This window comes from Morganella sp. GD04133 (assembly GCF_029835375.1).
Taxonomy (GTDB): domain Bacteria; phylum Pseudomonadota; class Gammaproteobacteria; order Enterobacterales; family Enterobacteriaceae; genus Morganella; species Morganella morganii_B.
The window spans coordinates 115,343-171,111 of the sequence record NZ_JAODZS010000002.1 but is presented as its reverse complement, the minus strand read 5'-3'; the positions used below and the strand labels follow the sequence as shown (position 1 = coordinate 171,111).

The window sequence follows — 55,769 nt, the reverse complement described above, 5'->3', positions numbered from 1 at the left end:
GGCCTGCGCACTGCGCTGGGCCAGGTTACGCACCTCACCGGCAACAACCGCAAACCCGCGTCCCTGTTCACCGGCACGGGCGGCTTCCACGGCGGCATTCAGCGCCAGAATATTGGTCTGGAAAGCGATACCGTCGATCACACTGATGATATCGGCAATTTTCTTCGAGCTGTCGCCGATGCCGCGCATGGTATCCACAACATCATCCACCACTTTTCCGCCGCGCTCTGCGGTCTCAGAGGCGGTTAATGCCAGATGACTGGCCTGACGGGCATTATCAGCGTTCTGGCGCACGGTTGCGGTCAGTTCTTCCATACTGGCGGCGGTTTCTTCAAGAGACGCAGCCTGTTGTTCGGTCCGCGAAGACAGGTCGTTATTCCCGGCCGCAATTTCACTGGCACCGTTGTAAATCGCATTAACGCCGTCACGGACATTACTGACTGTCCCTGCCAGTTCACCCTGCATATAGCGCAGAGTATCAGCCAGTTTATTGACTTCATCACAACCGGTCATATTAATGGTTCTGGTCAGGTCTCCTCCGGCAATATGCCGGATATTGTCAAGCACGTTATTTAGCGGTGTAATCAGTGTGCGCTTAATACTTGCCCAGATACCAATTACAATAAGCAGAATGATACAGAGCATGGTGGCCAGTATCCATTTTGACCGCGCATCGGATTCGCTATCTTCTTTTACCACGCCTTCAATAAAATGGTTATTTGACTGGTTATAAATAGTGTACTGTTTTTGATAAATATCCTGACTGGCTTGTGTATTCTGTGATATTGCAGCGGCGAAATCACCATTGCGTATCAATTGTATAAGTTGGGTCAGTGTTGTGTGATATTGATTATAGGCATCTTCCAGTTCTTGGATTTTTGTGCCTGAGTGACTTGGCAGTGAATCGAAGAGTGCCCAGTAATGTTCAGCTTGTTTCAGATTTTTAATAGCGTCATTTAATAACTGCGTTGACGATTCATTTAATTTATTATCATTGGTAACGATATCAATGAGTGCCCGATTGAGTGATACCCTGGTATTTAATAACTCTGACCAGACACTGGATTGCAGATTGTCACGTGAGCTCAGGTTGTGTAATTGTTTAAAGGATGTTGTATTATTTTGCATGGTATTAAGAAATAAACCACTCGTTAATAGCTGCAATGCACAAAATATAAGTAATGTTGTAATCAAAATTGTTGTGATTTTCAAACGGCTGAACATTTGTTTCTCTCTTTGCATCAATGTTTCATTTTAAACCCGGATGTGTTATTTTATAATATAATGAATATCATTTATATCATTCCCATCTGTTGATAAGTAAATGGATTATGCTGTTATTCACTGTTATTTTATTTTTCCGGCTGTAGAAAAACGGTGCGGGCAGCAGAAAAACAGCCCGGTCATATGGAGGTTTGTTTGATAAACACCTTGCTGTCGGTCTGTTTTCTTGTTTAATATCAATGAATAACTAAACTCTGGATGTTTTTCCGGAGCAGTCGGAAGGTATAGTGATGACCATCAATGAGTTTGTTGGTATCGAATGTTATTTTTGTCTGTAAGATAATTTACGTTTATTCTTCTTTACTGATAAAACTCCACATCCTGCAATGTATTCAATTCCTGCTCGATGCGTTCACGGCTGCTGAGTAATACACTGATAATCTGGTTGTTTTTTTCATCATTGCTGCGAAATGCCGGGACGGAGACACTGATGGCGGCGATAATTTTATTGCGCTGACGTAATGAAACGGCATAGCAGCGGGTTTCTTCGTTTATTTCCCGGTTATCCGTGGCGTAATGATTTATTTTGACATCTTCCAGCTGCTGACGTAATTCACCAATAGTGGTGATACTGTATTTTGTCAGCGGGGTAAAACCGTCAGGATATAGGCGGAGAATATCGTCATCGCTGTAATGGCATATCATCGCTTTACCTAATGCCGAATAAACCGCCGGTAAGCGGGTGCCGATATTGGAGACTAACTGAACTTTCTGTGCAGATTGTACTTTATCAATATACAGCACATCCGGACCGTCTAATATTCCCATCTGGCACACTTCGTTGCACTCATTGACAATGTTATTCATCTCGCGGTGAACCATTTTCAGCCAGTAGGATTTTTCAAAGAAGGAGCGGGAAAGAATTGAACAGGCGATACCCAGAAAATAAAGCTGGGTATTTTCGTCATAATTAATATAACGGCGTTCTGCCAGGGTTTTCAGAATCGGATAAAGCGTGCCTTTTAATATCCCGGTTTTCCCGGACAGCTGCGTGAGGGAAATCCCGGTGTTTTCTGCCGCCAGAACACTGAGTACTTCTAACACCCGTATTGTCGGCATATGCTCCGTTGACATCAATTCACCTCCCTGACAGTTTATGCCGCTATTCTAGGTACAAAGCCCCGCTAAGTAAATCATGTCCGGGTGTCCGTTTGTGACATTGCCGCCGGTGTCACGGCAATCCGCTTTATTGTCCCCGTAATGTGCTGCTCCTCACAGATAAATAATAAATAACCGCAATCCGGCCCGGGTTTTTCCGCAAATGGTGTTTTCAACGGCAATAAAAACAGTCTGTTAGCCTGTTTTTTTCAGCAGGTATACAAAATTTGACTCACTCAGAGTTTCATGATTACTTACGTGTGTTTTTATTTATTAACGAGGTTTGTATATATGAACAATGTGGGTATGGAAAGCCGTTACATCACACCGGCGGTAACAATTTTTGATGATAAAGGCCGGATTGATACGGAACAAAACCAGCAGGTGTATGACTCGCTGAAGGGACATGTTTCCGGATTTGTGGTTATGGGCAGTACCGGCGAGTTTTTTTCACTGGATATGGACAGCTCAAAAACACTGATCAGGTTATGCGGCAGTTATGACAAAGGGGAAATGAAAGTGTATGCCGGGACCAGCCGCCCGGATGTGAATGAGTCTGCCGCGCTGGCGAACTATGCCCATGAGCAGGGCGTGGACGGGGTCATGATTATCAGCCCGTACTATTTCCCGCTGGATGATGAGGGTGTTTACCGGTTTTACAGTGCGGTTGCGGAAAAAACATCAGCCAATATTTTTATCTATAACTTCCCGGAACGTACCGGTTACTCGGTGTCGCCGGAGGTCTGTCTGCGTCTGGCGGATCGCTATCCGAATATTATCGGGCTGAAAGATACGATCCCCGATACATTACATACGTCGCAGATTATTCAGACGGTAAAAAAAGAGATCCCGCATTTTGAGGTTTATGCCGGTTATGACAATAACTTCGCCCATGTTGTGCTGGCGGGGGGAAATGGCTGTATCGGCGGGTTATCCAATATTGTGCCTGAGTTTTTCGCTTCCTGGATGGCGGCATTTGCACAGGGTGATATGGCTGCTGTAGCGGCACATCAGCGCAAAGTGGATCAGCTGATGGCCGTTTACGGCGTGCACTCACCGTTTATCCCGACCTTTAAAAAAGCCTTACAGATGCGGGGCATTATTCAGTCAGACTACTGCACAGCGCCATTCAGCCGCCTGAATGCGGAGCAGACTGAACAGCTGATGCAGATACTGGCGGATGCTGAAACAGCACGCTGATTTTTCCTGATTATAACGACAGAACATCTTACCGACAGGGAATATTATCATGGCGACTATCACAGCTTATGACAATCCTGCTTTAAATTCCGCGATTAAAAAATCGTGGAAGCGTTTAGTACCCCTGATGTTTATTTTGTACTTTGTGGCATTTATTGACCGTGTGAATGTGGGCTTTGCAAAAGATGCTATGCAACTGGATATCGGGCTGTCCGATTCCGCCTTTGCACTGGGGGCGGGGATTTTCTTCGCTGCTTATGCACTGTTCGGGATCCCGGCGAACCTGATCCTCAATAAAATCGGCGCACAAAAGTGGCTGAGTATGACAACGGTTATCTGGGGTGTGTTATCCGCAATGACCGGGTTCGTGACCAACGAGACGCAATTTATTGTGCTGCGTTTCCTGCTGGGACTGGGTGAGGCGGGTTTTTATCCGGGGATTTTATTGCTGGCCTCTATCTATTTCCCGAATAAAGTCCGTGGCTCGGTGATTGGTATTTTCGTTCTCGGCGTACCGCTGGCACTTACACTCGGTTCGCCGTTATCCGGCGCATTGCTGGAATTGCACGGCTGGATGGGACGTCCGGGCTGGTTCTGGATGTTTGTGATTGAAGGTTTACCGGCGGTTGTTATCGGGATCTTCGCCTTTTTCTGGCTGGATGACAGCCCGGAGAAAGCCCGCTTCCTGACAGCGGAAGAGAAGAAAGCCCTGACAGAGCAACTGGCCAGTGAGAATGCGAAAACAGAAACCACGTCGGTGTTGTCCGCATTGAAAAATATCAGGGTCTGGCATCTGGCACTTATCTACGGCACCATCCAGATTTCGGTCTACGGGCTGATGTTTTTCCTGCCGTCGCAGGTGGCTTCCCTGATGGGACAAAGTCTCGGGTTTAAAGCGTCTCTGGTGGCGGCTATTCCGTGGGCATGCTCGGCGTTCGGTGTGTATTACATCCCGCGCCTGGCGGATAAAAATCCGTCGCGCCGTGTGGCTATCTCTGTGATGTGTATGTTGGCGGCGGCAGTTGGCCTGGCATTATCCGCCTTTGCCAGCCCGGTCTTTGCGATCGCCGCACTGTGTCTCAGCGCCGTCGGTTTCCTGTCGGTGCAGCCGGTATTCTGGACATTCCCGCCGCAGTTACTGAGCGGCCCGGCGCTGGCTGCCGGTATCGGGTTCTGTACCACCATGGGGGCATTCTGTTCTTTCCTCGCACCGATTATCCGTGTGGAAATGGATAAACTGATGAACAGTAATACGGCAGGGATTATCACACTTGCGGTGATCACTGTCGGCTGTGCGCTCCTGATTGCCTTACTGAAAAAGAACACACAAAAATAACCCTGATTCATTGCCGTTATTTTGGCGGTAATAACCGGAAGGTGAGTTATGCAAAAGATATTACGTATTGATGAAACCGATAATTTAATCGTGGCACTGAAGGATTTGTATGCCGGTGAGGTCTGTCAGTGGGGTGATGAATCAATCACTCTGGTCACAGATGTGAAAGCCAAACACAAGTTTGCTCTGGAAGCGGTACCGGAAGGCGGTATTGTTTCCATGTACGGAACCGCTGTCGGGAAAGCAACAAAACCGATTGCCTGCGGGGAAGTGATTACCGTGGATAATATCCGCCATTATGCCGCCCCGGTGTCACTGGAGGAGAGCGGAAATTATGAATGGCAGATCCCGGATGTATCGCCCTGGAAGGAGCGGACATTTAAAGGTTATGTCCGTGATGATGGCCGGGTAGGTACGGCAAATTACTGGCTGATTTTCCCGCTGGTGTTCTGTGAAAACCGCAATGTCACCAAACTGACGGATGCGCTGAATGAGGCGCTGGGTTACACCAATAACAGCCTGAAAAGCTTCGCTCTCGATCTGACCGCCGGTGAACAGGCGCAGACTGCAAAACCTAAACTGTTTCCGCATATTGAAGGTGTGCGCTGTATTACGGTGACCAGCGGCTGCGGTGGTGCCACTTCTGACAGTAAAACCATGTGTGATGTACTGGCGGCGTATGCGGATCACCCGAATGTGATCGGTATTACCGTGTTTAGTCTGGGATGTGAAAAAGCACAGCGCAGGATGTTCAAAGAGTCGCTGGCGGCACGTAATCCGGCGTTTGATAAACCGGCGCTTTATTTCCGGCAGCAGGAATGGAACAGCGAAGAAGAGATGATGCAGACTGCGCTGAAGCAAACCTATGAGTGTATGAAAGCGGTGAAGCCTCAGAGCCGCACGGATGTACCGCTGTCTTATCTTAAGCTCGGTGTGAAGTGCGGGGCATCTGACGGGTTTTCGGGCATTTCCGGCAATCCGGCGATGGGGCTGGTGTCGGACTGGCTGGTGACGCTCGGCGGCGCTTCCGGTCTGGCGGAATTCCCGGAATTGTGTGGTGCGGAAGGGGATATGGTAAAGCGCTGCATCCGCTTTGAGGATAAGAAGAAATTCCTCGATCTGATGGGGCAATATGAGAAAACCGCGAACTTCTTTAATACCACTATCGCGGATAATCCGAGTCCCGGAAATATTGCCGACGGATTAATTACCGATGCAATTAAATCAACCGGTGCCGCGAAAAAAGGCGGAAAATCGCCAATCACTGCGGTGTGTGATTATGCGGAACCGATGCCGGATCACGGTTTGTCTCTGGTCTGTACACCGGGAAACGATGTGGATGCCGTGACCGGTCTGGTGGCTGCCGGGTGCAATATCGTTATTTTTTCCACGGGATTGGGGACGCCAACGGGAAACCCTATCGTGCCGGTAGTCAAGATTTCCACCAACAGTGCCATCGCGCAGCGCCTGTCAGACATGATCGATTACGACTGCGGGCCGGTAATAGACGGTGTGCCATTACCGGAAATCAGTAAAGGGCTGTTTGAGCGGGTGATTGAAACGGCGGGCGGGGAATATAAGGTGAAAGCGGACCGTCTGGAGCAGTTTGATTTTCTGCTGTGGAAGCGATCACTGGATTTATAAAAAGCGTATTGCCATACAGGTAAATAAAAAACGGGGAATATTCCCCGTTTTTTATTGCTGCACGTTGTTATCAGATATGGTTATCAGACATAAAACTTCATAGATTTTTTGCCGAGGCAGAAACTGATAAACAGGCCGAGAGCACAGAGGAACAGAATATAGTAGGCGATAAACATCGGGTTAACGTGTTCGGCAATGACCGGTACGGTGAAGGTGGTCAGCCCGGCGAACAGGGCGTTACCGATGTTGTAGGAGAACCCGATGCCGCTTAAGCGGATATTGGCCGGGAACAGTTTGATGATAATAATCGGCACACAGGCTACCAGACCTAAGAACAGGGCGGCCAGCGAATATAAGAAGCCGATAGTGGTGTGGTCACCGCTGCCGAGGGAATTAAAGAAGGCGTAGCTGGTTGCAGCCAGCAGGATGCTGTATATCACAACGGTTTTACGGATGCCGAGTTTGTCGGACACAATCCCTGCGATAATACTGCCGGCCATATTCATGACGGTGGCGAGGATCGCAATTTTACTGACAAATTCCGGGTCGATTTTAAAGATATCGGATTTCATCAGGTTTGGTGCCAGGACAACCAGAACCACACCGGTGGTCAGCAGCCAGGTGGCAAGAATAGAGATCATAGTAGCCGGTTTATAGCTCTTTAATACCTCTTTGATCGGCATATCAATCAGTTCTTTGCGCTTTTTCATTTCCAGGAATACCGGTGTTTCACGCAGATAACGGCGTAAATACACGGCAATCAGACCTAAAACCCCGCCGCAGATAAACGGATAACGCCATGCGAAACTTAAGATCTGGTCATTGCTGAAATTAGTGTAAATCAGGTAAGCCGCGAAGTGACCGATAACCACACCGAATGTCAGGCCGCTGGCAATCATACTGTTCGCCAGACCGATACGGTTCTGCGGGACATGCTCGGTGACAAAGACGTGGGCACTCGGTACTTCCCCGCCTAATGCGATACCCTGCAACAGACGCATCAGCAGCAGCAGTACCGGTGCGGCATAGCCAATCTGCTCATAGGTCGGCAACAGGCCGATCAGCAGAGTCGGGATCGCCATCAGGAACAGGGAGAGCATAAACATTTTTTTGCGGCCAATCAGGTCGCCGAAATGTGCCATTATTACGCCGCTGAGCGGGCGGACAAAATAAGCGACCGCGTAGGTCAGATAGGTCATGATGCTCGAAAGCAGCGGTGAGTCACTCGGGAAGAAGAGTGTCTGCAAAAAGGGTGCGAAGGTGAGGAATACGATAAAGTCGTAAAATTCCAGCGCACCACCCAAAGACGCAAGAGTCAGCGTTTTTCCGTCCTGTAGCTTTAAGCGATTAGACATGCCATTAACCTTACTTATAAACATGCGTGAAAATGAAATAATCGTGAATACTAGCACGATACTATCGGTCAGTGAGATATTTCTGAAAAGTTAATTATATTAATGATTTATATCTATTTTTTAATGTGACTACCCCGGGAAGTAAACTGTCTCCGGCTAATTTACGGAAATATAAGCAAAGTAATGTTTGAGTATCATGATTATTACCAGGGCGGAACAGCAAAAATAGCAGAGAGTGATAAGTCATGGTTATGAATAATTATTCGTTATAAACTTAACTAATGGGTTGGGTGTTGCGGGCACGAGATATAATAATAAGCTGGTAGCACCAAACCGGAACAGATAAATAAACAAAACCCGCTAATCCATAATGTATCAGCGGGTTTTTGTTACTAACCACACGTTGTTTCAGCGTGACCACAGAGAATCAGTCAGTGACAGTCTGACTGGCGATTTCACTTGCTGTTTCGTCACCGCCATCCGGTTTGTAATCGGTGTTCGTGATTTGGCTCAGTGTACCGGCGGAGTCAAAGACCAGTGTCAGTGTTTCCTGTTTCACCGGCTCATGGCCCGGTTCGCGACGGAAGACATAGTACCAGGTCTGTGTTCCGAACGGGTCACGTAACATCGGGGTACCGAGTGTATAAGCGACTTGCTGTTGGGTCATTCCTTTCTGGATCTTCGCCACGTCTGCCGGTGTCAGGTAATTACCCTGGTTGATATCCGGGCGGTAAACAACACGCTCCAGAGTGGAACAACCGGCAGTTAACAGCAACAAAGATGTCGTTGCGGCAATCAGCAATTTACAACGCATGGTGATTTCATTCCTTTAGGATTCTTTGTGACGATGATAATCGACAATAATCAAATTGAAAACCTTTACATTTTTCTATGACCGCAGGATCGCATAAAAGTTAGATGAAATCAGCTTGTTTGTCATGCTGCCAGCAATTCTTTTGCGCTGGCAAGGGTATTTTTGGTAACGGCAGCACCGGCAAGTAACCGGGCCAGTTCCTGTACCCGCGCTTTTTTATCCAGCAACTGCATGGCGGTTTCGGTTTCCGTGCCGTTGGTGTGTTTGCTGACAAAGTAGTGCTGATGTCCGCAACCCGCAACCTGCGGCAGGTGAGTCACACACATGACCTGCGTGGATTCGCCCAGTTCACGCAGCAGTTTCCCGACGATAGCGGCTGTCGGACCGCTGATCCCCACATCCACTTCATCGAAAATCAGTGCCGGCGTGTCCATTTTCTTCGCGGTGATCACCTGAATTGCCAATGCAATACGGGATAACTCCCCGCCGGATGCCACTTTCGCCAGTGCCTGATGAGGTTGTCCCGGGTTGGTGGTGACATTAAATTCAACTCTGCTTGCGCCATCCATACTCAGTTGTTCCGGGGTAAAAATCACATCGGCGGTAAAGCGGCCGTGCGGCATCGATAAATGGTGCATACTCTGTGTGATAAGCTCACTCAGTTCAGCGGCGTAGTGTTCTCTGACCATATGTAACTGCTGTGCGATTGTCAGCGCCTGCTGATAATACTGTTCCGCTTCGCGGCTCAGCTCTTCGCTGTGTTGTTCACTTTCCTGCTGCATCTGCTGCTCTTCCTGCAACTGTGCATACAGGACATATAACTCTTCCGGTGTAGTGTGGTGTTTACGGCTCAGGCTGATGTAACGGGAGATTCGTTGCTCGAGTTCATACAGCCGGTTCGGATCGAGATCCACCCGGTTACTGTAGTGACGCAGTTCATTGCTGACTTCATCCACCTGAATGGCGGCTTCTTCCAGCATGTTCAGTAACGGAGACAGGCTTTCATCCAGGGAGATCAGTTCACTGAGTTCATGACGGGCATGATTGAGCATGCTGATGATGTTGTTTTCATCATGTTCACTGAGAATGTTTAAGGTGCCCTGACTCAGGCTCAGAAACTGACCGGCATTCGCCAGGCGTTTATATTCTGCATCAATATCCGGAAATTCCCCTTCACGGGGTTCAAATTCACCGAGCTCTTTCAGGTGATAATCAACCAGCTGCTGACGGGCTTCACGTTCCAGTGCCTGCTGCTGATAGTGCGCCAGTGCCTGACAGGCATTGTGCCATTGTTGCCAGGCTTTTTTCATTTCACCGAGCAGTAAGCCCTGGTTAGCGTAGGTATCCAGCAGGATTTTCTGGTGGCTGCTTTCCAGCAGATGCTGGTGGGCATGTTGTCCGTGGATTTGGATCAGCAGTGTGCCGAGCTCGCGCAGTTGTGACAGCGGTACGGCTGTGCCGTTGATAAAACCACGGGAACGTCCGTCGCTGTTGATGGTGCGGCGCAGCAGGCATTCCTGATTATCATCCAGCTGATGTTCTTCCAGCCAGAGACGGGCGGCAGGGGTATCTTTCAGGGAGAAGCGGGCGCAGATATCAGCACGGTTGGCGCCGGGGCGCACCATATTGGCATCCGCGCGGTTGCCGAGGCATAAACCAAGTGCATCAATGGCAATGGATTTACCGGCACCGGTTTCCCCTGTGATGGCAGACATACCGGCGCGGAAGTCGATCTCTAACTCGCGGACAATAGCAAACTGACTGATGGTGAGCTGGGTTAACATGCCGCCTCTCCTGTGGATATACACATACCTGTTTTTTCATACAGTATAATCAGGATTTGTATCCGGTAAAGAGGCGGAATGAAAAAAATCAGAACATTTTTTTAGACCAGCCGAGTTTCGTGCTTAACGTATTGAAATAGTTATAGTCAATCGGGTGTATGAGATCGAGTGTTTTGCTGCTGCGTTTGATCCTGACCACGTCCCCTTCTTGTATCGGCAGCGCTATCTGGCTGTCACAGCTGACTTCATAATCAATGTTGGTCTGCGGGAATTTCAGGGTAATGGTGCTGTGACTGCTGATCACCAGCGGCCGTGAGGAGAGGGTGTGCGGGAACATCGGCACCAGGGCGATAGCATCAAGATTCGGTGTCAGGATCGGCCCGCCCGCGGAAAGCGAATAGGCGGTGGAGCCGGTCGGGGTGGTGATGATCAGGCCGTCGGAACGCTGGGAGAATGCAAAGCGCTCATCAATATAGACTTCAAAATCAATCATATGTGCGACTTTTCCCGGGTGCAGTACCACTTCGTTGAGCGCGGTGCTGCGGCGTAGTTTACCGTTTGGGCTGAGTACGCCGGCATCCAGCAGAAACCGTTTTTCGACGTGATATTCCCCGGTCAGTACGCGGTCGAGCTGCTGGAGTGCATTGTCCGGCGCGAGGTCGGTCAGAAAGCCGAGGTTTCCCCGGTTCACACCGATCACATCCGCACCATAGCGGGAGAGCACCCGGGCGGCACCGAGCATATTGCCGTCCCCGCCGATCACAATCACCAGGTCGGCCTGTTGCCCGATATCCGGCAGTGTGCCGGTGACGGCATCGGTCAGCCGCATTTCAGCGGCAACATCACTTTCCACTATCACACGCAGACCTTTTTTCAGCAGCCAGCGATAAAGCAGTTCGTGGGTTGCCAGCGCTTCAGGATGGCGCGGATGGCCGACAATTCCGATACAGCGGAACGATTTGTTTTTTGCGGTATTGTCCGTCAGCATGTGCGTTTTAGCCTCACTTAATCGCCATTCCCTTGAATCTCTGAGTTTGATCCCCATAATAAACAAGAATCAGGATTATTGCGAAATACGCGGAGATTTTATGAGTAGTCACGAACAAAAAACGCACGAAGAACCTGTTGCAGATGCAGCGGAGACCCTGAACACGGCAGCAGAGCAGCCGGAAACGGCGCAGGCGGATGCTGCCGCAGCGGCACAGGCCCGTATTGCGGAGCTGGAGCATGAACTGGAAGAGTCCCGTAAAACGGAACGCGAAGCCATGCTGCGCGCCAAAGCGGAGATTGAAAACAACCGCCGCCGTATGGAACAGGATGTTGAAAAAGCCCATAAGTTTGCATTAGAACGTTTTTCTAATGAATTATTACCTGTGATTGATAACCTGGAGCGCGCACTGAGTGCGGTGAATCCGGAAGATGAAGCACAGAAAAGTATGCTGGAAGGGCTGGAACTGACACTGAAATCCTTCCTAGATGCGGTGAAAAAATTCGGTATCGAAGTGGTTGAAGAGACCAAAGTGCCGTTCAATCCGGATGTGCATCAGGCCATCAGTATGGTGGATGCTGCAGATCACGAGTCCAACCATGTGGTGAACGTGATGCAGAAAGGCTACACCTTAAACGGTCGCCTGCTGCGTCCGGCGATGGTGATGGTCTCTAAATAAGGATTTTTCATCCGCAACGGAATGCCGCCGCAGAGGCGGCATTTTTGTCTGTGTACTATGCGCCGGGCTGAAGCTCTGCCGGGATCACCGGCTGCCAGTCGATGGCTGCCTGACCACGCTCTGTCAGTATGGCGTTGGTTTTTGAGAAGTGACCGCAGCCCAGGAAACCCCGGTGTGCGGACAGCGGTGACGGGTGCGGTGCTTTCAGTATCACATGCTTTTGCTGATCAATATACTGGCCTTTCCGCTGGGCGTGTGCGCCCCAAAGCAGGAAAATCACACCGTCGCAATGGGCATTGACTGCCGCAATCACATTATCAGTAAAGGTTTCCCAGCCCAGTTTGGCGTGAGAGTGCGCCTGCCCGCGTTCAACGGTCAGCACGGTATTAAGCAGCAGCACCCCCTGTTGTGCCCAGCTGACGAGGCAGCCGTGATTTGGCCGGGTAAATCCGGGGATATCCGCTTCCAGTTCCTTATACATATTCACGAGTGACGGCGGCGGCTGAATACCCGGCAGCACAGAGAAAGAGAGGCCGTGCGCCTGATTTGGTCCGTGGTACGGATCCTGTCCCAGAATCACCACCCGCACATCAGACAGCGCCGTATAACGGAATGCGTTGAAGACATCTTTCTGTGGTGGGTAAATGGTCTTACCAATTTCTCGCTCATGGGCGACAACACGGAGTGTTTCAATGAAATAGGGCTGGGTTTTCTCATGGCCGATGACATCATGCCAGGTCAGTGATGCAGACATCGTGTCGTTATCCTTCATTTATTACAAGAGTTGCATTCAGCTTACCTGACTTATCCGTTGTTAGGAAATAAGAAGGGATTTTTTTGCGGGTCCGGTTCTGATATCCACAACGGCAGGGCGAAAATGGCTGATTTTTTGCAAAAAAATCTGAAAATAGACAAAATGAAATTTTGATTTAAAACAGGCTTTTATCATGATGGTTAAAAATTGATATGATTTTTATTGATATATGTCAAAGAATCGCCCCTGTATTATTGGTATATAAGATGCAGAGACATTGGTTAGACCAATATTCCAAGTTAAATGACAATCAATAAATTGATAACGAATCACCCGGAGGTCATCATGGTTACTGGTATTCAAATTACTAAATCCGAAAACGCTGCACTGGTTAACTCTTTCTGGCTGCTGGATGACAGCAAAGACGAAGTACGCTGCATCTGTGCAAAAGAACAATATGCAGACGGTGATGTTGTTTCCCGTGCCGCATTAGGTCCTTTCGAGTACCGTGAAGTGAATTTACAGGTTCAGCCTACCGTCCGTGTTGAGGGTGGTCAGCACCTGAACGTGAACGTTCTGCGTCGTGAAACTCTGGAAGATGCTGTTAACCATCCGGAAAAATACCCGCAGTTAACTATCCGTGTTTCCGGTTACGCAGTGCGTTTCAACTCACTGACACCTGAACAGCAGCGCGACGTTATTGCCCGTACTTTTACTGCCAGCCTGTAATCGTTCCGGCAACAATTTGTGTTCCGAAAACCACGCTCCGGCGTGGTTTTTTTATGTCTGACGGATAGGGATGCCGGTAACTCACTGATAAAAAATGATATTGTTACAGAGTAGTGAATAGCGTTAAGTGAAGCCTTCAGTGCCCAAGGAGGCGTACTTATGTTGATCGAACACTATTTTTCGCAGTTACTGGCTTTCTCATCCACGCCGCATTGCCAGGCACTTTTACAGCGGCAGCATCTGACCGCAGCGAATTTATTGCTGCCGGTACCCGCCGGGATCCGGCAGGATGGTTTTCCCGATGATATTACCCTGGCCCGGTTGTGTTCTGACAGTTATCAGCCCGGCAGCCGTGATATCGGCGAGGTCAGCCGTTCTGATGCGCAGACACTGGCCTCGCTCTCACTGACAGAAGATCAGCTGAGCAGCCCGTCCGGCCTGCAAAGCATGATTTATCATTATCGCGATACCGGTATTCTGGCATTTGCGGGCAGTAATGATATGCCGGATATGATGACCAATATCCGCCAGGGGCGCGGACTGCCGGCCCGGCAGTATCAGGAGGCTGTGTCACTGGCAGCACATCTGTTGTCGCAATCCGTGTGTCCGTGGCTGTTTGTCGGGCATTCTCTCGGCGGTGGTCTGGCTTCATTCTGTGCGGTGGTACTTCAGCAGCCGGCGGTGATATTTAATGCAGCAGGGCTGGCAGAAAATACGCTGGCGGAAGAGGGGGTGTCTCTGGTGACGGCGCGCGCGCGCGGGGCCGAACTTATCCGCCATTATGTGCTGGAACATGACTGGCTTACGCATATTCAGGACGGACTGGATATCCCGAAAGCGCTGGGGCAGCGGATAGCGCTGGATTATTATCCGCCGCAGCATGCGCATTCCGTTTTGCAGAAACTGGTCCTCGGTGTGAAGGCGCATACCCTGTCGCAGGTGGTTACCGCGATGGAACAGATGGATGAAACCCGGGAGTAAGCATAAAAAAACGGACTGTGACAGTCCGTTTTCTTTTATCAGAGAGAAGGAATTCCGCTTATTCCTGTGGTTCAGTGGCCGCAGGAGTTTGCTCCGCATGATCTGCGCCTGGCTTGCGTCGTTTTCCGATATTTTTACTGACGCGGTGACGGATTTTGGTTTTTTTCTTCTTCTCAGTTTCAGCGGCTTTCTGCTCTTTGCGCTTGGCGAGCACTTTTTTCGACGGCTTGTACGTCGCTTTCTCCGATGGCGCACGGGTTTTCGGCCGTAATTCATCAATCACCCGCATTTTAACCGGTTCTTCAACATAACGGATAATTTTGCCGAGCAGCGGCTGGTCGTGAGATTCCACCAGCGAAATGGCCACACCTTTGCGTCCGGCACGGGCGGTACGTCCGATACGGTGCAGATAGACATCTGCGGTGCGCGGCAGGTCAAAGTTAAACACGTGGCTGATATCGTCGATATCGATCCCGCGGGAGGCCACATCGGTGGCGATCAGCACCGTAGCGCGCCCGTCAGTCATACGGCTGATGGCTTCGTTGCGTTTCGCCTGAACCATCTCACCTTCAAGATAACAGGAAACGATATCCTGTGTGCGCAGCCAGTCAGCCAGTTCACGCACGCGCTCACGTTTACGGACAAATACCACTGTTTTGGTGACGTCCGGCTGTTTCAGCAAATGTGCAAGCAGGGCTTTCTTGTGATCGAGGTCATCGGCACGCAGATAGAACTGCTGGATTTTTTTACGCTCACGGCGTGACGGATCGGCTTCGATCTCAACCGGTTCGTTCAGGATCCGTTTGGCGAAATCGCGGATAGCCTGACCTTCGAGGGTGGCAGAGAACAGCATGGTCTGTGTGCGCCAGCGGGTTTCACCGGCGATAGTTTCGATGTCGTTGGCAAAGCCCATGTCCAGCATGCGGTCAGCTTCATCAAGGATCAGGATCTCAACCGCGCGGCAGTCAAAGTTTTCTTCTTTTATATACTGCAGCAGACGACCGGTGGTCGCGACAACAATATCCTGGTTCTCACTGAACACTTCGGCGTGGTTCATATAAGCCACGCCGCCGGTGATCGTGGCGACATCGTGATGGGTGAACTGACAGAATTCTCTGGCCTGATCCGCCACCTGCATAGCCAGTTCGCGGGTCGGGGTCAGAATAAGCACGCGCGGCGGCCCGGATTTTTTACGCGGGAAGTCAGACAGGTGCTGAATGGCCGGCAGCAGATAGGCGGCAGTTTTGCCGGTGCCGGTCGGGGCTGAACCCAGAATATCACGATTATCCAGCGCAGCCGGAATAGTCGCTTCCTGGATGGCCGTCGGGCGCTCATAGCCCTTGGCATCCAGTGCGCGGATCAGTTCATCGTTCAGTTCAAGTTCAGAAAAAGTAGTTGCAGTCATTATATACCTCTGTTTGGACCGCTGATTATAAACGGCTTGGACAGGATCTTCATCAAAAATAGTTGTCAGCGTGCGGGACTTTCTTCTGCGGGCAGAAGTCCGTATCCTGTCGCCGGGATTTCTTTATTTTAACAGACAAACAGCTCAGTGATGATGACAAACGAAAAACAACCCGCCCGCCGCCGTGGTTTTGCCTGCAAACAATTTTTTGTGGCCCATGACCGCTGTGCCATGAAAGTCGGTACCGACGGGGTGCTGCTCGGCGGCTGGGCACCGTGCGAAAATGCCCGCCATATTCTGGATATCGGCACCGGCAGCGGGCTGGTGGCACTGATGCTGGCGCAGCGGTCATTGCCGGATACGCAGATTGACGCGGTGGATATTGATGCCGGCGCAGCGGCCCAGGCTGCGGAAAATTTTCTGGCGTCACCGTGGCGAGACCGGTTGCGGGTGTTTCATCAGGATATTGGTGAGTTTACTGCGGCCTGCCCGGAATCCCGTTACGATCTTATCGTCAGTAATCCGCCGTATTTCGCCCCGGCTGTTGCCTGCCGTGACAGTGCGCGGGAAACCGCCCGTTACACCACATCACTGGAGCACCCGCAGCTTTTACGGCATGCGGCACAGCTTATTACGCCGGACGGTTTATTCTGTGTGGTGCTGCCGTACACCACCGGACAAGATTTTATCACCGCCGCCGGTGAGCAGAACTGGTTTCTGCACACGCAGATTGCGGTATCAGATAAACCGGACACTCCTTTTCACCGGACATTGATCGCCTTATCACGCCGTCCGGTCAGTGCGCTGCACCGGACGGTAAGTATTAAAACGGAAGAAGGCAGTTACAGCGCTGATTTTAAATCATTTATTACCGGGTTTTATCTGAAATACTGAATTACGCTGTTGTGATAACAGTAACGGTGCTTTTTTCAGAGAAAAACACATTAAACAGGATATTTGTACTGCCCTGAGGCAATTTTCTGCGATTATCAGAGGGATTACCGGCAAAAACGTGGTAATCTGTAACGTTAATTACCGGAAAGAGAGTGTGCGGGTAAATACACAGGACTTATCCGAAAAATATGCAGCAAGGATCACAAAAAGGATCCTTTTTTGTAATTTTTTTAAAAGAAAAATGAACTTCGCTATTTTAGCTGACTCAAAGTATCGCTTGCTCATGATGAAGTGAAGCGAAACAGGAAAGAGAATGGTGAAGCTGAGCTTCGGGAGATAACACTGCGAATGAGCGAGCAGTTAACGGATCAAATGCTGGTTGAGCGGGTACAGAAAGGGGATCAGAAAGCCTTTAATATGCTGGTGGTACGTTATCAGCACAAGGTGGCAAGTCTGGTATCCCGTTATGTTCCGCAAAGTGATGTTCCGGATGTGGCGCAGGAGTCCTTTATTAAGGCGTACCGCGCAGTCGGGTCATTTCGCGGTGACAGTGCATTTTATACCTGGCTGTACCGTATCGCAGTCAACACAGCAAAGAATTACCTGGTTGCTCAGGGGCGCCGTCCGCCGTCCAGTGATGTGGATGCCGGTGATGCTGAGAATTTTGAATCCTCAGGGGCGTTAAAAGAAATTTCGAACCCAGAGAACTTAATGTTGTCTGAAGAATTAAGAGCGGTGGTTTTCCGCACGATCGATTCCTTACCCGAGGATCTGAAAACGGCGATTACATTGCGTGAGCTCGATGGTCTGAGCTATGAAGAAATAGCTGAGATTATGGATTGTCCGGTCGGTACGGTTCGTTCCCGTATCTTCCGCGCACGCGAAGCCATCGATAATAAAGTTCAGCCACTGATACAAAATCAGTGAGCACTTAAATCACACTGAAGGGAACGTAGGCATGCAAAAAGAGACACTTTCCGCACTGATGGACGGAGAAACTCTTGACAGTGAAGTGGTTACCGCACTGACACAGGATGCAGATCTGCAGGCAGAATGGGCCGGTTATCACCTTATCCGTGATACCCTGCGCGGCGATCTGCCGGATGTTATGCATTTTGATATTGCGTCACGGGTAGCTGAAGCACTGGCGCAGGAGCCGGTTTATATCGCACCTCAGGCGATCCCTGAGTCTCAGCCTGAACCGAAAACATGGCGTGATTACGGATTTGTGGCAAAACTGCGCCCGTGGGCCAGTCAGTTAACACAAATCGGTATGGCAGCCTGTGTATCACTGGCCGTGATTATCGGTGTTCAGCACTATAATACTGACGGCACAGAGAGCGTGGTCAACGGTGATGCATCCGCATTCAATACTGTTCCGTTTATGGGCAGTGCCTCACCGGTCAGCCTGGATCTGAAAAACGGCGCGGGCCTTGCTCCGCAGACCCGTTTTGATCAGGAGCGCGGTGCGCGTCTGAATGCGATTTTCCAGCAGTATGAACTGGATCGCCGTGTACACACGGATGGTCAGCCTGAAGTTAAACAGACAGCCGCCCCGGAACAGGGTCGCGCGTCTTCACAACCACAGCAGTAGTAATGAAACGAATCTGGTTATCCGTTGCTTTTCTGACGGGCAGCCTGTTACTCGCAGCACCGGCCTCAGCACAACAAAGTGCTGAGGCGCTGCTGCAGAATATGGGTAACGCTTCCCGCACACTCAGTTATGAACTCTCTTTTATCACCATCTCCCCGAAAGGTATCACACCGGTCCGTTACCGCTATGCGGTTATGGATGGTCAGCCTGTCGCGCAGATTATGCAGATGGACAGCTCCCGCCGGGAAATTGTCCAGCGTGGTCAGGAGATCAGCTACTATGAACCGGGGCTGGATTCATTCAGCCTGAGCGGTAATCACATTGTTGATTATCTGCCGTCGATTATTTTCGCAGACTTCAATGCGCTGAAAGCCTATTACAATTTTATTGATGTCGGGCGGATCCACATCGGTGATCATCCGGGTCGGGTGGTGCGCATCACCTCAAAAGATAATTCACGTTACAATTATATTGTTGTCGCAGATGAAGAAACCGGTCTGCCGTTACAGGTGGATCTGCTGGATCAGAATAATGTTTCACTTGAGCAGTTCCGCGTGGTTTCTGCTTCCGTGAATAACAGTAGTGTGACAGAGGCACTGAAAGCGGTGCAGTCTGTTACCATGCCGCCGGTACTGGCGATTCCGCAGCCGGAAAAGGTCAAATTTGACTGGGATGTGATGCGTCTTCCTAACGGGTTTAAAGAAATGACCCGTAACCGCCGTCAGGTGGGGGAACAGGAATGGGTGGAGACGGTCATGTTCAGCGATGGTCTGTTTTCTTTTTCTGTGAATGTCGCCAAAGCGGTGAAGACAGCAGAAAATCAACAGACAATGCGCCAGGGTTCACGTACGCTGTATACCATACGTAAAGGTGATAATGAGATCACCGTCTTCGGCGAACTGCCTCCGGCGACAGCCCGGCAGATAGCTGACGGTGTGACATTCAGCGGAGGTTAATATGGTCAAAGAGTGGGCAACCGTGGTGCGCTGGCAGGACGGGCGCGCGGTCCTGCGTTACGGGTCATCTGCCGGATGTGGCAGTTGCAAAGCCCGGGCGGCATGCGGCTCTTATCTGCTGAATAAACTGGGGCCGGAAGCAGAGCATCAGCTTGAGATTCCGGTCAGTGAACCGCTGGTGACCGGTCAGAAAGTGGAAGTCGGGATCCCGGAAGGAAGCTTATTACGTTCGGCAATGCTGGTGTATCTCACGCCGCTGCTGGGTTTGTTTGCCGGAGCGGGACTGGTACAGGCACTGGCAGAAAGCCAGTCTTTGGTTCTTGCCGGCGGTATTCTGGGTGGCGCAGCCGGGTTTTTGCTGGCGCGTAAAATAGCCCGTCACTGGAGCGGCTCTGAGGATTATGAGCCGGTTATACTGCAAATCGGCCTGCCACCGTCAGAACTCAGTATTGATATGTGTGAGTCCTGATTGATTCTGTTTTCTTTTCTGTAAAAAATGCCGGTCATGATTTGACCGGCATTTTTTTTACCGCGGGCATGTCTTGTGGTTTTACCCGCAGGACACCATGCAGGAAAGTCACCCGCCTGCAGTATGAATAAAAAATAACAGCCTGAATGACAGGCTGTTATTTATCACTGCGGGTTGTTTTTATTGGTGACAATCTGATGCCCGCAGCGTGTCGTCAGGATAAAAATTAACAAATGGTGTAACGGATATGGATGATGATATCGGTCAGGCTGAGCAGCAGTGGTTTCTGCTTCTCACCGATTGCGTCCGGGAAGCTCAGGGTCAGGCTGTTATCATCATTCACCGGGATACCTTCAAACGGCAGCCAGTGACCGTCATTGAAATCAAGCCGGAACTGGCCGTCATCATTAATACCGTGGGATAGTGCAATAGCTTTGCAACCGGCCGGCAACGCGCTGCCGCCGTAACTGAATATGGCACGCATATCCTGATACGGACCAACCAACGCCGGTAATGTTACACTGATTTGTTTGATACGGCGTGTATTGCCCAGGCTGGCAGGATAGTCTTGCGCAATGTTCAGTGCTTTCAGGTTGAATGCGGCATGCAGTTGTTTATCCTCCGTCATTGAAAGCCCGGTTGATGCTGGTGTATTCCCGCTGCCACTCCCTTGCAGGAGTTCAGCAATTTTCACTGCCAGAATGACATTGTCAGTACGGTACACTTCTGCCAGAGAAACAGTACGGGTGACCTCCAGTGAACGAAGATCCTGTTTCAGCCATGCCTGTTCCATCTCTGCCAGGTTCAGCAGCAAAGATTCCCCGGCCATCAAGCCGGCGTTATTGCTCTGCCATGCGCCCGGCTTGATATAGCGGGTTGCAGTATCATTGGTTTGCCATCCGTAAGCTTTTTCCGCCATCATGCAGCGGGCTGCTGTCAGGTCGTAGAAGCGGTAATAGATGGATGCCAGACGGCCGTGCAGCCAGCTATAAAGTGCTTTATTGCTGAATTGACGCTGCATTAACTCCAGTTGTGCCTGAGTCTGCACCTGCTGGAGTTCCAGATGTTTGTACTGCATTTCTGTTGCGGTACGGCGGACAGCAAGGGTTTCCAGTTGTGCATCAATCTGTTTTATTTCAGATTCGGCATTATTTTTCTGGATTTCCCATTCCTGACGGCGGCGGCGCCATGCTTCAGACTGGCTGATGTTATCGGCAGTCGTTTTGGTGGCAGACGCCGCCAGACTCATACCTGCACCAATGGCTTTCGGGATACCGCCCCAGCGGCTGCCCCCCGTGGCTACGCCGAAGATATTCGGTGCCATATCGGCAGCGGCGGCAGCCATATTCAGTGCGTCAATGGATGTACTCAGTACAGAAGACGATAAATACAGATCCATGGTCCGTTTTTCTTCCGCACTGACATTTTCATCATACAGCGTGCGGTAGTTGTCAAAACGGGATTGTGCCCCGGCCCGGCTCTGTTCCAGTGTTTTTTTCTCGGCATCCAGTTCGGTGAGAGCCTGTTCCTGTATCCGCAGGGAAGAGAGCATCAGTTCACCGGCCTGGTTTTGCAGCAGTTCACTCATCGCTTCCGCATCCCGGCGCTCAATCAGCCCCTGGAGGGTGGAACCGAACTGCATCAGTTGCCCGGTCAGCGAGCGGGCACTTTCCAGCGCCTGCGGGAAGCGCATTGCCGGGATGTCAGCAGACGGTAACGATTTGCAGCCTCCGGAGGCTGCGGCGGCGGCACTGAGCAGTGCGGCCGGGTCTGCCGGTGCGGCAAAGATTGGCAAAGATAATGGCTGACCATCAATGGAGAGATTATTGCGCAGATTAAACAGGCGCATTTCCAGCGTTTGCCAGTAGCCGAGCAGTTTTTCGTTTTGCTGCGGCCGGAACAATCCGGTCAGGGTATTAGCAGTGCGGACATCCGGCAGCAGGCCGCCGCTGCGGATTCGGCTGATTTTGTCATGGAACTGTTTTGCCTGAGTTTTATCTGCCGCATTACTGAGTGACGGATTTTCCCAGTCATTGCTGAGAATGCTGACAGGTTTATTCCCGAGCAGCCCCAGAGCCTGCATATACCACATTTTCGCTTCATTGAGGGTATCGCGTTCCGGGATGCGGTAAGCTTTGTCACCACGGGCAATCAGCAAATCCAGCAGTTTCATCAGAGTGCTGACTTTGTAGTGCATCGGATCATTCTGGGCGACCGCATCGGGATCAACCGAATCCAGCGGGTCGGCATTCCAGGAGGTATCTTCTTTCAGCGGGCGTACCCGCCAGTCACCGGCTCCATTTGCATCAGGACGCCAGATATAGCTTAACCAGCGGTTAGCGTCGGTAAAGTTCTGCTCCTGCAACAGGCGCGTTGCTGCCATCATCGGCGTATAATAGAACAATTCCCAGAAATAGAGGGCATTGGCACTGCTGAAATCCATCGGCTCACCGGATTGTAATAAACCGGAGACCCCGTCTTCTGCCAGGCCGGCGAAGGTGCCTTTGTTAACACTTTTATCCAATGTCCAGCCTTCAGGATTATTTTTATCAGCATCGGCGCGGGACAGACAGATCGGCTTTGTTGCTCCTGTCTGGTATTTAGCATTGAGATATAAAGTATCCTGCTGCGTATCAGCAGACTGACCCGCGGCGTTTTTAATCAGCGGAATGAATAATTTTACTTCTGTCGTATCGGTAATACTGAGTGAGCCGCTGTAAACTGAAAATTTGCCGGTGTCCGTGACATCATTGCTGTAATAAATCGTAAATGCCCGGTCAGTGCCGTGGATATTCTTGTCATACGGTTTCAGTGTCAGTGTGACATAGGTGCCCTGTCCCGGTTTCGGTTCAGGCAGATACTGGGTTTCAGGGGATAATATTGCGTCAATGCCGTTATTGGCACGCTCAATTAACTGGCGGGTGAACAGCGTGTTTAACCGGGTACGGTAACCATCCCGCTCCATATATTGAGCGCCGTCCGGCGTGGTGTACAGGGATATGGGTCTGGAATCTAAAGCAGCATTCTTTATAACCAACTTATAAGTGGCAGTCGCTGTAAGAATGTCTGTATTTCTGAAACTAACAGTTATTATGATCTCCAGGTTATTAACATCTGTATTGTCGGGAAGATCTATTTTCTGTTCCCCAAACGGGAATTTCAGTATTTTTTTTGAATGAAGCGGGTACTCCGGAGGGGTGATCCCGGCGTCATGACCGTTTATTTTTTTTAATTCACTCTCCTTGGATTTAAATGTAATTTCGATATTATTTGCATGGATAGGTTTGGCCTGAGCTTTCATCTCGCCCAAGAGGAGTGTACCCGCATTTGGTACATCAGTTTGAATAGCATATTCTTCACTATTCATCGCTAATGCGTCTTGAAGAGTACAATTATATGCAGAACATGACCCTGATTTTTCGTTAAAACCCAGAGTGAAACTCCGTTTTGTTGTGTTACTTGTCAGAATAATGTCATCAACTTCCGGCTTAAGATTACAGATGGAAAGCGCAATCACACTTATCGAATCTGTTGGCCTGATACCCACTACGGCAAGCTTATCAATGGAGCCGGACATTTTATTATCGATAGGCTTTATTTCCATTGATTCCGGTTTATAAATTGTAGCGTCAGTAATTATGAGTTTACTAATAAATCCTTTCTGCAAAGGATCGGGAATAAAATCAAATATTTTACCGGGGTCGATGGTAATACAAGCATCAGGATTCAATGTCAGTGTTTTTTTATTATTATGATCACTGATTAAATAGTCACCAGGGGATAGGGTGAGATTCAGTGCCGAATTTCCGTCTTGTGATACCGGGGTAAATTTGTAAGTGAATTGACGATTCAGAAGGGTATTTACCCTGACGGTAGTTTCTGTATCTAATTGATGGGAAACTTTCGTTAATATTTTTTGTATATTTTTTTCTTTTTCATGGGTCATATCCGGAAGAATATTCAATCCGAAGGATTCAGTCGGTACTGTGTTATTTTCTTTTACTTTTTTATAGCAGACAATAAGCAATGAGTTATCGTCCTGGTTGGCGGCACAGTACAGACCATTTTTTTCTCCGCCGGTGGTGAAGTCTTCAGTCACATGATAACTGAATGGCGAAGCCCAACTGCCGTCATATTTAATATGTGTCAGCTTCAGGGTAAAAGATGGCGTATCTTTACCGGTGTTATCTTTCTGTACTTGTTTTTCAATCCATAACAGATAAAGACGTGAATGGAAAATCACCGGCCGCACCATATCCCTGTACGGATTCACCGCACAGGTAATTTCTTTCCAGTCACTCCAGGCATTGGCGGCAAAGCGGCCATTCTGACATTTACTGTGATCCGCTTTGCGCCAGTAATATTTTTTCGGCTCCGTCTGACTGGTACCGATAAACCAGGTGTTGCCCTGTTCAATATCAACGGCATCATGATAACCGCTGACCACTTTCAGATTAGCGACCTGCTCAAAGGCGGTCAGGTACTGGCGGAAGCCGTTTTCCAGGGTATCTTTGCTGAGTTCACTTTGTGAAAGCTGCTCCAGCATGGTGTTCATCATCGCGGTCTGACCGATACGGAGGGTCGGGTCAACGTAGTTTTCAGGGTAATAGACTAACTGAGACACACCCGCCCAGGTACTGTAGCGTTTATTACAGGTATCCCAGTCTTTAAAGAACTGACGCTCAAGAGCTGCACTGTTTGCATCCGGCTCATCACCGGCAATGGTGCGGTTAATATAGAGCTGAATACCGGCGATGGCATCCGCCAGCAGGGTGGTTGTGATTCCGGCACTGACTTTTCCGTCCACCAGCAGATTACGCCAGATATCATCACGGTTTGCCACCGGATTGTTCATGACCAGAGAACGGTACTCCCCGCTGAGGGCTTCATTGCGGCGCGGTTCAGACTGATTTTGCAGTTGTCTGGTCTGTTGTTCGTTCAGACCGGCCTGTAACAATCCTGCCAGTGCGGAGAGGTCTGCATAAGACGCTTTCACATTCTCAGACACTGTCAGCAGCGTGGTGATATCTTTCGGGGTGATATGCAGGGTATCGGCCAAATCCAGCCGTGGCGGCAATGTGGCCAGCTGTTGCCATGTGGTCAGTTCCGGTTTTTGTCCGGCCTGTGTCAGTGCCTGAGTAATCACATCTTCTGACCGATTCAGTGCCTGTGCCAGAATGTTCACTGTCAGTGTCCTGCTTTGCAGTGCATCCAGTACCGTACCGGCCTGTTCACCACAGCGGTTAATCAGGTTATGGAAATCACAGATGTTATACAGGTCAGTAATGGTGCCGGCCGGTGCACCTTGTGACAATGTCTGAAGTTCGGCATGACTGAGTGTAAAGGTGCGAATGACCAATGTACGTTGTGCCAGTGCCTGACACCAGGCCGCCAGTTTTTTCTTGTCGTCGGCTGTCTGATCTTTTTTGATAATAAGATCCCAAGCCTCGGTGATGGCGGGTATCTTTTCGGGATGATTGTTATCCAGCCAGCGCAGCAGTGCTTCCCCTGATTCCGTGACGTCCAGTTGCATAGCCGCGGTAATCACCGGTGCCATGGTGGTATACAGCGTTTTTGTATCGGCTTTGTCAATACCACCGTTACGCAAGAGATCCAGCAGGAGCTGCATCTCTTTGGTCGGCGCCGCCGGAGATTCTTTACTCAGCAGCAGCATCAGCTGTTCAACCGTAATGTTTTGTGTATTCAGCCATTGGGTGATCCGGGACAGAAAAGAGAGGATTCTCTGGCGCGTTTTGCCATCTAAATCGTAAACGTTCATTGACCTGTAAGGGGAAATCTGCAGCAGGGCATCCAGTTGTGTTACTGTCAGGTTGTGCACATCCGCCAGCAGACGAACAAATAACAGACCACGAAGTTTTTCTGTCTTGTTTTCGATAGTTTTGGATTCGTTTTCACGATTTGTGATAACAAAGAGTTGCCACAAACCGGTATTATCTACCCGGAAAGCGCGTTTCAGGACTTCACGACGCGGGTCTTTGGTATCCGGTTCCATCGGAATATCATCACCACCTAAAGTGTAAGTTACACCATTCAGCGGCGGATTATTAAACAGGCGGTCAAAATGGCTGAGCTGCCCGTCATAGCGGATTTTGCTGATACCGGCGTTACACAGCATTAATGCGGTTTCAGTATCAATACCGTAACGTTTACGGTAAAGCAGCGTTTCGGTGAAGCGGTGTAATTCGCATTCGCTTGAACCATTTCTTACGTGGATTAAGGCATGTTGTGTTTCGAGCGGGATCATACTGCTGACTTTTGCCAGACGCAGTGTTTTATTGAGTCTGAGGAACCATATACCCGGTTTCGTATTGGGACTGATGGTGAAGGTGGCTGAGGTGTAATAGTTCCCGTCGCTGGCGGGTTCCGGTTTTTTTCTGGTGATTCCGATTTTGGTTTTTGCTTTTAAAAGCTCAGCATCCAGTGTGACGGAGATACTGTAGTGCTCCCCGGCCAGAGGAACAAACCCCTTTTTATCTGCCAGATCATTAAACGATTCATTACAGCCTATACTAAAATGCGTCGCGTCTTTCAGGGTTTCCTTTACACTAAAATTAACTAAAAACTGATTACCACCCTGCGGAATTAAATCAATATAGTCTGCCTGTTTTTGATCATCCGGTGTTCTGACCAGTTCACTGAATGTTATTTTCCCGCCGGCGCTTATTGCCGGTATTATCAGTTTATTATTCTTGTTATACATATCCGGTGTTGCTAACCGGCCTGTTATTTCGGCGGCAATAAGGGCCTGAATGTCATCTGCCGGAAGCTCATAATAATTGGCCAGCGCATCCGGAGCCATAAGCTTTCTAATCTTAATCGTCGGGAAGTTATTTTTCAGCGATTTTTTCAGGTCGGGACCGGTTAATGACTCTGTATCTTCTGTCAGTATGGCATACAACGTTGGTGAGATACCGGCGTTGTATGCCGTCAGTATGGCAAACTTCGCAGAGGTGCTGAGAATATTATCCGGCAGAACAAAATTCCGCTGCGCCAGGGCGTTATGTATTCCCTCAAACGGCAGGTTATACGGCGTTACACCACTGTTGCAGGACTTTGCCAGGGTTTCATAGTATGTGCTTTTGTCTGTCTGACCGGCATTTGTCATCAGCGCCGTTTCCAGTTGCTCATTCGCCAGTGACAGAGCAGAGATTTCGTTATCCAGATTGTCCTGAGAGAGCACCAGTTTTGCCAGGTCCGGACGGCGCTTATCCAGATTATGGTCACTGTCTTTTGGATGCAGTCCCCGGGCTTCACGGTACAGTTCTGTCAGATAACCGGCCGGGGAAAACATGGAAGAGACAGAACCCGGGGCGGCAAACTCATCAGCGCGCGGCACAATAATATCATCATAGCCATAAGGGGTTGCACCGTGATAGCGGGCTCTGCTCATTTCGTTGCGCAGCAGCGGATTGGCGCGGGTCAGTGCCCGTGCGGTATAGAGCAGGTTGTTTTGTTTTTCTTTTTGCGCTGCACGGTACAGTAACCGTGCGTCATCCCGTGAAAGCTGACCCGTATTACGGATTTCGGCAAGGGAAAGTGGCATGAAATCGGCCAGGGTGAGAGGCTGGTCGTTACGCCCCTGATTTATTTTTTCAAGGACTCTGGTTATTTGTTCCATTAATGATTGCCTCATAAATGTTAAATTATCTAATGTAAGTGATTTTATCGATAAAATATTCCTGTAATTTATTATATGGTCTTATTTTTAGCTTAATTACATTGGATAATAAGTAAAAATCACCATTAACAATAATTGTCGCCAATAGCTTTTTAGTCAAATAAACAGATCGTCATAAGATGCTTATTTTTTGATGTTACACTTAATTGTTTGATTATTAATGATATTCATAGGTGAATATTTTTTATCAAATCATCATTAAAATTTATAAATGAAGATATATTTATGTGAAAAGGTGATTGGTTCAACGAGGTCAGGTGATAATGTCCGCTGCCGGATGGCCGGCCGGTTATCCGGAAAAACGGGTTTTTTCCCCGCAGAATGAACGTTTCTTTGAGTTGAGTGTCTGTAGCATGTAGAATGCTGGCAATAAGTCTATTAACCAGCAATATAGAGTGTTGGCTTTGAGTCCTTACAGGTGTCCAAAGCTAGTTTTATAGGGCATTACAAAGAAGAATTTTATCTTGAAAATTAACCATATCCGAAATTTTTCCATTATTGCTCATATCGATCATGGTAAATCCACCTTATCAGATCGCATTATTCAGATTTGCGGCGGCTTATCCGACCGCGAAATGGCGGCGCAGGTTCTGGACTCAATGGATCTGGAACGCGAACGCGGCATTACCATCAAAGCCCAGAGTGTGACACTCGATTATACCACGCAGAGCGGGGACACGTACCAGCTCAACTTTATCGACACCCCGGGACACGTTGACTTTTCCTATGAGGTCTCCCGTTCACTGGCCGCCTGTGAAGGGGCGCTGCTGGTGGTTGATGCGGGGCAGGGGGTTGAGGCGCAGACGCTGGCAAACTGTTATACCGCACTGGAAATGAACCTGGAAGTGGTGCCGGTTCTGAACAAAATTGACCTGCCTGCTGCCGACCCGGAGCGGGTGGCGGAAGAAATTGAAGATATCGTCGGGATTGAAGCGGCTGATGCGGTGCGCTGTTCGGCGAAAACCGGCGTGGGTGTAACCGATGTGATCGAACGCCTGGTGCGCGATATTCCGCCGCCGGAAGGTGATCCTGATGCACCGTTACAGGCACTGATTATTGACTCCTGGTTTGATAACTATTTAGGCGTTGTGTCACTGATCCGTATCAAAAACGGCACACTGCGCAAAGGCGATAAAATCAAAGTCATGAGCACCGGTCAGGTGTATAACGCTGACCGTCTGGGGATCTTCACACCAAAACAGGTGGATAAAGATATCCTCAGATGCGGTGAAGTGGGCTGGCTGGTCTGTGCGATTAAAGACATTCTCGGGGCACCGGTCGGGGATACCTTAACCGGCGCACGCGCACCGGCGGATAAACCGCTGCCGGGCTTTAAGAAAGTCAAACCTCAGGTCTACGCAGGTCTGTTCCCGGTCAGCTCTGATGACTATGAAGGCTTCCGTGACGCGCTCGGTAAACTGAGCCTTAACGATGCTTCCCTGTTCTATGAGCCGGAAAGCTCTACCGCGTTGGGCTTCGGTTTCCGCTGCGGCTTCCTGGGTCTTCTGCATATGGAGATTATCCAGGAGCGTCTGGAGCGTGAATATGATCTCGATCTGATCACCACCGCACCAACGGTTGTCTATGAAGTGGAAACGACCGGCGGTGAAATCGTCTATGTTGACAGCCCGTCCAAACTCCCGCCGCTCAATAATATTGAAGAGCTGCGCGAGCCGATCGCAGAATGTCATATGCTGTTGCCGCAGCAGTACCTCGGTAACGTGATCACGCTGTGTATCGAAAAACGCGGTGTGCAGACCAACATGGTTTATCACGGCAACCAGGTCGCGCTGACCTATGAAATTCCTATGGCGGAAGTGGTGCTCGATTTCTTCGATCGCCTGAAATCCACCTCACGCGGCTACGCGTCACTGGATTACAACTTCAAACGCTTCCAGGCGTCTGATATGGTGCGCGTGGATGTGCTTATCAACGGCGATCGTGTGGATGCGCTGGCACTTATCACTCACCGTGATAATTCTATGTACCGCGGTCGTGAGCTGGTAGAGAAGATGAAAGATCTGATCCCGCGTCAGCAGTTTGATATCGCGATTCAGGCGGCTATCGGCACCCATATTATTGCGCGTTCAACAGTGAAACAGCTGCGTAAAAACGTCCTGGCGAAATGCTACGGCGGTGACGTCAGCCGTAAGAAAAAACTGTTGCAGAAACAGAAAGACGGTAAGAAACGCATGAAACAGGTCGGTAACGTTGAGTTACCACAGGAAGCGTTTTTAGCCATTCTCCATGTCGGCAAAGATTAATTATTCAGCAGGTTGTAAGGAGACATAATGGCGAACACTTTTGCGCTGATCCTGACCCTGGCAACGTTGGTTACCGGGATCATCTGGGTGGTGAATAAATTTAAAATTCAGCCGGCCCGTAAGAAAAAACTGGCGCGCATGGCGGAGCTGACAGAAGGAACCATGGATCAGGCTCATCTGGCTGAAACAGTAGCCAAACCGGGCTGGGTGGAAGGTACTGCATCCCTGTTCCCGGTGCTGGCGATTGTTCTGATCGTGCGCTCGTTTATTTATGAGCCGTTCCAGATCCCGTCCGGGTCCATGATGCCGACACTGCTTATCGGCGACTTTATGCTGGTGGAAAAATACGCTTACGGGTTAAAAGACCCGATCACGCAGACCACCCTGATTAAAACCGGGGAGCCGAAGCGCGGTGATATTGTAGTGTTTAAATATCCGGAAGATCCGCGTGTCGATTATGTCAAACGTGTGATTGGCCTGCCGGGCGATAAAGTCGTTTATGACCCGTATGCCAAAGAGTTACAGGTCTATCCGGGTTGTACTAAAGACCAGAGCAGCTGTGAAACCCTGCCGGTCACTTATGGTCAGGAATATGAAAGCGAATGGGCTATCCGCTGGGAAAAATCGCCGCTGGGCGGCTCCTTTATGAGCGGCGGCGCCCGTCAGTTCCCGATCGAAGATGATATGGAAGTCGGTTATCGTCGTCAGGCGGAACGGATTGAAAATCTGGGGCCGGTAGCTCACCATATTCTGACCGTTCCGGAAATCACTCCGGACAGCATCAGCGGGCAGCGTCTGTTCCGCCAGCCGGGATTACCGGAGTACACCTGGGTGGTGCCGGAAGGGCATTACTTTATGATGGGTGATAACCGTGATAACAGTGCGGACAGCCGTGTCTGGGGATTTGTGCCTGAACAAAACCTGGTTGGTCGTGCCAGCTTTATCTGGTTAAGCCTTGAAAAACAGGAAGGTGAATGGCCTACCGGCCTGCGCCTGAGCCGTTTCGGACGGATAGAATAGAAAAAACAGAATTTGCTGAGCATTACCTGTCATCACAGTGTAGAATATGCCCCGCAAAATGATTGGCTCCCCGGTTTCCGGGGAGCCAGTGCAAACGCAACAGTTTTGTATCGCGGTTTTTCGCGGCTACAGGTCTGTTGCGTGTGCGTTTTATAAACATCCTAATTTTTGGTCGCACATGAACCCGATAGTCATAAACCAGCTGCAGCGAAAACTCGGCTATACTTTTACCCGTCAGGACTTATTAATGCAGGCACTCACTCACCGCAGTGCCAGCAGCAAACATAACGAACGCCTGGAATTTCTCGGCGATTCTATTTTAAGTTTTGTTATTGCCAATGATTTATATCACCGTTTCCCGAAAGTGGATGAAGGGGATATGAGCCGGATGCGCGCCACACTGGTGCGCGGAAATACCCTGGCGGAACTGGCCCGTGAATTTAACCTCGGCGAATGTCTGCGCCTGGGACCCGGAGAGCTGAAAAGCGGCGGCAGCCGCCGTGAATCCATTCTCGCGGATACTGTTGAAGCCCTGATTGGCGGGATTTTTCTCGACAGTGATATTCAGACAATTGAGCGGATTATCCTCAGCTGGTATGAATCCAGACTGAACGAAATCTCGCCCGGGGATAAACAAAAAGACCCGAAAACCCGGTTACAGGAATACCTGCAGGGGCGGCATCTGCCTCTGCCGAACTACCTGGTTGTTCAGGTAAAAGGTGAAGCTCACGATCAGGAGTTCACCATTCACTGCCAAATCAGCGGTGTTGAACAGCCGGTAAAAGGAACCGGTTCCAGCCGCCGGAAAGCCGAACAGGCCGCGGCGGAACAAGCATTAATTTTGTTGGAGCTTGAATGAGCGAAGAAAACACCTATTGCGGCTTTGTCGCGATAGTCGGACGTCCCAATGTGGGCAAATCCACCTTACTGAACCAGTTACTGGGTCAGAAAGTCTCTATTACCTCGCGGAAACCGCAAACCACGCGGCACCGCATTATGGGAATCGATACACAGGATAATTATCAGATTATTTATGTGGATACCCCGGGGCTGCATATTGAGGAGAAACGGGCAATCAACCGCCTGATGAACCGTGCAGCCAGCAGCTCCATCGGTGACGTTGAGCTGGTGATTTTTATGGTTGAAGGCACTAACTGGACGCCGGATGATGAGATGGTACTGAATAAAGTCCGCTCTCTGCGCTGTCCGGTGTTGCTTGCCATCAACAAAGTGGACAACGTGGAAGATAAAACCAAACTGCTGCCGCATATTGCGTTCCTCAGTCAGCAGATGGATTTCCTCGACGTGGTGCCGCTCAGTGCCGAGAAGAAAATGAACGTCGATACCATTGCGAACATTGTGCGTCAGCATATTCCGCAGGCGCCGTTCCACTTCCCGGAAGATTACATCACTGACCGCTCGCAGCGTTTTATGGCCTCTGAAATCATCCGTGAAAAACTGATGCGTTTCCTCGGCGATGAACTGCCGTACTCAGTAACGGTGGAAATCGAACAGTTTGTTGTGCAGGACAACGGTGTATTTCAGATCAACGGTCTGATCCTCGTTGAGCGCGAAGGCCAGAAAAAAATGGTTATCGGCAACAAAGGCAGCCGTATCAAAACGATCGGGACTGAATCCCGTATTGATATGGAACGCCTGTTTGATGCCCGTGTTCACCTCGAACTGTGGGTGAAAGTCAAAGCCGGCTGGGCCGATGACGAACGGGCACTGCGCAGCCTGGGTTATGTTGACGACCTGAAGTAACGCAGCAATGGACGGCTGGCAGCGCGCATTTGTACTCCATAGTCGCCCTTACAGTGAAACCAGCCTGATGCTGGATGTGTTCACTGAACAGGAAGGGCGGCAGCGCCTGCTGGCGAAAGGGGCGCGCCGCCGCCGTTCCGGTCTCAAAGGGGCATTGCAGCCCTTTACGCCGCTGCTGATCCGCTGGGGCGGGCGCGGGGAACTGAAAACCCTGCGCGACGCGGATCCTATCTCCCTCGCATTACCTCTTACCGGCACTGTTCTTTACAGCGGTTTGTATATCAATGAGTTGCTCTCCCGTGTGCTGGCTAACGGCGTCACGTATTCCGCGCTGTTTTTTGATTACCTGCGCTGCCTTCAGTATCTCGCGGCCAGCGATACCACACCGGAACAGGCACTGCGTCAGTTTGAGCTGGCACTGCTGCATCATATCGGCTACGGCGTGGACTTTCTCCACTGTGCGGGCAGCGGGCAGGAAGTCTCTGATACCATGACCTATCGCTACCGCGAGGAAAAAGGCTTTATCGCCAGCCTGGTGGTGGATAACAGCAGCTTCACCGGTCGTGAGCTGAAAGCACTTGCCGCCCGGGAATTTCCGGATACGGAAACGTTACGTGCCGCCAAACGCTTCACCCGTATCGCCTTAAAACCCTATCTCGGCGGAAAGCCATTGAAAAGCCGCGAATTATTTCGTCAATTTGTGCGCCCGCCGTTGGTTTCAAAAGAAAATGCCCGCGATGGTTCCTCTTCGTCTGAAAAAGGTTAAACTGAACAGCATAAGTTACCCGGAGGATGAAAAAATGAGTGAAGTTTTATTGGGTGTAAACATTGACCACATTGCAACTGTCCGTAATGCGCGCGGCACCAACTATCCGGACCCGGTTCAGGCGGCATTTGTCGCAGAGCAGGCGGGTGCGGAAGGTATTACCGTGCATCTGCGCGAAGACCGCCGCCATATCACCGATCGTGATGTGGAACTGCTGAGACAAACCATTCAGACCCGTATGAACCTGGAAATGGCGGTCACCGATGAAATGGTTGATATTGCCTGCCGTATCAAACCGGCGTTCTGCTGCCTGGTGCCGGAAAAACGTCAGGAAGTCACCACAGAAGGCGGGCTGGATGTCGCCGGTCAGAAAGAAAAAATCGCCCGTGCGGTGAAACGTCTGACTGAAGCCGGTATTAAAGTTTCCCTGTTTATCGACCCGGATCATACTCAGATTGATGCGGCAGATGATGTCGGCGCACCGTTCATTGAAATCCACACCGGCGCTTATGCGGATGCGGAAACGTCTCAGGAAGAAGACAAAGAATTTATCCGTATTAAAGATGCGGTCGCCTATGCGGCTGGTAAAGGCCTGAAAGTGAATGCCGGACACGGTCTTAACTATCACAACGTTCAGCGCGTAGCAGCACTGCCGGCGATTTATGAGCTGAATATCGGCCACGCGATTATCGGCCGTGCGGTCTTCAGCGGGCTGGCTGCGGCTGTTGCGGATATGAAAACCCTGCTGCGGGAAGCCCGTCGTTAATGGCAATTGTCGGCATTGGTACAGATATTGTTGAAATAAGTCGTATTGAAGCGGTTATCGGGCGTTCCGGTGACCGCTTTGCAAAACGGATCCTCAGTGACGCGGAGTGGGACGTGTACCGGCAGCATAAACAACCGGTGCGCTTTCTGGCCAAGCGCTTTGCGGTTAAAGAAGCCGCATCCAAAGCGCTGGGCACCGGGATCCGTCAGGGGCTGGCGTTTAATCAGTTTGAAGTCAGCAATGACTCACTCGGCAAACCTAACCTGACCTTTCTCGGCTATGCCGGAGAACTGGCTGCCGCCCGTGAAGTCACACACTACCATGTCTCTATTGCCGACGAGCGTCATTACGCTTGTGCAACGGTTATCCTTGAAACCAATTCCTGACAGATGCGCCCGGCTGCGGGCGCATCATTGCGCTTAAATCTTATCGGCGTGGTACATCAGCACAAACTTATCCCACAACATTTCCTGTGTCTCGGTATGCTCCGGGTCGATAATAATCGTGTTGGTAATCGGACAGACGGACTGGCAGGTCGGTTTATCATAATGCCCGACACACTCAGTACATAAATCAGGATTAATTTCATAGATAGAATCCCCCATTGAAATTGCTTCATTGGGGCACTCGGGTTCGCACATATCACAATTTATGCAACGTTCGGTAATCAGTAACGCCATAGTCGCTATCACCATATAAATTATTTAAAATTCAGTAACTTATATCTTGCACTTATACGTTACTATCTAACCGGTTTCTGTAAATATAACCAGTATTATAACCTTGGTTTTCCTGTTTCAGGAACACAAATCAGCAACACAAGCCTTTACTCCTGCTGTCACTGTCTTAATTATCTCAAAAAATCGCGCTGAGCAAAGTACGAAAGAAAAAATTTTTCCGGCTGTGTGCGTTGTCTGGTTCCGTAAAATGCAAAGCGTACACTTATTACTCTGTGATTTTCGGATAAATTATACGCTTTTAAATCATCTGAAAAGGATAGTATATGTTACTTAATGCCCATTTTAATAAAAGTGAAATTACATGGATACTGATAAAACAGACGTCACCGTGGTCGGAAGAGGCGTGTTAAATGCGTTTTGGTTCGGGCTTATCGTATTTATAGCCGCACTGGTTATTAATGAGGTCAGCGCTCATAACAATTCTGGCGGGTGGTCAACGTTGTCCAGAGGCTTGAGTATGGCATTTATTATTTTTGGTGCAGGTGTCTATTGTCTTTTCTTCTCTGTGATTGCGTTGAGTGAATTAGTCAGTAACAGAAAAAACGGTAACGTTGATACGACCCGGGTAATGATAGCACTGACGTTTCATGGCATCGTTGCTTTAATAGTTACCTGTTTAACATTTTCTGTTTTCTGTACATAGCCATTACAGTTTTTGTTATTCCGGGGTATAAATCGCCCCGGCCGTGCAAGGCAGCTGACGGTAAACAAGGTAAATAGATAATGCGGGAGACTGAAACGGAGGGGCAAAAAAAAGCCCCGTAACCAAGGAACGGGGCAAGCCGGGAAGTAAACCATAAACACACAATTACGAAGGATACTATTAGGTAATTATACATACTTAAGTTAAATGTATCCTAAACGATATTTCACTAAGCGCAATGTGTCAGGCGGTGTCAGGCGGTGTCCGGCTTCCGGAGCTAAATTTACGCCTGTGTTTCTGGCTGTTATGGATCGTGTGGCTGAGTGTAAAGCGGCGGCTCAGGAAACGGGTGATATTGAAACGGCAGAATGCCTGGCGGCAATGTATGATGGTACAAAACCGGAAGATTATCTTGTTGAGCCCATCCGTGAGATCAAGCCTGCTCACTGAGCAGGCTTTTTTAATACATCTTTATCAATGAGTATGAGTGCCGCCATATATACATATCGGATACAGCCATGCGGGCATATCTTTACAATCCTGATTGCATGTATGCTGACCCCACATGACACAGGAAAACGCAGGGGCAGAAGAAAAAACAATCACAGCAGTAAAAAGGGAACAAAGTATCTTTTTCATATTCACCTCTGTAATCCTCTCTGTAATGAGTGTTGTTGTGAATTATTGTCGTCGCTAAAAGTGATTTTTAACATAATAACCTGATTAAGTTAATCATGGCGGTAGAAAATAAAATGAGATCTGCGTCAAAAAACATAACAGCAACAAAATAACAACGTTGTGATTACGTTGCCGGGGTGTTTTCAGTGGTGAATCCGGATTGAATTGATACTGTGAACAGCATGGAAATGAATCGTTTTTTCATTTGTTGACTCTTTGGTTTACAAACACAGATCCTGACTCTCATTTAGCTGACATCTGTCAAAAGAAAAAACAGCAGCATGTATATGCCATTATACAGAGCATGTAAGACAATCGGTGCTATAAGGGAATTCGTCTTAATTCTGACCAGACAAAAAATAACGGACATCACAAAAATCATAATGAATGTGACGGGGGAATGATACTGAGAGTGTACTAATGCAAATAAGAGCGAGGTGATAAGAATGGCTATGTGTTTACCATTCGGGCCATATCCTATTCCTGTATTCAGCAGAAAGCCTCTGAAAATAATCTCTTCAATAACCGGTGCAGCAAAAATAATAGCTGCGACCATCATAAACTGGTGCAAAGGGGACAGGGTAAATATCCGCAGCATCCACGTTTCATTTTCGCCGAAAAACTGGGTTGCAACAGATAATATCATCATCGCGATTACCGGCAACCAGAGATTTGACAATGGTATTGTACCGAAAGGCATCAGTCCGGTTCGTTTCTGGTAAAATGCCCGGGAAAACAGAGAATAAGGCAGGACAAATAAGATCATAAATACCGGCCAGGCTGCAAAGACGCCGTTGCTGGTGGTCGCTCCGGGGAACGCCAGTATCGCAAACTGAATTAAGAACCAACCCGCAAAAAAAACAACACAGACTAAACTGTGTTGTACTCTGTCTATCGATGTCATTTATTAACCTGATTATTTACCGGAAAAAGTAATTCTAATATAGTTGTCGTGAAAAACAAAAAATATTTATTGTTCTGCGCTAAGGTTTCCGGGACAGTTGTATATCTTCTGTCCGATTAATAATGGTTACAGACAGGTGAGTTATCATCACTCACTATTTTGTCACCGTTCGCACAAACTCTCATTATGTGTAGTTGTGTGACTATTTTATTGAAACTGTTATGTTCAGATTAAATATGAATTCTGCCGCAGTGTATTTTGATAAGATAATCATCATCACTGGATTACGTTGGTCAAAAATTTCTTATTTATCTTATTTTTTGAATTTTAACGCCAACTTAATGTTAAAGCATTTATGATTTATCTGTAAAACTGTAATATATCAACATTAAATTTTTTGGTGATCGTGTTTGCATTATGCGATAGCAGCAGAAAATGACGAATATAATTTACAGATATATTAATCAACAGAACAGGAAATTCCTGTGTATTATTTAATCAATGCAGCGGATATATAATGAAAGATATTAATACATTAAAGTCAATCACAAATCAGGGTACAGGTCGGTTTGTATTACTCAGTATGTTAACAGCGGGTATTTATCCGGTAATGTGGGCCTGGAAGAATGCAGATGCATTTAATTCAGAACTGAAAGAAAAAACATTTGAAAGTAAGATATTTATTTATCTTGCAATTGTCATGGGTCTATCTTTACATATGGATGTGCTGAGTATGATGAATAATGTATATCATGACCGATATACTGCCGGGCCGGATGACATATATACTATATTAAGTAATGTGTTTTCCATTTCTGTCACTGTTTTCTGGGTTGTCTGGTCGTTCAAAATGAAGCGTGCGCTGGAAAATTATGCAGAAAGAGAGTTCGGCATTACATTATATCTTAACAGAACCCTGACATTTCTCTTTCAATACTTCTATATTAACTATTGCATGAATGCATTAGAAGAAGATTTTTCCCGGGGAAAAATGCTGACAGATGTCCGGAATAATCAGATCAATCACAGTACTGATAATGATGACGATAAAATTTAATGTATCGCTGTCCTGTTGACGAATAAATACGCGGTTAATCCCTTCTTTGAAAACGGGCAGTTTATCTCTGATAACTGCCCGTTTATTTCAGTGACAGCCTCCCGGGTACTGATTTAAATCAGCGACTTATATCCGTTCAGTAAATAAGGTGATAAATGCCAGACCGTATCATTATCGGTGAATTGTACATTCATTTTCAGCAGCATATTTTCTGACAGGCAGAACGGAAAGAAATGATATAAATGCATCACAAACATAAAGGCATCGCCGGGATTATCATATTTGTGTGCATCGAGTGTCATTGTCAGATCCAGACAGCGGTATGGTTTTCCGCGGACAAGACGGTCTTCCAGTACCGAATCAACCGCATGAATGCCACTCAGCAGCTGGTTTATCTGCTTGCAGCGCTGCCGGTCTGTTTCCTGGTATAACACATAGTCGCTGATCAGCTGTTTCACTGAATCAACAGATGACAGCATAAAGCTGTTGGCGCTGTAATGTGACAGCAGATTCCAGTAAGCGTGGTTATCCGTTATCGGCGGATAGCACGGTGTACATTGTGTGACACCGGAGGCAGTCAGCAAATCCGGCAGCTGCGGACTGAGATGGCTGATATCCGCAGCACGGCTTTGCGGCGCACTGATAATGCAGCGGTAAGTACAGCGGAAATGCGGCCCCGGCGGGAGGGTGAGCGCTTTACCGTGATTATCATAAAAATGGATATAATAATGATTCTGACCGGTGATGGTTTTATCGATACTGAGTGCGTAGAACCAGGCATCCTGATATTGCGGCAGCAGCCGGGAAGCGGGGGCGAGGTGAATCACCGGATGGAAATCGGCGACAATGCCCCGTGATTCCTCATGCGGCTCAAAAGACAGCTGAATATGCTTAAGCTCCGTAATGTAATATCCGTCATCCACCGGCAGGCGATAAACCGCTTCATTTTCACGGAAATCCAGGATGACTTCGTTTTCTTTTTCCTGGTTTACAACTGCGGCACAATTAAGCAGAAAGCTGTTTGTCAGCTGATCATTACGCAATGGCAACTGTTTACTGAAATAGATATTCAGTGTGAAGGTGTCTGCGGATACCCAGTCCAGCACCGGAACAATCGCCGGAATATCAATGCTGATAAAGTGATGGACATGATCGATATATAATCCTTCCAGCAATTTTTGCGGCCAGTTCGGTTTTTCATCCGCGCCGGATAACACGGCGTTATGTTTTCCTATCTGCGGAATAAAGCTGAACCGGGTTTCATCACCGTGATACAGCGTATTGTTATGAGCCAGTTCAATATGATCAAAATACTGACTCAGCCAAAGTAATAAAATACCGGCGGAAGAAACATCGGGATCAAGAAAACAGCTGAGTTGTGCGGTTTCCGGCTTTTTGTGGCTGCCGCGGTATCTGAATTCCAGTGACAGACAGCTTTTTGACGGATGATGCGTCACATAGCGGCGTAATAAGGTGTAAGGCTGCATCAGTACCGGGTTACAGGTTGTGAAGATTTCCTCAGCCGCGCCTTTTACCTCGGTACTGGCGGGGATAGGCAGCGGAAAATCAATCTGCTCCTGACCATCAAAACGGACAACCGAAGTGGCCGGGATACCTTTTATTGCACGGGATTGCAGGCGCTGTAACAGCGGCAGGGTAATTTCAGGAAAGGCATCATCCACTTTTTCCTGCAACCGGGCGCTGAGAAAGGCAAACCCTTCCAGCAGGCTGCCGCTTTGTTCATCATCCGGGTCGAGTACATCAGCAAGATGCGGATAGTCGCGGATAAACCTGCGGCTGAGTTGCTGTAAATAATGTTGTTCCTGTAAAAATTTAATTTCGCTCATGAGTGACTCTGCCGCTGCCGGTAATCAGTATGTAGTGTACGGAAAATTAACGTGTGATCTCTTCCTGGCAGCAATAGCCGGATGTTCCTGCCATAACATGCTGGAAAATAATATCTTTGTATTTCACACTGACGGTTTCCTCCGGCTGCGCGTCATTATTATCCGCAGAGTGCGGATAATTACTGTTAATATTGACAATAGATGCCTGACGTAATGTGACGGTGAAATACTTTTCCTGTGAGCCGTTTTGTGACGTCCGGTAAAAACTGAATACCATTTCCATCACTTCATTATTGGCAATCGCATTTGCCAGCAGCGGGGTGGATTTATCCAGCAGCTTGACAAAATTCACCGGGCTGAATGTCAGGTTCTGGGTACGACTGAACATATTATTCAGATGGAGTACAAATATTTCATTTTCATGGCCCTGCTGATATTTATTACCGATAGAATCAAGACTGCCGCAACCCTGTGAAATATTGCCCTGCTGGTTTCCGCTGAGATTTAAATAGATCATATTCGCCATAATGGTTTTCCTTATTCCTGTTTGCCGCTGCCGGGTTTCAGACCCGCCTGTTCCGCCTGTTTTTGTAAATCCGCATAAAGCGCAATCAGGCCGTTAAGCTGCTGGTTAATCCGGTGCAGCTGTGCGGCTGAAACCGGCCGGCCGTTGCGGATGTCGTCAGACAAGGCCCGCAGATATTCTTCTGCCGGAACTGTTTTTGAATGAGCCTGCCGGATGTTGTAGATTTCCGTTTTCAGATACGACAGGGTAAAACTGCCGCGTTTTTTTTCCCGTTCAACAATGGTGTTGGACAGTGCCTGTAACCGTTCATTGGTGAGATACCAGCTGTCCGTGGGTTCCGCATCAGCAATCCGCATCTGCAGAGTGTCCTGCCAGCGGCGGGTGGCATACGCCTGATCCGGGTCGTTCGGCCAGCGCTGACGGGCAATGTCGGTCATCTTTTCGGTCAGCAGCAGCGGGGCAACCGGAGATTGTTGTTCCGCATCGGCCAGAACCTGTCCGTAAGTCGCCAGCTGCGGGTTGGCAAACCACAGAACCGGCGCACTGCCGGGCTGTGCGGCGACGCTGTCCAGTTCATCTTTCACTGGTTTGTAGACAGTGAAGAACAGCACGGCGATCAGAATCAGTCCGGTGACCAGACCCGCCGCAAATCCGGCAAACGGAAAGGTTTTGCGGGGTGGCGGCGGTTCCGGCACCATCTGCACAAAACGGACGGTGCTGTGACCGGAATTGCCGTCAGACGCCGCATGGCTTCCGGAGCCTGCCGGGCTCTCTTCCGCGATATAGATCAGCGGAGCGACGGTTACCGGCGGCACGTCACCGCCTGCCGCCGGTGAGAGTTGCTCAAGCTCTTTGGCGGCATTACGGAAGTAAAACTGCAGATTATCCGTGATCGGCATTTTGCCGGACGGTGCCTGCGACAGCCGTCCGGTGATCAGCTGTAACGCCCGCTCTGCCCGGTAGAGCAGGCGCAGGTCATCACGGCGGAAGGCGAGACGGCGTACGGTTGCCATGGCCCGTGTGATAAACCAGTTAAGAATCTCAATGCGGTGATTGATTTGCGGCGGCCATACCGCATCCCAGTCATGAACCATCATCATAGCAATCAGCTCACAACCTTCCGTCAGCCCCGCCAGACCGCCGCGGTGCAGACGGGCAAGGGTGTAGTAAACCGCCGTCTGCAAATCCACGCCGTTTTGTCTGAACAGTTCCAGGGATTTGGCCTCCACCCGCGACCAGCTGACTTCCGGCTGGGACGGGTGACTGAGTTTATTTATTTCTTCCCGGATTTCCGCGAATGCCGGTAAATCCAGCGGGGAAGTGCCTGTCCGGATAACAATGCCGTCCATATTTTTCTCCGTCATTAATACAGGGTTTCAGGCAGGCTGAAACGGGAAAACAGATTGCCGGAGAATGGATTATCCGACTCATCAACAGAGATGCGGTAGGTCATTTCCCCGTCATCCACCGTAAAGCGGACATCGAAACTGTCGGCGTTCACATTGGTCAGTTTACCGGACTGAATCAGCCGGATGAGTGCCCACGGGCCATTGCGGACAATCGCACGCGGTGATTTGCCGGTGGAGCCGGAAACCAGGGTCAGCTTACTTTCTCCGCCGGAACGCATGGAGTTAGGCCAGATCATATGAACGGTGTTGCTGCGTCCGTGTGCATAATCGAGAATTTGTCCGTCAAGATTCAGCACACTGCGCCGTTTGTTTCCGGACAACTGGACCGGTTCAATGGCAAACTGAGTTTCAAGGTTACCCTGCGGGGTAAAGAAGGTATTACGGATGCGGTTGGCCGTTTCAATCTGTTCCAGCACATCCGGGCGGATCAGTGACTGCCCGTCCTCATTCACCAGCAGATTGTTCTCGGCAAACGGCCGCAGATTCTGCTGCCAGAAAGCATCCAGTGTCCCGCCCGGTTTGAAAAAGCGCTCAAACTCACTCAGCGGAACATCACGGTTTGATTGCGGATCAAACGGATAACGGCCGGCAATGTAGCTGTTGTACTGTTTGACCACGGATTCATTCCATTCCACTTCGAGATAACGGATCGCCTCTTTCTGCACCACAATCCACGCCTGGTCAGCCAGTTCACCAATCCAGCGGCCGAGAGGTTCCGGCATGGTTTTCGCCATCTGGCTGACTTCAAAAATGGCATCGCGGTTATTTTCTTCCAGACGCAGAAAAACGGCTTTCAGTGCGGCTTTGCCCGGCACCGGCGCATTTGCGATACTGAGCAGGTAACGATGCAGGTCATTCAGTTTCTGGTTGACGTTTTGCAGGTTTTCGCCGTTGTTACTGACCAGTATTTCTGTCTGCGGCGCGAATTCGCGGTTGATCCGCCCGAGTAACCGGTACTCACCCTGCGTCATAAGGGCCTGTTTTTCTTTCTCTGTCAGGTTGTTGTCCACGGCAGGCAGACTGGTGTTATCCCGCAGGATTTGCAGGGCCCGGCGTAACGGCTGCTCGCCGCTGATAATTTGCTCCAGCGCACTGATTTCATCCTGGATGGTTTCAAACTCACGGACTTCCAGATTGCTCATTGCTGCCCGCCAGTTTGCGGCATAATCACCGAGGTACTGTTCGCTGATCTGATGCTGAATCTCCCGGCGGTCACTTTCGCTGTAACGGACATCCTGTGACAAATTCAGTACCCAGGCATCCAGTGCGGTCAGATCCACCAGCGCCTCATTCTGCCGGATAAAGTAATTGGTCAGTCCGTTGCGGGTCAGGAACTGCGGCACTTCCAGTTTTTCATCATCCAGTGAAACGAAAACATGGCTGAAACTCGGCCCGATCATATGGCGCAGATCCAGCGGTGACGACAGCTCATTGAGGCCTTTCAGGCGCAGTGTCTGATATACCCGCTGATAGAGCGAAAGGCGGCTCAGCTCTTTCTGGGCGTTACGGATAGCCGGGGCAAACGGTTGGAAGGCCTGACCGGCTAACGCATCTCCGCGCTCGCGGTCTGCTGCCCAGTCGGTATGCTCAAGGGCATAATCCAGGTGCGCCATCAGCTGTGACTGAATTTCGTTTTGCCCGGTGAATTCACGGCTCCAGCGTTTGCGCAGGTAATCTTTGACAATCGCATTATTACGGCCGCTTTTGTCTTCCAGCATGCGCATGACACGCAGAATAGTGAGCTTTTCCTCGCTGTTTTCCGGCGCACGGGCCAGATCCTGCTGTAATCCGGCCATGATGGCCGGCAGAAAACGTTCGATCAGCAGTTGCAGATAACTTTTTTCCACATACGGGCCGACTTTTTTCCCCTGATACAGACCAAGATCGGTCAGGATACCGTTTTTCTCGCGGTAATTGCCGTAAGCCAGCGTGGCTTCCGACAGCGGATTGAGGATAGGCAACTGACGCACGCCGGTGGTGTCCTGCTGGTTATCCGCCGTCACACTGCTGAATGCACTGACTTCGGAGAGCACGTTTTTACCTGCCTGGTAGTTCTGGTCATAATAATGATGCCAGCCGACCCAGAGGGCAATAATCCCTGCCGCCGTTGCCAGCGAGGCAAAAAAGACGTTGTGGTGATGGCGGCGTAACCAGAAACGGTTTTCTGCCGCCAGATTCGGTTCTGAGAACAGCACATCACGGAACAGCTGACCGGTAAACCAGGGCTGACTTTCACTGACCGGCCAGGTATGTGTCGGTGCGGGCGGCAGGTTGTACTGCATGGCGGCGCTTTGCGTGAAGATATCGTCGATCTGACCGCGCTGGGCGGAAGAGGTCAGATAAATACCGCGGATCAGCGGGATGTCGTCATCATTGCTGCCGATAAGTTGTTCTGTCAGTTCTGTCACCCGGTTCTGCAGCCCGACCATCTGGCGGATAAAGCTGAACAGCTCGCTGCGCTGGCTGTCATCGACCCGGTTCAGCATCATTTCCGGCAGAGCGGCGTTGAGCTGACTGATCCATTTCTCCCAGAAGGTGGTGAGTTCACTGATCCAGTTGTGCTGATCGTCCCGGGTAAATGTGACGCCGAGAACGGATTCCTGTTCTGCCACACCCAGTGACTGGAACATGGCACTGAAACCCTGTAACAGATCCAGTTTGGTCAGCACGATATACACCGGAGGACGGGTGTTAAAGGCAAGGCGGATATCCTGCAACCGCATATGAATATCGGCAAAATAACGGCTGCCGGCTTCTTTGTCTTCGGTCATCAGCCGGGCGGTGTCGATGGTCAGAATGATACCGTTCAGTGGCTGACGGGTACGCTCCTCTGCCATGCGCCCGAGCAGGCTGTTCCACAGGCGGTGATACAGCTGCGGTTTTTCACTGTCATCGTGCGGCTGCGTGATCAGATGCCCGCGCGGCATCAGCAGCACGGCTTTATCTGTCAGTGAGCAGCGGACATGCAGGGCGATACCGTCTTCTGAGACGATCCTGTCCTGCGGTACCAGATCCAGCAGGCCGAGATTAGCGGAAAACAGGGTATGTTTGCCGCTGTTTTCCGCGCCGAGCACCAGATACCACGGGCGCTGATAGAGTGAATGACGATTGTCGCCGAGGTGACGGCGCAGTTCGCTGAGCCAGCGGCTGAGATAGCGGTTCTGAAATTCAATATCTTTGCGGACCGGGTCTGAAACGGTCAGTTCAACATCCAGTTTCAGTTTTTCCAGTTCGCGGACACGCCGCCGGGCGGTGTATCCCACCCAACCGATAACAACCAGGAACAGCCCGAATGTTGCCAGCCAGCGGGCGCTGACCGGACGCAGCGGATAGTCATCACGGAAGCTGAAATCCGCTCCCCAAATCCAAATAAGGATCAGCGCCGGAATGATGGCCAGAAAAACAGCCCATGCCGATTTAAGTCTGGGTTTATCGGTTTTAAACCATTTTCTGATCAGGCCCTGTGCATCCACGGATGATAAGGATGGTTTTTTCATTAAACGTTATTCCTTCTGAAATCGGACTCCGGAAGTTTTCCGGTAAGCTGTTGCAGTAAAGCGGGTTCCCACTGCGTTACTGTGCTGCGTGATACGATGTCATGCAGTTGCTGATACTGAGCCTGAGCAAGTCCCGTCATGCCTGACTGCTCAAACAGTGATGCTGCCAGAAGTTGCAGGCAGACGCGGTCACGCAGCTGTTCAGCCCGGTTTATGGCGGTGTCAATCTTTTGCAGCGCTGCATCGAGACCGCTTTCCTGATAGCAGCGGGTGATCTCATCCGTGTCTGCCCCGGCGCTGCTGACCCCGGTTGTCCCGGCGGAATCCGCTGCGGTCAGCCAGGCCAGGGTGTCAGCCCCGGCGTACGGGGTTTTATCGGAGAAACTCAGGGTGGTCAGCTGCGGCAGACGGGCGACAAACTCCGATACACAGCGGCGAATGGCCTGTGCAACGGTATCCAGTCCCAGCTGCTGCGCGGCCTGCGCGGCCAGATAATGACCGTCCAGCCAGTAAGGTGCGAGGCTGAGACTCTGTTCAATATCAGCCAGTAATACCGGATCAGCCTGTGTCAGCTGTTTGCGGTAGGCGGTAACCCGATCGGCAGCAATGGCTGCCAGCGGGGTTTTTCCGGTGGCATCGGCGGACGGTACGGACTGAATAGTGTGCCAGACAGCATAACGGCGCAGCTGATAGCCGATGGCATTTTCCGGGGCGCTGCGGCAAAGGGCATCCGCGGCATTCAGCAGGGCCGATTTGCGGGTGCGGTCATTTCCGCTGTCAAGGTCAGCGACCGGAAAACCGCCATCCGTTCCGGTTTCTGCGGCAGGCAGACTACGCGGTGCAGGATCTGCAGGCGGTGTGGTTGTGGTGGTATCTGCCGCCGGACGGACAGAGGCCGTGACAGTGTCCGGTGCGCTGTTCTCAATGCGGCGGTAACCCCGGCTCAGATCATCCAGTTTTTGTGACAGGACCTGGTGGTTTTCACTCCAGAACTGCGCCAGTCCGGCAAAATCCCCGAGGACATTATCCCGCTGTGCAGCGGAGGCCTGACGGGTAAAATTATCCTGTGCCAGCTCAAAACGCTGTAAAACCTGTTGTGTCAGACGGACTTTCAGTCTGATATTGTCAGGATAACAGTCGTGCCAGAACTGACGGCAGAACAGGGAAAAGAGTTGCGCGCCCAGCGTGATTTCCTCTGCATTTCCGGCATGCTGCAGGGTGCGCAGCAGGTGTACCACCAGGCGGAGATCTTTTGTGGTGGCAGACAGCAGAGTGAGGATCCGTGACTGAATAGCCTCAATATCCAGAGAGGCATGCGTCAGGGAGCCGAATTTAATCATTTCACCGTCGATATATTCCCAGTCCGGGTTGCTGTCACTGACCATACTGCTTATCTGCCCGGGATCAAGCGGGGCGAGCAGTTGTTCAGACCAGTTAAAACGTGTTGCTATCATGCTATTCACCAGCGGCAGGCCGCGCGTAAAGGTTTGATACTTTCTGTCAGCTGAGACAGATCAAAAGTCACCGGTTCCCCGTTTTCCGGCGTGATGGTCAGTGAGTCGCCGGTCATAATGCGTTTGATTTCACCGATCCCGGCCAGACCCCGGCTGGATTCCAGCACATAACCGCTTTCGCGGATAAACCAGTCACTGCTGAATGAGGTTTCCGGGGTGGATAAACGGACAGCATGTACTGTCACCGGGGCGTTCATGATCAGCTGCATCCGTGTAATGTTATCGATGCAACTGAGCATCAGGATCGGGCGGGGCGGTTGTGTGCCAATCGCCGGTGCGGTCATGACCACAGGCCAGGTACCTTCACGGGGCTGGGTGGTGATGAAGGTCACGGTATGTTCTGTCCGTTTCTCTTCATTGTCTGCCGCCCGGCGCCGGATCTCGCCTTTCGCCGCCGGGGCCGTCTGCGGCACGGCGTTGTCCCTGCCGATGTTGTCATAGCAGTCCAGCCGCACCAGCGGTGACGACTCTTTACGGCAGGTGTCCAGCCGTGCTGACATATCACCGGAAAGTGCGGGAACCGGTTGTGCCGGGCTCCACAGCGGTGTCAGTATCAGCAAAGCGGTCACGCTCTGAAGCATCCTCTTGGTCATGACATGTATCCGTATTTTTTTAATTTGTACACCAGGGCACGTTTGGAGATATTCAGGTTCACTGCGGCTTCATTCAGGTCGTGGTTATCCGCCTGCATCCGGTAGTTCAGAATGTCGGATTCATACCGGTCGAGGGCGGAGGTCAGGTCTCTGATACCGGACATATCCGGATCGGATGACGGTGGCAGTGCGGGGGTCACCATGGTTTGTGTCATCATCGCTTCCAGCCTGCGCTCCTTTTCCTGAGCCAGCTGAAGCAGCCCGCACAGCTGCTGATTCTGTGTCCGGATCTGCATCCGCTGGGTCAGCGAGCAGAAGTGATGACAAAAAATCCGGTAATAGATCGCCGTCATGCCCCGTTCGTGTTCTTTGCGGGTCAGACCGGTACCGAGACGGCAGATAGCCCCGGCGGGTTTGCCCTCGTGATCGCAGAACGGAAATCCGTGGATACCGCTGTTCGCCGGTAATCCGCGGATAAACGTTTTCAGACTGCTTTCCTCGAGATGGCTGCCCTGTGACAGGTTTGTCCAGCAAAGCGGTGTCCGGTTAAAGGTTACCTGTACCAGCGGCTGACTGATATCAGACGCATCGGTGTCCAGCAGACCGGCAGTGACCTGTGGTTGTGAATAATCGACCGAGTAACTGAGCAGCCGGTTATCCCGCGGGCTGAGTACGACCACAGCCAGTGCGCTCAGGGAGCTGCGGAAAAAACAGTGCGGCAGAAACTGCGTTATCAGTGATTCGGTTGTCGGGCAGTCTATCAGTGACAGCGCATTTTTCAGTCGGTTCTTCATTATTCCGCATCCACCTCAGCGGTGAATTTGTCATCCGTGGCTGACAGCGTGATATGACGGATGGTTTTTCCGGCTGCCGTGTGTTTGAGCAGCAGCAGGGAAAGCGGTGGCAGTAAGTGACCATCGATGACGGATTCCAGAATACGGGCACCGTTCTCAGCCCGGTTTGCGCGCTGAATAATGGCGTTATAAACGGCATCACTGATAGTGACCTGTGCGCCGAAACGCTGTACCAGACGCGCTTCCAGCTGGCTGAGTTTGGCGCGGATGATCCGTGTCAGCGTTTCGTCATTGAGCGGCAGATACGGGATCACTTCCATCCTGGCAAGCAGTGCCGGTCTGAAGAACGTGGTCAGTTCCGGATACAGCGCATCCAGCAGTTCATCCGGGCGGTTTTCATAAGCGACAATCGTGCTGTCACCCAGGTTTGAGGTCAGGAAAAAGGCGATATTTTTGCAGTCAATCACCCGGCCTTCACCGTCAGCCACTTCCCCTTTGTCGAAGGCCTGATAAAAGAGATTCAGCACATCCGGATGGGCTTTTTCCACTTCATCCAGCAACACCACGGAGTAAGGCTTGCGGCGGATGGCTTCCGTCAGCACACCGCCTTCACCGTAACCGACATACCCCGGCGGGGAGCCGATCAGGCGGGAAATTGTGTGCTTTTCCTGGAACTCGGACATATTAATGGTAGTGAGATATTGTGTGCCGCCGAACATCAGCTGCGCTATCTGCAATACCGTTTCGGTTTTCCCCACACCGCTCGGCCCGGCCAGCAGGAAAGCCCCCAGCGGACGGCCGGGACGCCGCAGGTCGGCACGGGCGGTCAGCAGGTGTTTATGCAGATGTGCAATCGCCAGATCCTGACCTTTGATGGATTCCCTAAGATAAGCCGGTAACTCGGTGACCACGGCAAGGGCATCCTGTGACAGACGGTTGAGCGGAACACCGGTCCATTTGGCGATCACTTCAGCAATCTGTTTTTTGCCGACATGCGGGGACACCAGGGAGGAGAGCTTCTGGCGGGTTTCCAGTTCTGCATTCAGTGTCTGTAACTGTTCACGGATGCTTTCTGTGGTTTCCGGCTCAGCGGCTTCACCGGTCTCTGCCGGGTCTGATGCGTTTTCCGTCTGTACCGTTGTATCATTTGTCTCTGCGTGTTGTTCTGCGCTGCCAAGCAGTTTCGCCCGTAAGCGGATGATATCGCGGACTAATGTCTGCTGTGCCTGCCAGTCAGTCTGTAACTGATCCAGTGACTGCTGTAATTGTTCAGACTGCTGTTGCAGCGCGGCCAGGCGGTCAGTGTGATCCACCAGTCCGAGCAGGGCTTCGCGCGCCAGCACATCCCGCTCCGTGCTGATCTGGTGTAACTGTGTTTTCAGGGCGGAAATCTGTTTCGGTGGTGAAGTCAGATTGATCGCGGTCCGCGCACAGGCCGTATCCAGCACATCAATGGCTTTATCCGGTAACTGACGACCGGACAGATAGCGGTCACTCAGCTCAGCCGAGGCCCGCAGCGCATCATCATCAATAAAGACCTGATGGGCGGACTCATAGGCCGTGCGCAGGCCGCGCATGATAATCACCGCTTCCGCCGCAGTCGGTTCTTTGACCTGAACTAACTGGAAGCGCCGCGCCAGTGCCGCATCTTTCTCAAAATACTTTTTGTATTCACTCCAGGTGGTTGCCGCGATAGTGCAGAGCTCCCCCCGTGCCAGCGCCGGTTTGAGGAGGTTGGCGACATCGGTGCCGCCCTGCTGGTTACCGGCACCGATCAGGGTATGCGCCTCATCAATAAACAGAATGATCGGGGTGGCGGAACCGGTGACTTCCTGAATCAGCCCTTTGAACCGTTTTTCAAATTCCCCTTTGACGGCGGCACCGGCCTGAATCGCGCCCAGATCCAGTACATGCAGCTGACAGCGGCGCAGTTTTTCCGGTACCTCACCAGCCTCAATACGCAGTGCCAGGCCTTCAATCAGTGCGCTTTTCCCGACACCGGGCTCACCGACAACCACCGGGTTGTTTTTGCGGCGGCGGCAGAGGATATCGATCATCAGGTCGATTTCGTTATCACGGCACAGAACCGGATCCAGCTTATTCTGCCGTGCCAGCTCTGACATATTCTGAGTGAAACGGGCGAGCAGGCTGTCCGCCGCCGGGGTATTGCTGCCCGCAGGCTGAGTGCTGAAATCACCGGACTGGCTTTCTGCCGAACCCGCTGTCCACTCATCAAACTGCTGCTTTAATTGTTCACGATTTATGTTACTGAGCAGTGTGCAGGCCTGCTGCGGCAGGTAACGCTGCGGCATCTGCAGCAGCACCAGCAGGATAACACCGGAGCGCAGCGTGGTATGCTGATATTCGGCGGAAGCGACCAGCCAGCTGTCTTTCAGCAGCTCAGTCAGCAGCGGGGAAAACCCCGGATACCCCTGGGTCAGTGCCTGATGCGGCGGGATCAGCGCTGCGGTCATGTCCGCCAGTTCGCTGTGATCAATACCGGCGCGCTGGCAGATTACCCGCACATCGGTTAACGGCGTTTCCAGCAGGCAGCCTAAAAACAGCGCGGCAGTGATTTCCGGCTGCTGTTCACTGACGCTGCGGGCGGCAGCATTTTCCAGTGCATGTTTTGCCACAGGATCGAGGCGGTTAACGAGTGTAGAAAGATCGATATTTATCATCAGTGTATACCCTGACTCAGTAACGGAGTAAGTTGTTCCAAAATATGGTGTGTCTGATTATTGAGCTGTGACAGATACAGGCCGTAAATACCGGCGGCCATCAGTATGCCGGCGATAAAGATATATTTGAGCCGCAGACGTTTTCCCAGCCGGTAGCGGTGAGGATCCGTGGTGGTATTTTCATACAGCACAACAGCGCCCTGTTCGGGGCGCAGCTGGCGGATCTGTTTTTGCAGGCGGCGCAGCAGACGGTTAAATTCATCGTTATGGCCCTGGGTGACTTTATAACGGCCCCGGTAACCGAGGCACAGACACAGCCAGATAAACTCAATCAGATCCAGATAGCGTTTCGGCTCACCGAGCAGGCGTTCGATCAGAATGAACACTTTTTCCCCGCCCCACGATTCATTGTGGAAATGCACCAGCAGGGATTTTTTCACCCAGCCGTTATCCGCATTCCAGCCGAGGCCCAGCGCGGTTTCATCAATAAAGGTGCAAAGCACGTAGCGAAACGAGACAATCGCGCCCGGTTCATAGCCCTGAGACTGCAACTGCTGCTCGATGGCCTGAATATCTGTCACCACCTGCTGATAAAGCTTGTCCGGCAGCGGCGAACCGGACATCGTATGCATCCGCATAACCATACCGAGCAGCGGGGTGGCTGCATCAATCATCGGGTTAATATTTTCACCGCGCAGCGGGATCCGGTACTGCTTATGCCTCCGCTGGCGCAGATACTGTGCATCCTCAGAGGTATCCTCATACAGGCTGCCGGTCAGTAAATCATCGGTCATAAATCGCCCCCGTTACGGATGGCCCAGAACTGAATATCCAGCTCCGGGAAGTTACCGGCAACGTGGAAGGCGACAGAGCCGCTCTGCTGAATTTCCTGCCAGGCTGTGCCCTGGCGATCCAGCCGGAAATAGGTGTAACCCGCGTGATACGGCAGCTGGCGCGGAGCAGCAGACAGAGAAATCAGTGATACCCCCGGCAGCTGGACACTGACCAGATCGCGGATGCGGTTGATGGAGGTGACTTTGGTCTGCTGGGTGAACTGGCGGCGCAGCTGTTCCTGCGGCATCTGAGCGCGGATCGCCACGATAAACTCGCCCTGCTGCAACAGTTGCGGATCCTGAATTGTCGCCACGCGGATGCCGTGTTCCTGTTCCTGAAGGTGAATCGCAATAGCACGTGGTGTCAGTACCACACTCAGTGCCAGGCGCAGTGCCCGCATCAGTGGCGGATAGCATTCAGCCAGAGCCTGGTGGTTATACTTCGGCAGTTGCCCTGCCAGCCGTGACTGATCGGTAAAAGTATGCAGTTCACCGCACAATGAGCGCAGTTCGCAGAATAACGGCTCCGGATGCAGCACATCCTGGGCAGCAAAGTGCGCAAAACGCGGGGATGCACGGTTGAGAAGCTGTAACATCATAAATTCCGCCACATCGGCGATACCCTGCTGCCCCGGTGAACCGATCCGTCCGGCCAGTTGCCGGGCGCGTTCGGCCAGTGTGCCGCTCAGTTCATCGAGAAATCCTGTCAGGGATGGCGATAAACGAATATTCAGGCAGGACGGAATAAAGGTATCGTCGAGGATCAGCCCGCCGTCTGCTGTCTGTTCACTGATACGGCAGACAGGCACAGACACATAGGCATTCAGCTCTGTTGCACCCTGTTTCAGGACCGGGCTGAGTTTTGCCACATTCAGCATACTGACATCACCGCTTTCGGTGTGCAGATCACGGACATCCAGGCTGAACTCTTTATAGCGCGCCGTCAGGTGGTTGTTATGCCCGGCCGCAATTTCATTGACAGTGGCACTGTGCAGCGGCAGGGCAAGATAGATAATGTTGTTGCCGGTATCATTGATCGGTGCGATATCAATCGGCGGCGGCAGTTCATCCTGCGATGGCATGGAGAACAGGGTGCCGTCCGGCATCACACCGGTCGCCTCTGAAATGCCGATCCGGCCCAGCCGCAGAATATCGTCGTTGATCACCAGCGAGGTAAACCCGGCATGATGACCGAAGAACGCAGAGAGCAGGCTCTCTGTCACATAATCCTGGTGGCGCTGCTGCTGCTGGAAATGCTGGGGCTTGATAAACAGACCTTCGCGCCAGATAACCCGGTTTTTCATCGACATATTATTCTTCTTCCTCTTTGCGCAATTCCACTTCATTTGCCCTGACATGAACCAGCAGGTAATACTGCCGTCCGATTCCGCTTAATTTGATGATTTTTTTCCATTCGGTAACATTGGGATCCGAGTAACGGACGATCACACCCAGATAGCGGTTTTCACCGGTGGTCCGCAGTAATGCCAGCGGTTTGTATTGATCCGGTGTCAGTGTGTAATCCTGGTGATCGATATAGTTTTTACCGAGCACATCCGGCAGCGGTTTTTCATCCAGCTGATCGAAATCCATCGATTCAAAGCGGGAGTCCTCGCTGAGATAGACAAGCTGCATCTCCACCGGAGACGGCTCACCATCCTGATTCGGATTGATATCGGGTTCCGCCAGAAGTGTGATAGCAATTTCAGAGGGTTGCTGGCTCGCTTTGCCCACCGGCGTATCCGGATCCCACAGCACCTTGCCGACTTTTTTGGTCGCTTCCCAGGATTTGCTGCATCCGCTTAATACCAGGATCAGCAGCAACAATCCGTATCGCAGTTTCACACTCATGATGGATGTCCCTTATAAACTTTTACGTAATGCCCGGTCATAGGCATGGGTGTAAACTTCATAAAAGAGTTTCTCAAACCCCTGCTGGCGGCAGGATTTCAGCTCACGGTAGTAGCTGACATACATCTGCCATGCCCATGCCGGATCTGAACTGCTCTCTTCGCCCGCCCGCTGATACCGGGAAAAACGCGCCAGCAGCCGCTCCGGTGAGAAGGCATCGAGCATGGTATCCAGTGCCACGGAAATCGCTTCCAGATTGGCCTGATAATGAAGCTGCATATTGGCCAGGCTCTCGCTGACGGCGGCGGTCGGGGACAGATGTACCGGACTGCGTTCATCACCGAACAGCAGGTGCAGAGCTTCCTGGTAATCCACATTCAGACGCAGCGGGTTATCCTCGATCGGGCGCAATTGTTTGTCGCGCAGGTTATCCTGGGTTTTCTGCAGTGCGAGAAGTCCTTCAATAGCCGCTTTGAGTGTCCGGCCGATCTCGGTCAGAAAATCATTGGCCTGACGGGAATTGTGCATCGGTAAATGCGCTTCCAGCCCGCGCATCAGCGGATTTACCGCAATATGATCGGCATCGGTGAGCGGCAGCAGATCATCAGTGCGATCGGTGGCGGACAGTGTCGGCAGATCCATATATTCCTGCACAATGGTGTTCCCTCTGTTATCGGAGAGCGGCATGGCGGCGGATGAGGCCGGATAGTTATCGGCCAGCAGACCGGAGATGTCGTTTTTTATCTGCGCGCCGCCGGTCAGGCTTTCATTTTCCAGTGCCTGTAACGGGTCACGGGTGCGTGAACCCAAAACAGCCGGCGCGGTATCATCGCCCTGATGCAGGGTGTTATCCTGTGTGGTGCGGGTATCCATCAGGTTATCCAGCGGATTACTGCCGGCGGACACGATATCCTGGGGTGCCACAGCCATCGGGTCGCGGTAAGGTTCATCGGTCATGGCAAGATGGGTTTTAAACTGCAGTTCGCCGATCTCAACGATATCGCCCTGTGACAGACGGACAGCACCCGCGTGGCGGGGGATCGCCGTCTGATTGAGGCGGACCTGCTCGGTCAGGGTTTTCAGGCAGAATGTCTGATCCTGCCAGACAATGCGGCACTGAACCCCGGCGACTTTGCCGAGGCTGTCCTGGAGTGACCAGGTACAGTCGGCGTTACTGCCGATAGTGCCGCCCTGAGAGGAAAACTGCGCAGTTGCAGCCCGGCCGCTTTCCAGCCGGTTACTGTTCACCAAATGAAAATTAAGTTGTGGTTTATCCATGATGTTATTCCAATACTGAAATCGTCACAAAAGGCTTCAGTTCCGGTTGCCCGATAAAACTCCGCCAGCCCAGTTGATTGTTATCGTTTTCGCCGAGAACCATCCCGCCGACCTGTTTTTCCGCCATTCGCAGCCGCAGATCCCAGGCCAGCTGCTCGTGCATGATGTAAGACACAAAGGCGACCAGCGGCAGATAATCCGGGCCGTTCGGTAAGAAACGCATGTAACGGCTCAGTGGTAATTCACTGATTTCAATAGTGCATTTTCCGTTACAGTCTTCAATGCGGGCGCCGAGACTGAAATTTTCACCGAGCAGGGAACGCGGCTGCGCGGTCCGGCTTGCGCTGTACAGAATTTCACCCAGCCGGTTCTGCTGATCGTCCGCAATCGGCACCCGGCGGCTTTCCCAGCCTGACAGCTCCACATGGTCCAGATCAAAACAGTGGGAAATCAGGCTGCATATCACATCCGCTGAGCGCCCGGGGCTTGCCAGTAATCCGGCATAGGCCAGCATTTTGTTGTGATTGATCCGGATCCGGCTGCGGTTACTTTCGCTGCCCAGCCCGAGCAGCGTGAACATGTAGCGGGAAAACGGATCACGTCCGTCCGGCTCAAACGAAATGTAATAGCGGTATTTCCGCCAGATCCGGTGCAGCAGTGTGACAAAGCGGTGATTAAACA

At 50.8% G+C, this 55,769-nt stretch carries 45 protein-coding genes (1 of these 45 cut by a window edge); 21 read left to right on the top strand and 24 right to left on the bottom strand.

Annotation, left to right across the window (positions count from 1 at the left end; all coding sequences use genetic code 11):
• Together N7387_RS01630 and N7387_RS01625 are read right to left on the bottom strand one after the other, a co-directional pair.
• Positions 1-1,224 (bottom strand): methyl-accepting chemotaxis protein (locus tag N7387_RS01630; RefSeq protein WP_279796267.1); only part of this gene is annotated, 1,224 nt, incomplete at its 3' end.
• A 360-nt stretch (positions 1,225-1,584) separates the two neighbouring features.
• Positions 1,585-2,358: an IclR family transcriptional regulator gene (locus N7387_RS01625; RefSeq protein ID WP_279796265.1), complete on the bottom strand. Its 774-nt coding sequence runs from the start codon at positions 2,356-2,358 to the stop codon at positions 1,585-1,587.
• Between the two features lie 330 nt (positions 2,359-2,688).
• Between N7387_RS01625 and N7387_RS01620 the strand changes: the two genes are divergently transcribed.
• The 3 genes from N7387_RS01620 to N7387_RS01610 are packed head-to-tail and all read left to right on the top strand — an operon-like array spanning position 2,689 to position 6,562.
• Complete coding sequence (locus N7387_RS01620) at positions 2,689-3,582, top strand: dihydrodipicolinate synthase family protein (protein ID WP_279796270.1); 894 nt, start codon at positions 2,689-2,691, stop codon at positions 3,580-3,582.
• Between the two features lie 49 nt (positions 3,583-3,631).
• On the top strand, positions 3,632-4,918 hold the full coding sequence (locus N7387_RS01615; RefSeq protein ID WP_262883558.1) for an MFS transporter: 1,287 nt from the start codon (positions 3,632-3,634) through the stop codon (positions 4,916-4,918).
• 48 nt (positions 4,919-4,966) lie between these two features.
• Complete coding sequence (locus N7387_RS01610; protein WP_279796262.1) at positions 4,967-6,562, top strand: altronate dehydratase family protein; 1,596 nt, start codon at positions 4,967-4,969, stop codon at positions 6,560-6,562.
• Positions 6,563-6,645: 83 nt separating this feature from the next.
• Here the strand turns inward: N7387_RS01610 and N7387_RS01605 are convergent, their stop codons facing one another.
• The 4 genes from N7387_RS01605 to nadK form a co-directional block, all read right to left on the bottom strand.
• On the bottom strand, positions 6,646-7,917 hold the full coding sequence (locus N7387_RS01605) for an MFS transporter (RefSeq protein ID WP_262861241.1): 1,272 nt from the start codon (positions 7,915-7,917) through the stop codon (positions 6,646-6,648).
• 427 nt (positions 7,918-8,344) lie between these two features.
• On the bottom strand, positions 8,345-8,731 hold the full coding sequence (gene bamE, locus N7387_RS01600) for an outer membrane protein assembly factor BamE (protein ID WP_025152038.1): 387 nt from the start codon (positions 8,729-8,731) through the stop codon (positions 8,345-8,347).
• 122 nt (positions 8,732-8,853) lie between these two features.
• Complete coding sequence (gene recN / locus N7387_RS01595; protein WP_262883557.1) at positions 8,854-10,515, bottom strand: DNA repair protein RecN; 1,662 nt, start codon at positions 10,513-10,515, stop codon at positions 8,854-8,856.
• Positions 10,516-10,603: 88 nt separating this feature from the next.
• Positions 10,604-11,503: an NAD(+) kinase gene (gene nadK / locus N7387_RS01590; RefSeq protein WP_025152040.1), complete on the bottom strand. Its 900-nt coding sequence runs from the start codon at positions 11,501-11,503 to the stop codon at positions 10,604-10,606.
• Positions 11,504-11,603: 100 nt separating this feature from the next.
• Between nadK and grpE the strand changes: the two genes are divergently transcribed.
• The gene (grpE, locus tag N7387_RS01585) at positions 11,604-12,182 is read left to right on the top strand and encodes a nucleotide exchange factor GrpE (protein ID WP_025152041.1); all 579 of its coding nucleotides are present in this window, start codon (positions 11,604-11,606) and stop codon (positions 12,180-12,182) included.
• Positions 12,183-12,237: 55 nt separating this feature from the next.
• On the opposite strand, the gene ung is transcribed toward grpE, so the two are convergent.
• Positions 12,238-12,936, bottom strand: a complete 699-nt coding sequence (gene ung, locus N7387_RS01580) for a uracil-DNA glycosylase (RefSeq protein ID WP_279796252.1) — start codon at positions 12,934-12,936, stop codon at positions 12,238-12,240.
• 345 nt (positions 12,937-13,281) lie between these two features.
• Here ung and grcA point away from each other — a divergent pair, with 345 nt between their 5' ends.
• Positions 13,282-13,665 carry an autonomous glycyl radical cofactor GrcA gene (gene grcA, locus N7387_RS01575; RefSeq protein WP_004237002.1) on the top strand — a complete coding sequence of 128 codons (384 nt, stop codon included), beginning with the start codon at positions 13,282-13,284 and terminating at the stop codon, positions 13,663-13,665.
• A 159-nt stretch (positions 13,666-13,824) separates the two neighbouring features.
• Positions 13,825-14,646 (top strand): hypothetical protein, encoded by an 822-nt coding sequence (locus N7387_RS01570; protein WP_262861238.1) that lies wholly within the window; start codon positions 13,825-13,827, stop codon positions 14,644-14,646.
• A gap of 58 nt (positions 14,647-14,704) precedes the next feature.
• Here N7387_RS01570 and srmB read toward each other — a convergent pair whose 3' ends face one another.
• Entirely contained in the window at positions 14,705-16,051 is a 1,347-nt protein-coding gene (gene srmB, locus N7387_RS01565; protein ID WP_262861237.1) for an ATP-dependent RNA helicase SrmB, read from the bottom strand.
• A gap of 150 nt (positions 16,052-16,201) precedes the next feature.
• Between srmB and N7387_RS01560 the strand changes: the two genes are divergently transcribed.
• The 5 genes from N7387_RS01560 (at position 16,202) to rseC (ending at position 19,964) form a co-directional block, all read left to right on the top strand.
• A complete protein-coding gene (locus tag N7387_RS01560; protein WP_279796244.1) occupies positions 16,202-16,945 on the top strand; it encodes a methyltransferase in 744 nt (247 codons plus the stop codon).
• A 348-nt stretch (positions 16,946-17,293) separates the two neighbouring features.
• Positions 17,294-17,872: an RNA polymerase sigma factor RpoE gene (gene rpoE, locus N7387_RS01555; RefSeq protein ID WP_262861649.1), complete on the top strand. Its 579-nt coding sequence runs from the start codon at positions 17,294-17,296 to the stop codon at positions 17,870-17,872.
• 31 nt (positions 17,873-17,903) lie between these two features.
• Positions 17,904-18,539, top strand: coding sequence for an anti-sigma-E factor RseA (gene rseA / locus N7387_RS01550; RefSeq protein WP_279796238.1), 636 nt, complete (start codon positions 17,904-17,906; stop codon positions 18,537-18,539).
• Between the two features lie 2 nt (positions 18,540-18,541).
• The gene (rseB, locus tag N7387_RS01545) at positions 18,542-19,495 is read left to right on the top strand and encodes a sigma-E factor regulatory protein RseB (protein ID WP_108657420.1); all 954 of its coding nucleotides are present in this window, start codon (positions 18,542-18,544) and stop codon (positions 19,493-19,495) included.
• A 1-nt stretch (position 19,496) separates the two neighbouring features.
• A complete protein-coding gene (gene rseC, locus N7387_RS01540) occupies positions 19,497-19,964 on the top strand; it encodes a SoxR-reducing system protein RseC (protein WP_279796235.1) in 468 nt (155 codons plus the stop codon).
• 226 nt (positions 19,965-20,190) lie between these two features.
• Here the strand turns inward: rseC and N7387_RS01535 are convergent, their stop codons facing one another.
• Positions 20,191-27,603: a neuraminidase-like domain-containing protein gene (locus tag N7387_RS01535; RefSeq protein WP_279796232.1), complete on the bottom strand. Its 7,413-nt coding sequence runs from the start codon at positions 27,601-27,603 to the stop codon at positions 20,191-20,193.
• Positions 27,604-28,133: 530 nt separating this feature from the next.
• Between N7387_RS01535 and lepA the strand changes: the two genes are divergently transcribed.
• The 7 genes from lepA (at position 28,134) to acpS (ending at position 34,629) form a co-directional block, all read left to right on the top strand.
• Positions 28,134-29,927: a translation elongation factor 4 gene (lepA, locus tag N7387_RS01530; protein ID WP_025152050.1), complete on the top strand. Its 1,794-nt coding sequence runs from the start codon at positions 28,134-28,136 to the stop codon at positions 29,925-29,927.
• A 27-nt stretch (positions 29,928-29,954) separates the two neighbouring features.
• Positions 29,955-30,947, top strand: a complete 993-nt coding sequence (gene lepB, locus N7387_RS01525; protein ID WP_262860926.1) for a signal peptidase I — start codon at positions 29,955-29,957, stop codon at positions 30,945-30,947.
• A gap of 178 nt (positions 30,948-31,125) precedes the next feature.
• A complete protein-coding gene (gene rnc, locus N7387_RS01520; RefSeq protein ID WP_004236985.1) occupies positions 31,126-31,806 on the top strand; it encodes a ribonuclease III in 681 nt (226 codons plus the stop codon).
• Positions 31,803-32,711: a GTPase Era gene (gene era / locus N7387_RS01515; RefSeq protein WP_004236984.1), complete on the top strand. Its 909-nt coding sequence runs from the start codon at positions 31,803-31,805 to the stop codon at positions 32,709-32,711. The genes rnc and era overlap by 4 nt, the downstream gene beginning before the upstream one ends.
• 7 nt (positions 32,712-32,718) lie before the next feature.
• On the top strand, positions 32,719-33,477 hold the full coding sequence (gene recO / locus N7387_RS01510) for a DNA repair protein RecO (RefSeq protein ID WP_279796229.1): 759 nt from the start codon (positions 32,719-32,721) through the stop codon (positions 33,475-33,477).
• Between the two features lie 34 nt (positions 33,478-33,511).
• A complete protein-coding gene (gene pdxJ, locus N7387_RS01505) occupies positions 33,512-34,243 on the top strand; it encodes a pyridoxine 5'-phosphate synthase (RefSeq protein WP_024473957.1) in 732 nt (243 codons plus the stop codon).
• On the top strand, positions 34,243-34,629 hold the full coding sequence (gene acpS, locus N7387_RS01500; RefSeq protein ID WP_262861817.1) for a holo-ACP synthase: 387 nt from the start codon (positions 34,243-34,245) through the stop codon (positions 34,627-34,629). The genes pdxJ and acpS overlap by 1 nt, the downstream gene beginning before the upstream one ends.
• A gap of 33 nt (positions 34,630-34,662) precedes the next feature.
• Here acpS and N7387_RS01495 read toward each other — a convergent pair whose 3' ends face one another.
• Positions 34,663-34,923: a YfhL family 4Fe-4S dicluster ferredoxin gene (locus tag N7387_RS01495; RefSeq protein WP_015422607.1), complete on the bottom strand. Its 261-nt coding sequence runs from the start codon at positions 34,921-34,923 to the stop codon at positions 34,663-34,665.
• 361 nt (positions 34,924-35,284) lie between these two features.
• Here N7387_RS01495 and N7387_RS01490 point away from each other — a divergent pair, with 361 nt between their 5' ends.
• Complete coding sequence (locus N7387_RS01490; protein WP_279796225.1) at positions 35,285-35,626, top strand: hypothetical protein; 342 nt, start codon at positions 35,285-35,287, stop codon at positions 35,624-35,626.
• Positions 35,627-35,917: 291 nt separating this feature from the next.
• A complete protein-coding gene (locus N7387_RS01485; RefSeq protein WP_279796224.1) occupies positions 35,918-36,076 on the top strand; it encodes a hypothetical protein in 159 nt (52 codons plus the stop codon).
• A gap of 475 nt (positions 36,077-36,551) precedes the next feature.
• Here N7387_RS01485 and N7387_RS01480 read toward each other — a convergent pair whose 3' ends face one another.
• Positions 36,552-37,208: a type II CAAX endopeptidase family protein gene (locus N7387_RS01480; RefSeq protein ID WP_279796223.1), complete on the bottom strand. Its 657-nt coding sequence runs from the start codon at positions 37,206-37,208 to the stop codon at positions 36,552-36,554.
• A gap of 517 nt (positions 37,209-37,725) precedes the next feature.
• Here N7387_RS01480 and N7387_RS01475 point away from each other — a divergent pair.
• Positions 37,726-38,265: a DUF4234 domain-containing protein gene (locus tag N7387_RS01475; RefSeq protein WP_279796222.1), complete on the top strand. Its 540-nt coding sequence runs from the start codon at positions 37,726-37,728 to the stop codon at positions 38,263-38,265.
• 113 nt (positions 38,266-38,378) lie between these two features.
• Here N7387_RS01475 and N7387_RS01470 read toward each other — a convergent pair whose 3' ends face one another.
• The 13 genes in view from N7387_RS01470 to tssG are tightly spaced (at most 46 nt apart) and all read right to left on the bottom strand, a layout consistent with a single transcriptional unit that may run on beyond the window.
• A complete protein-coding gene (locus N7387_RS01470; protein ID WP_279796221.1) occupies positions 38,379-40,112 on the bottom strand; it encodes a type VI secretion system baseplate subunit TssF in 1,734 nt (577 codons plus the stop codon).
• 46 nt (positions 40,113-40,158) lie between these two features.
• Complete coding sequence (locus tag N7387_RS01465; RefSeq protein ID WP_262882107.1) at positions 40,159-40,638, bottom strand: Hcp family type VI secretion system effector; 480 nt, start codon at positions 40,636-40,638, stop codon at positions 40,159-40,161.
• An 11-nt stretch (positions 40,639-40,649) separates the two neighbouring features.
• Complete coding sequence (locus N7387_RS01460; protein WP_279796220.1) at positions 40,650-41,987, bottom strand: VasL domain-containing protein; 1,338 nt, start codon at positions 41,985-41,987, stop codon at positions 40,650-40,652.
• A 14-nt stretch (positions 41,988-42,001) separates the two neighbouring features.
• The gene (tssM, locus tag N7387_RS01455; RefSeq protein WP_279796218.1) at positions 42,002-45,544 is read right to left on the bottom strand and encodes a type VI secretion system membrane subunit TssM; all 3,543 of its coding nucleotides are present in this window, start codon (positions 45,542-45,544) and stop codon (positions 42,002-42,004) included.
• Positions 45,544-46,998, bottom strand: a complete 1,455-nt coding sequence (gene tssA, locus N7387_RS01450; RefSeq protein WP_279796217.1) for a type VI secretion system protein TssA — start codon at positions 46,996-46,998, stop codon at positions 45,544-45,546. The genes tssM and tssA overlap by 1 nt, the downstream gene beginning before the upstream one ends.
• Before the next feature lie 5 nt (positions 46,999-47,003).
• Positions 47,004-47,651, bottom strand: coding sequence for a type VI secretion system-associated protein VasI (vasI, locus tag N7387_RS01445; protein WP_262882104.1), 648 nt, complete (start codon positions 47,649-47,651; stop codon positions 47,004-47,006).
• Positions 47,648-48,445: a hypothetical protein gene (locus N7387_RS01440; protein WP_279796215.1), complete on the bottom strand. Its 798-nt coding sequence runs from the start codon at positions 48,443-48,445 to the stop codon at positions 47,648-47,650. Before N7387_RS01440 ends, vasI begins: the two co-directional genes overlap by 4 nt.
• The gene (tssH, locus tag N7387_RS01435) at positions 48,445-51,126 is read right to left on the bottom strand and encodes a type VI secretion system ATPase TssH (RefSeq protein WP_279796214.1); all 2,682 of its coding nucleotides are present in this window, start codon (positions 51,124-51,126) and stop codon (positions 48,445-48,447) included. Before tssH ends, N7387_RS01440 begins: the two co-directional genes overlap by 1 nt.
• Positions 51,126-51,920, bottom strand: coding sequence for a type IVB secretion system protein IcmH/DotU (gene icmH, locus N7387_RS01430; protein ID WP_262860912.1), 795 nt, complete (start codon positions 51,918-51,920; stop codon positions 51,126-51,128). Before icmH ends, tssH begins: the two co-directional genes overlap by 1 nt.
• Complete coding sequence (gene tssK / locus N7387_RS01425) at positions 51,917-53,269, bottom strand: type VI secretion system baseplate subunit TssK (protein ID WP_262860911.1); 1,353 nt, start codon at positions 53,267-53,269, stop codon at positions 51,917-51,919. Before tssK ends, icmH begins: the two co-directional genes overlap by 4 nt.
• A 1-nt stretch (position 53,270) precedes the next feature.
• Entirely contained in the window at positions 53,271-53,810 is a 540-nt protein-coding gene (gene tssJ / locus N7387_RS01420; protein ID WP_262860910.1) for a type VI secretion system lipoprotein TssJ, read from the bottom strand.
• A gap of 12 nt (positions 53,811-53,822) precedes the next feature.
• Positions 53,823-55,088, bottom strand: a complete 1,266-nt coding sequence (gene tagH / locus N7387_RS01415) for a type VI secretion system-associated FHA domain protein TagH (RefSeq protein WP_279796212.1) — start codon at positions 55,086-55,088, stop codon at positions 53,823-53,825.
• Between the two features lie 4 nt (positions 55,089-55,092).
• Positions 55,093-55,769, bottom strand: the 3' portion of a protein-coding gene (gene tssG, locus N7387_RS01410; protein WP_274369193.1) for a type VI secretion system baseplate subunit TssG. Its footprint extends 349 nt past the window's final position; 677 of the gene's 1,026 nt are visible here — the last part of the coding sequence; its start codon lies beyond the right edge, outside the window; the stop codon is at positions 55,093-55,095.

Coding starts and splice junctions, on each gene's coding strand:
- N7387_RS01625 (WP_279796265.1), bottom strand. CDS start 2,358: ATGTCAACGGAGCATATGCCGACAATACGGGTGTTAGAAGTACTCAGT.
- N7387_RS01620 (WP_279796270.1), top strand. CDS start 2,689: ATGGAAAGCCGTTACATCACACCGGCGGTAACAATTTTTGATGATAAA.
- N7387_RS01615 (WP_262883558.1), top strand. CDS start 3,632: ATGGCGACTATCACAGCTTATGACAATCCTGCTTTAAATTCCGCGATT.
- N7387_RS01610 (WP_279796262.1), top strand. CDS start 4,967: ATGCAAAAGATATTACGTATTGATGAAACCGATAATTTAATCGTGGCA.
- N7387_RS01605 (WP_262861241.1), bottom strand. CDS start 7,917: ATGTCTAATCGCTTAAAGCTACAGGACGGAAAAACGCTGACTCTTGCG.
- bamE (WP_025152038.1), bottom strand. CDS start 8,731: ATGCGTTGTAAATTGCTGATTGCCGCAACGACATCTTTGTTGCTGTTA.
- recN (WP_262883557.1), bottom strand. CDS start 10,515: ATGTTAACCCAGCTCACCATCAGTCAGTTTGCTATTGTCCGCGAGTTA.
- nadK (WP_025152040.1), bottom strand. CDS start 11,503: ATGCTGACGGACAATACCGCAAAAAACAAATCGTTCCGCTGTATCGGA.
- grpE (WP_025152041.1), top strand. CDS start 11,604: ATGAGTAGTCACGAACAAAAAACGCACGAAGAACCTGTTGCAGATGCA.
- ung (WP_279796252.1), bottom strand. CDS start 12,936: ATGTCTGCATCACTGACCTGGCATGATGTCATCGGCCATGAGAAAACC.
- grcA (WP_004237002.1), top strand. CDS start 13,282: ATGGTTACTGGTATTCAAATTACTAAATCCGAAAACGCTGCACTGGTT.
- N7387_RS01570 (WP_262861238.1), top strand. CDS start 13,825: ATGTTGATCGAACACTATTTTTCGCAGTTACTGGCTTTCTCATCCACG.
- srmB (WP_262861237.1), bottom strand. CDS start 16,051: ATGACTGCAACTACTTTTTCTGAACTTGAACTGAACGATGAACTGATC.
- N7387_RS01560 (WP_279796244.1), top strand. CDS start 16,202: ATGATGACAAACGAAAAACAACCCGCCCGCCGCCGTGGTTTTGCCTGC.
- rpoE (WP_262861649.1), top strand. CDS start 17,294: ATGAGCGAGCAGTTAACGGATCAAATGCTGGTTGAGCGGGTACAGAAA.
- rseA (WP_279796238.1), top strand. CDS start 17,904: ATGCAAAAAGAGACACTTTCCGCACTGATGGACGGAGAAACTCTTGAC.
- rseB (WP_108657420.1), top strand. CDS start 18,542: ATGAAACGAATCTGGTTATCCGTTGCTTTTCTGACGGGCAGCCTGTTA.
- rseC (WP_279796235.1), top strand. CDS start 19,497: ATGGTCAAAGAGTGGGCAACCGTGGTGCGCTGGCAGGACGGGCGCGCG.
- N7387_RS01535 (WP_279796232.1), bottom strand. CDS start 27,603: ATGGAACAAATAACCAGAGTCCTTGAAAAAATAAATCAGGGGCGTAAC.
- lepB (WP_262860926.1), top strand. CDS start 29,955: ATGGCGAACACTTTTGCGCTGATCCTGACCCTGGCAACGTTGGTTACC.
- rnc (WP_004236985.1), top strand. CDS start 31,126: ATGAACCCGATAGTCATAAACCAGCTGCAGCGAAAACTCGGCTATACT.
- era (WP_004236984.1), top strand. CDS start 31,803: ATGAGCGAAGAAAACACCTATTGCGGCTTTGTCGCGATAGTCGGACGT.
- recO (WP_279796229.1), top strand. CDS start 32,719: ATGGACGGCTGGCAGCGCGCATTTGTACTCCATAGTCGCCCTTACAGT.
- pdxJ (WP_024473957.1), top strand. CDS start 33,512: ATGAGTGAAGTTTTATTGGGTGTAAACATTGACCACATTGCAACTGTC.
- acpS (WP_262861817.1), top strand. CDS start 34,243: ATGGCAATTGTCGGCATTGGTACAGATATTGTTGAAATAAGTCGTATT.
- N7387_RS01495 (WP_015422607.1), bottom strand. CDS start 34,923: ATGGCGTTACTGATTACCGAACGTTGCATAAATTGTGATATGTGCGAA.
- N7387_RS01490 (WP_279796225.1), top strand. CDS start 35,285: ATGGATACTGATAAAACAGACGTCACCGTGGTCGGAAGAGGCGTGTTA.
- N7387_RS01480 (WP_279796223.1), bottom strand. CDS start 37,208: ATGACATCGATAGACAGAGTACAACACAGTTTAGTCTGTGTTGTTTTT.
- N7387_RS01475 (WP_279796222.1), top strand. CDS start 37,726: ATGAAAGATATTAATACATTAAAGTCAATCACAAATCAGGGTACAGGT.
- N7387_RS01470 (WP_279796221.1), bottom strand. CDS start 40,112: ATGAGCGAAATTAAATTTTTACAGGAACAACATTATTTACAGCAACTC.
- N7387_RS01465 (WP_262882107.1), bottom strand. CDS start 40,638: ATGGCGAATATGATCTATTTAAATCTCAGCGGAAACCAGCAGGGCAAT.
- N7387_RS01460 (WP_279796220.1), bottom strand. CDS start 41,987: ATGGACGGCATTGTTATCCGGACAGGCACTTCCCCGCTGGATTTACCG.
- tssM (WP_279796218.1), bottom strand. CDS start 45,544: ATGAAAAAACCATCCTTATCATCCGTGGATGCACAGGGCCTGATCAGA.
- tssA (WP_279796217.1), bottom strand. CDS start 46,998: ATGATAGCAACACGTTTTAACTGGTCTGAACAACTGCTCGCCCCGCTT.
- vasI (WP_262882104.1), bottom strand. CDS start 47,651: ATGACCAAGAGGATGCTTCAGAGCGTGACCGCTTTGCTGATACTGACA.
- N7387_RS01440 (WP_279796215.1), bottom strand. CDS start 48,445: ATGAAGAACCGACTGAAAAATGCGCTGTCACTGATAGACTGCCCGACA.
- tssH (WP_279796214.1), bottom strand. CDS start 51,126: ATGATAAATATCGATCTTTCTACACTCGTTAACCGCCTCGATCCTGTG.
- icmH (WP_262860912.1), bottom strand. CDS start 51,920: ATGACCGATGATTTACTGACCGGCAGCCTGTATGAGGATACCTCTGAG.
- tssK (WP_262860911.1), bottom strand. CDS start 53,269: ATGTCGATGAAAAACCGGGTTATCTGGCGCGAAGGTCTGTTTATCAAG.
- tssJ (WP_262860910.1), bottom strand. CDS start 53,810: ATGAGTGTGAAACTGCGATACGGATTGTTGCTGCTGATCCTGGTATTA.
- tagH (WP_279796212.1), bottom strand. CDS start 55,088: ATGGATAAACCACAACTTAATTTTCATTTGGTGAACAGTAACCGGCTG.